Origin of the sequence: Curtobacterium sp. PhB115 (assembly GCF_003752025.1) — a bacterium.
Taxonomy (GTDB): domain Bacteria; phylum Actinomycetota; class Actinomycetes; order Actinomycetales; family Microbacteriaceae; genus Curtobacterium.
Map to the genome: position 1 here is coordinate 284524 of NZ_RJKR01000005.1, position 56300 is coordinate 340823.

The window sequence follows — 56300 nt, forward strand, 5'->3', positions numbered from 1 at the left end:
CCCTGGACCTCGAGACGAGCGCGCTTCTTCTCGAGGTAGGTCGAGTAGTTGCCCTCGTACGGGTACAGGCGGCCGCGGTCGACCTCGGCGATCCACTCCGCGACGTGGTCGAGGAAGTACCGGTCGTGGGTCACGGCGAGGACGGCACCGTGGTACTGCTGCAGGTGCTGCTCGAGCCACTGCACGGACTCGGCGTCCAGGTGGTTGGTGGGCTCGTCGAGGAGGAGCAGGTCGGGCTTCTGCAGCAGGAGCTTGCAGAGCGCGACACGACGCTTCTCACCGCCGGAGAGGTGGGTGACCATCTCGTCCCCCGGGGGGCACTGGAGCGCGGCCATGGCCTGCTCGAGCTGCGAGTCGAGGTCCCACGCGTCGGCGGCGTCGATCTCTTCCTGCAGGGTGCCCATCTCGGCCAGGAGCGCGTCGAAGTCGGCGTCCGGCTCGGCCATCAGTGCGGAGATCTCGTTGAAGCGCGCGAGCTTGCCGTGGATCTCGCCGACGCCCTGCTGGACGTTCTCGAGCACGGTCTTGGTCTCGTCGAGCTCCGGCTCCTGCATGAGGATGCCGACCGTGAAGCCCGGCGAGAGCTTCGCCTCACCGTTGGAGGGCTGGTCGAGACCGGCCATGATCTTCAGGATCGTCGACTTGCCAGCACCGTTCGGTCCGACGACGCCGATCTTGGCGCCGGGGAGGAACGACATCGTGACGTCGTCGAGGATCAGCTTGTCGCCGACCGCCTTGCGGGCGCGGACCATCTGGTAGATGTACTCAGCCATATCGGCCCCAAGTGTAGTGACACCGTCGAGCCGCCGCTCGCGGCACCCTGGATCGCCGGTTCACGCACCCCGTGTCAAGGGGGTGTCGCGATCCCGATGCGCGACGTACCGTTGTTGCGCCAGCCACCAGGGGCCGCCACTCACCACGGCGGAGACCGGATCAGGACCACGGACAGGACAGGCACATGACCACGAAACGACTTCGTCGACTCGCGCTCCCCCTCGTCGGAGCGATCGCCCTCGGGCTCGGACTCATCGCCCCCGCCGCACCGGCGTCGGCCGCGGGTGCCGTGCCGAAGGGCGACCCGTACCTGCTGTACACCGCGAGCATCAGTGCGAGCGGCTCCGGCACCGGGTACTCGTCGTACATCAACGTGCACGACGCCCACAACAACGCGTTCTCGTTCGGGATCCAGTCGGACAAGGGCTCCCCGCAGAGCAAGGGCAAGCCGCGCTACATCTGGGAGCGCGTGCAGAACGGCAAGTTCACCTACGGGTACCTCGGCGCGGCGTCGAACAAGGTGACGCCGGTCGGCATGCGCTGGTACCAGAACGACGTCGGAACGATGATCGTCAACCACCACACCATCGGCACCCTGAAGGTCGAGCTGCACGGACGGCTGTTCTTCAACGCCGAGGCCAACGCCCGACTCAACGGTGACGTCGTGCACTCCACGGTGCAGAACACCCGCATCACGGTCGGCAACGTCAAGGGCCGCACCGGCCTGAACGGCAAGTGGGACACGAGCTTCTCGTTCCGCGGGCTGAAGGCGAAGCAGACGAACGCCCCGCGGGTGCAGGGAGCCACGTTCAAGATCGACGGACGGGTCGCCGGCCTGCCACGCGGCGGGAACTGGGACACCGAGCAGGTGTCCGGAATCGCCATGATCGCGCAGAAGTGGTGACCCGCCCGGTCGACTGATGTCAGGCGGCGTTGCGAGCGGCACCGAACCCGCCGAGCGCCGCGTCGACGTCGTCGGGCTCGCCGTCGTGATCGTCGTCGGGCTCGGCGTGCCCTGGCCGACGGTCGTCGTCGGACGGGTCGTGGTCGAGGTGGCCGTCGGAGTGGCCGTCGGGGTGGCCGTCGGGGTGGCCGTCGGAGTGGCCGTCGGAGTGGCCGTCGGGGTGGCCGTCGGGGTGGCCGTCGGGGTGGCCGTCGGTGTCCGCGGGCTGCGGGTCGCCGCCGGCCGCGGTGTCGCGCCGGTCCTTCACCTCGCCCGTGCGCATGTCGACCGGCCGGTCGATCCCCGACACCGACGAGTCGTTGACCTGCCGGGGCACACGGACCCAGTTGCTGATGCCCCACGCCAGGTCGTGCCCGATGCCGTCCGCGTCGATCTCGACGGAGGTCCCGCCGCGGCCGTCGCGTTCCCACGTCCGGATGCGGACCCGGCCGGCGACCACGATCCGGTCGCCCTTCTTCAGGGACTTGAACACGTTGGCCGCGAGCGAGCGGAACGCGGTGACGGTGTACCAGTTGGTCGCGCCGTTGACCCAGGCGGAGGTCGCCCGGTCCCATCGGCGTGAGGGTGAGGCGAGCCGGAGGCTCGTGATGGCGATGCCGGTCTCGGTGACGAGGTGACGCGGCTCTGTCGCGACGATTCCGCAGACGGTGATGATGTCGTTCATGCGTCGAGCGTGCAGGAGCCCGGGGCTGCGGAAGCAGCCCCGGGCTCCATCTGTGTCGTGTGGACCCGAACAGGCGACCTGTGGAGGACGAGTCCCCCGCGCCTCCTGTCCGGACCCGCTCAGTGCGCTCGGAACTCGGGCCGGGCTGCCAGCGGGCCGAGCGCGGCGTGGACCGCACCCTTCGCCGACTCGAGGGACGGGTACAAGCCACCCGTCCGCCCTCGTCCGTAGAGCTCGACCTGGAAGCCGTCCGCCGCGCGGTGGATGCTGCCCACCGCTCCGGCCGGACCGATCGCGACCCAGGTCCCGGTGTTGTTCGTCATCGTTCGACCACCTCCTCGTGGCCCCGACGCCCGAGGTTCAGGACGCCAGGATGTACTGACTGTAGGCCTTGCGGACCTTGTTCACCTTCGGCAGCGCGACTGCGAGGCAGTAGCCCTGGCCGGGGTTCTTCGCGAAGAAGTCCTGGTGGTACTCCTCGGCGGGGAAGAACGTGCTGAGCGGCTCGATCGTCGTGACGATCCCACCGTCCCAGATGTCCGACGCGCGCCCGACGGCCCGCTCGAACAGCTCGCGCTGCGCGTCGTCGGCGGGGAACATCGCCGAGCGGTACTGCGTGCCGACGTCCGCACCCTGCCGGTTCAGCTGGCGCGGATCGTGCAGCGTGAAGAAGACGTCGAGGATCACGTCAGCGGGGATCACCGTCTCGTCGAAGGTCACGGCGACGGCCTCGGCGTGCCCGGTCGTGCCGGTGCACACGAGCTCGTACGAGGGGTTCTCGATGCGTCCACCGATGTAGCCGGACACCACGTCCTGCACGCCTTCGAGCGTGCGGTACACGGCGTCGAGACACCAGAAACACCCACCTGCGAGCACGAACGTCGTCATGGGCACAACCTACCTTTCCGGGCTCCGGACGAGCCGTGTCGGGGTCTTCCTCCTCCACAACCCGCATCGACGCCGCCCTGTTCCCCACCTCGGACGGATCCCTCGGCGTGTCGGTGGTCGCCCGTACCGTCGGACCCACACCGACCAGGAGGCCCACGATGCAGATCACGACCGAACCCGCACTGCGGATCCGCAGCGTCCCGCTCGCCCGGTCGCGTGGCGACCTCCGCATCCTCGACGTCCGCGACGACCTGAGCCGGGTGACGCGGGCGAACGGCGAGATCGTCGGGTACGTCGACCGGGTCGACGTCGCCGGGGACACGGCCTACCGTGCGCGTCGCTACGTCGCGACCGAGCGTCGGTTCGTCGAACTCCCCAACGTCTGGTCCGCCGACGACGCGGTCGACTGCCTGCGGTGGGCATGATGTTCCAGATTGGAATCATCTCGGGTCGGATGCGCGGAACGCCGTGCACCCTCCCCGACGCCTGACCGTTTCGTGAGTACGGTGCACGCATGGACTGGTGGAACGACCTGACCGACTGGACTTCGTCCGACGACGGATGGCGCGTGATCTCGGGCGCACTCATCCCCTTCGTCGCCATCGTGGTGGCGGGTGTCATCGCGGCGCTCATCGGCCGCGGCGCGACGAAGCGGGTCGTGGCGCTGCAGGAGCGCGAGTCGAAGAACGCCGCCGTCGCGGCGATCATCTCCGCGGCACGCAAGGCCGCGGCGTGGGGCTCGCTCGGACATGACGAGCGCGGCTACGCCGACCACCTCGCCGAGGACGCCGACATCCGGCTCCGCCTGCTGCCCGTGCAGGGCGCACCGCTCGCCGCGAACTGGGCGCAGCACGAGATCGCCGACATCAAGAAGAACTCGTCGACCTTCAGCTTCCAGGCGGAGCAGTCCCTCGCCGACTTCCGCGACCGTCTGCTCGAGTGGCAGGCGCGGCCGGGTCGTGCGCGCAAGCTCTTCAAGGCAGACCTCGAGCGTTGGAAGTTCGACTCGCCGGACCCCGACGCCGACCTGATCAAGCGTCAGCAGGACTGGAACGCCGATCAGGCCGAGCCTTCCCGCGCACCGGCCGGCCCGACGCCGGGCGTCGCTGCTGCCCCGGGCGTCGCTGCCGCCTCGGGCGTCGCTGCCGCCTCGGCCGAACGCCCGACCCCGACGACGACCTCGCTCCGTCCGGCCCAGCGACCCGTGCCGGCCCCGGCTGCGGCTGCGGCTCCGACGACCTCGGCCGCTCCCGCGGCCTCGAACCCGGCTCCGACCCAGGCCCCGGCTCCCGCACCGACGTCGGGTACGACCGGCTCCGGTGCGACCGGCGCGGGTGCCGCTGCCGGCGCCGGCGCCGCGGGCTTCACGATCAACCGTGGCGGCGCCGACCAGAACGCGACGCGCTCCTACGGCGAGAACACCACCCGGGTCTACGGCGACGACACCACCGCATCGTCCACGCCGACCCCGCCGGTCCGTCCGGCGCTCGGTTCGCCGACCTCACCCGCTCGATCCGCCTCTGCTCGGGACACCGACGACACCGAGGTCGTGGACGACGCCACCGCCACCAAGGCGTTCGGGTCCGACCGACCGACCGTGCCGGTCGCATCGACGCCTGCTCCGACCTCGGCCGACGCGCACGTGAACCGGACCCCGTCGAACGACGTGCCGTCTCCCGCGCCGAAGGTCGAGACCCCGGGGACGACGAGCACCACGTCCATCCCCACCCGGATCAACCAGGCACCGGCCGAACCGAGCGATGCGAACGAGACGTCCGAGGCGCCGTACACGCAGCCGATCAGTGCCGCCGAACTCCGCCGCCGCGCCGCCGACGACGACGAGTAACGAGCAGCACCCGAACGAGCAACGGGCCGCCATCCGATCGGATGGCGGCCCGTTCGCGTCGTGCCCCCGGCAGGAATCGAACCCGCGGCACGGTGGGTAGAAACCACCTGCTCTATCCACTGAGCTACGGAGGCGAGCGACGTCGATTCTAGCGGCGACCCGTTCCGGGTGCTGGATGAACGCCCCCGCAGCGTTCCGCCCGCGTCTCCTCCCCGTTCGCCTCCGGGACACCCGGGCTTCGTAGCGTCCGGAAGATGCACTCCTCCGGCACCGTCCTCGCCGTCGTGCCCGCCCGTGCCGGCTCGAAGGGCATCCCGGGCAAGAACCTCCGCACCGTCGCCGGGCAGACCCTGGTGCGGCGCGCCGTCCGCTCCGCGACCCGCGCGGCACGCATCGACGCCGTGATCGTCTCGACGGACGGGGACGCCATCGCCGCCGAGGCCCTGGCCGCCGGGGCCGACGTGGTGCGGCGACCGGCCGACCTCGCCGGCGACGAAGCCTCGTCGGAGTCCGCGTTGCTGAACGTCCTCGACGAACTCGAGGCGACCGGGGCCGCACTGCCCGAGGTCCTCGTGTTCCTGCAGGCCACGTCGCCGTTCATCGACCCGGGCGACCTCGACGCCGCGGTCGCCCGGGTCGTCGACGGGCACGCCGACTCGGTGTTCGCCGCCGCTCCGTCGCACGCGTTCCTGTGGCGGACGGCACCGGACGGCTCCGCGGTCGCGGTGAACCACGACGCATCGACCCGTCCGCGCCGGCAGGACCGCGCGCCGGAGCACCGCGAGACCGGTGCCTTCTACGTGTTCCGGACGGATGGGTTCCGCGCGCGAGGGCACCGGTTCCACGGCCGCGTCGAGGTCGTCCTCGTGGACGCTGCCGGCGCGATCGACATCGACGACCCGTCCGACCTCGCCCTGGCCGAGGCCCTCGCCGAGCACCTCGACGGCCGGCACCCCGAGCACCTCGACGACGAGCACGGCACACCGACCCCAACCCCGACGCGGGCAGCCCCCGCACCGAACGGAGCACCATGACCGTCACCATCGGCAAGTCCAGGATCGGCGCTGGACACCCCGCCTACCTCATCGGCGAGATCGGCCTCAACCACAACGGCGACGTCGACATCGCGAAGCGACTCATCGACGTCGCGGCCGACGCCGGCCTGCAGGCCGTGAAGTTCCAGAAGCGCACGCCGTCGATCTCCACGCCCGAGCACATGAAGCACACGCCGCGGAGCACTCCGTGGGGCGACATGACGTACCTCCAGTACCGCTACCGCGTCGAGTTCGACCGCGACCAGTACATCGAGATCGGCGACCACGCGACGCTCCGCGGCCTCGACTGGTTCGCGTCCCCGTGGGACGAGCCGTCGGTGGACTTCCTCGAGGACCTGAACGTCGTCGCGTACAAGATCGCCTCCGCTTCCGTGACGGACCTCGGCCTCCTCGCGGCGGTCGCTGCCACGGGCAAGCCGGTCATCCTGTCGACCGGCATGTCCACGCTCGAGCAGATCGACGCAGCGGTCGAGGCCCTCGGTACCGACCGCCTCGTGCTCATGCACGCGACCTCGACGTACCCGTTGCCCGCCGAGGAAGCGAACCTCCGCATGATCGACACCCTCGCGGGCCGGTACTCGGGGGTCCCGGTCGGCTACTCGGGGCACGAGCCCGGTCTGCAGATCTCGATCGCTGCCGTCGCGCTCGGTGCCACCGCGGTCGAGCGGCACATCACCCTCGACCGGACGATGTGGGGGTCGGACCACGCGGCGTCGCTCGAGCCGCACGGCCTCCAGACCCTCGCACGCGACATCCGCATCATCGAGACCGCGCTGGGCGACGGGGTGAAGCGGATCTTCCCCGGCGAGCGGGCACCACTCGCGAAGCTCCGCCGCGTCGGCGCGTGAGAGCATGCAGTACCCATTCGACCAGCGGCGAGCGGGCACCACTCGCGAAGCTCCGCCGCGTCGGCGCGTGAAGGACGGTCGCGTGAGCGGCCTGGTCGACGGGATCGGTGCCCTGGACGTACCGGGTGACGGCGGCGAGTCGACCGACGGCCTGGAGGCGCGCCTCCCGGCCGCACCGCGACCACGCGTCCGACGCGTGGTCGGCCTGGTCGACACCGACTCGTTCGCGAAGTGGGGCGCGCACCTGCTCGCCACTGCCCCCGCTGACTGGGAACTCGAGCTCCGCACCGTCGCGACGCCCCGGTCGGCGAGCCCCGGACAGCTGCGATCGGCGTTCCGGGGACTGGACTCGCGCCTGGCGCACCTGCGGACGGACCCTCCGGCGCCGAACGACGTCGACACGATCGTCGAGGAGCTGCGACGCGACCCGCCCGACGCCGTCCTCGTGTCGGTGATCGGCCCGGTGGCGGAGCTCGTGCTCGACGAGGTCCACCGACGTGTCCCGAACCGTCCAGTGCTCGTGTCGGGGCTGCCGGGCATCTCGTTCCCGGCGAAGTGGAAGGGGATCTTCTTCCGCGCCCGTGCCGACCTGTTCGTCCTGCACAGCCACCGTGAGGTGCGTGCGTACGAGGAGCTGGCTCGCGAGGGCGGGGTGGAGCCGCACTTCGCGCTCGCGACGCTGCCGTTCGCCCGGAGCGTGAGCGGGCACGCCGGCGGGCACGCCCACGACACCGGCAGCACCCGCGACGTCCGTGACACCGGCGGCACCGGCGCGGTGCGCGACTCCGTCGTCTTCGCCGCGCAGCCGAGCGTGCCGTTCGAGCGCGCCGACCGCGCCCTCGTCGTCGAGTGGCTCGTCGCGACCGCGCGGGCCCATCCCGAGTGGCGTGTGGTGATCAAGACGCGTGCGGCGTCCGGCGAGCACCAGACGCACCGCGAGGAACACCCCTACCCCGACCTCGTGCCGGCCGACGCACCGGCGAACCTGGTGGTCGAGAGCGGGCCGATGGCCGAACACCTCGACCGTGCGGTGGCCCTCGTGACGATCAGCTCGACCGCCGTCCTCGAGGCTGCGGCCCGCGGGATCCCGGCACTCACCCTGACGGACTTCGGCATCGGCCGGCACCTGATCAACGAGGTGTTCGTGTCGAGCGGGCTCGAGGGGGACGCGGTCGACCTGCTCGACGGCCGGTTCGGGACCGTCCGTCAGAGTTGGATGCGGGACAACTACTTCCACCCGCCGTCGGACGACGACTGGCAGCGTCGACTCGCGGAACTGATGCTCCGGCGCGACGACGGGACGCTGGTGGACCGGGCGCCTGCTCGTCGGAGTCGCGGCGGCGTGCTCCGCCGTGCCTGGGAGCGGAAGAACGCCCTCGGTGGTGCCGACCGCAGCCCGCTCGGTCTCGCCGCCCTCGTCGTCGGGGCACCGATCCGGAGCGTGAAGCGCCTGGTGCGCCGCGTCCGTGCGCTGGTCGATCCGCCGGAGCTGGCGGTGGTGGCTGCGCCGACGTCGCAGCGCGCGGCTCCGTCGTTCGGGGCTGTGCCGGTCGGGGCTGTGCCGGTCGGGGCTGTGCCGGTCGGGGCTGTGCCGGTCGGGGCTGTGCCGGTCGGGGCTGTGCCGGTCGCGTCAGAGGGCCTTCGCGACCGCGAGCAACAGCTGGTCACGGGTGGGGACCCCGGGTGAACGGAAGACCTCGGCTCCGTCGTCACGCCGCACGATGATCGTGGGCGTCGATCGGATGCCGAGGTCCTCCGCGGTGTCGGGGGCGGCCGCCACGTCGCGTTCGGTCACGGCGAGCCCCGGGACGAGCGCCGACACCTCGGCCGACACCCGGCGGGCGGCGGCACACGGTGCGCAGAAGGCGGACGTCCAGAGGTCGAGCTGCATGTGACCCTGCAACGCGGCGGCGCGGGGTTCTACTCCCGGTCGAACTCGCCGCTGCGGTCGCCGCGGTCGGCCAGGTCGTCCACGGGGTCGGACTCCCCCGGCTCGTACGTGAACTCGACCGAGATCTGGTCGAGCACCTGACGGGACTTGGTGGCGCGGTAGGTGAAGGCCGTCTGGAGGCCCTCGACGTCAGCGAACACCGTGACCTCGTCGTCCAGCGCGTCGCTCGTCGCGGTGCGGGTGTCAGTCGTGCCGTCGAAGGGTCCGCCGTGGAAGATCGCGGTGTACTCGTCGCCTTCGTGGATGGTGATGTCGCTCATGCATCCCTTCTACCAGGCAGTGGTTGGCGCAGTCTGCTGCGGTGCCTGTTGCGGGATGCATAGCATCGCTATATAGTTCTGCTATGGAATCATCGCGCGAGCAGACGATCGAGACGCTCCTCGTCTCCGTCAACCGCCTGATCCGCACCGCGGCACAGTCGACCGGCAACACCACGTCGGCGGCCGTCTGGCGGACCCTCGGAATCCTGGAGACCGACGAGCCGCTCCGACTCGGCGAGCTCGCTGCAGCCTCCCGCGTCGCACAGCCCACGATGACCCGGCTCGTCGCCGGCATGCTCGCCGACGGCCTCGTCACCCGGAGCGTCGACCCCGACGACTCCCGCGGCCAGCTCATCGAGATCACCGATGCCGGCCGCGCACGGCTCACCGCGTGGCGCGCCACCCTCACCAGCACGGTCGGCCCGATGTTCGCCGACCTCACCGACGACGACTGGGACGTCCTGCACCACGCGTCGATCCTGATCGCCGAGCGCACCAGGACGTCGCTCACCACGACGTCGACCACGACATCGACCACGACATCACTCACCGGAACGGAGATCCCCGCGTGAACGCCCACGCACCTGCCGGCCAGTCCGGCTCGATCCTCAAGCAGTCCTCAGCGGTCTGGGCGATCGCCTTCGCCTGCGTCGTAGCCTTCATGGGCATCGGCCTCGTCGACCCGATCCTGCCCGCGATCGCTGCATCCCTGAAGGCAACCCCGGCGCAGACCGAGCTGCTCTTCACGAGCTACCTCGCGGTCACGGGCGTCGCGATGTTCTTCACCAGCTGGGTGTCGAGCCGCATCGGCGCGAAGCGCACCCTGCTGATCGGCCTCGCGCTCATCGTCGTGTTCTCGGTCCTCGCCGCCACCTCGAACAGCGTGTGGAGCATCATCGACTTCCGCGCCGGATGGGGTCTCGGCAACGCGCTCTTCATCTCCACTGCCCTCGCCACCATCGTCGGTGCAGCGTCCGGCGGAACCGCGTCCGCGATCATCCTGTACGAGGCGGCGCTCGGCCTCGGCATCGCCGTCGGGCCCCTCGTCGGAGGGCTGCTCGGCTCGGTGAGCTGGCGCGGACCGTTCTTCGGCGTCACCACGCTGATGGCCGTCGCGTTCATCGCCATCGTGGCGCTGCTCAAGTCCGGCTCCCTCGAGAAGCCGACGCCGACGAAGCTCTCGGCACCGTTCCGCGCCCTCGCCCGTTCCGCGCTCGCAGCACTCGCCGCGACCGCACTCTTCTACAACATCGGCTTCTTCGTCCTGCTCGCCTACACGCCGTTCCCGCTGGGCTTCGGGGCGCTCGGCATCGGCTTCACGTTCTTCGGCTGGGGGCTCGGTCTCGCGATCACCTCGGTCTGGGTCGCCCCGATGCTCACCGCCCGCATGCGTCGCACGAGCGTGCTCAAGATCGCGCTCCCGCTGCTCGCGCTCGACCTGTTCGCCGCAGCGGTCGTCGTGCGGTCGCAGGTGGGCCTGATCATCTGCGTCATCATCGGCGGGCTCGTGCTCGGTGTCCTGAACACGGTGCTCACCGAGTGCGTGATGGAGGCCACGGACCTGCCCCGATCGGTCGCCTCGAGTGCGTACTCGGCCGTCCGCTTCATCGGCGGCGCAATCGCCCCGCCCGTCGCGACCCTGCTCGCCGACGCGTACTCGCCGTCGGCCGCGTACATCTTCGCCGGAGCCTCGGTCGCCGTGGCGTTCGTGGTGATCCTCTGCACGACGAAGGTACTGCGCCGGGTCGACGACGGCGCCGAGCCCGAGCGCGTCGAGGCCGAGGCCATCTCCGCCGGCGAGATGTCCTAGCGCTCCCCCGCCGCGCCCCGCGGCACCCCGCCGAACCCCCGCGGGGCCGTCCCGCGAGGCCGTCCCGCGAGCGGGCGAAATGCCCGGACACCTGACGAAGGTGCCCGGGCATTTCGCCCGCTCGCGCTGGGCGCGGCGCGACACGAGTGCCCACGCGAGCCGAGCGGGCGAAATGCCGCGGTCGCCACGCGGCACGGCCAGGCATTTCGCCCGCTCGCGCTGGGCGCACTGGTCGCGACCGCCTGGAGGCCCGTCACCCGCCCGGCGGACCACCACCGGACCTCCAGGCGGTCACCGTCACCGCCACCGCCCGACGCGCCTTCGCGTCGACCCGCGATGAGCGCCCAATCGCCGAGCGGGCAAAACCGCAGGCCCGACCCGCAAGGCGACCGCGGTGTTTCGCCCGCTCGCGTCGGGTGCGCTGGCTCGCCCGGGCGCGCGGACATCGAGCGGCCGCGTGGCCGCGTGGCGAACGGGCGAAACCGCAGGCCCGACCCGCAAGGCGACCACGGTATTTCGCCCGCTCGCGTGGCGGGGGAGGCGCGGGGCCGGTCCGGCGGAGGGGCGGCGGGCCTCCAGGCAGTCACCACCACCGCGTCGGGACCGCACGCGGGCCGGGAATAGGATCGTGCACATGGCAACCGCGAATGACCGCCTCGTCTGGATCGACTGCGAGATGACCGGCCTCGACCTCGAGGTCGACGAACTCGTCGAGGTGGCCGTGGTCATCACCGACTTCGACCTCGAGCCCGTGCACCCCGGGTTCGACATCGTCATCAAGCCGGACCAGTCGGCGCTCGACAACATGAACGAGTTCGTGACGAACATGCACGTCACGTCGGGGCTCATCGAGGAGATCCCGAACGGCGTGAGCCTGGCGGACGCCGAGTACCAGGTGCTCGAGTACATCCTCCAGCACGTCCCCGCCGAGGGCACCGCGCCCCTGGCCGGCAACACCATCGGCACCGACCGGGCGTTCCTGTCGAAGTACATGCCCCGCGTCGACGGCCACCTGCACTACCGCAGCGTCGACGTGTCGAGCATCAAGGAACTCTGCCGTCGGTGGTTCCCGCGCGTGTACTTCAACTCCCCCGAGAAGCACGGCGGGCACCGCGCACTCGCGGACATCCTCGAGTCGATCCGCGAACTCGAGTACTACCGCCGCGCCGGCTTCGTCGCCGAGCCCGGGCCGACCACGGACGAGGTGCGTGCCGTCCAGTCCGCGGTCGTCGAGAAGTGGGAACCGCGCCTGGCACAGCCTGCGGCCGAGTAGCGACACGGGTGGTCGGCACCGCCCGCAGCATGTACTACTATTGAGTGGTCGCGCCGGTCCGCTGGCGTGTGCATGGTGGATATAGCTCAGTTGGTAGAGCGCCTGGTTGTGGTCTAGGAGGTCGCGGGTTCGAGACCCGTTATTCACCCCAGTACTGATGCAGATCAGAAGAAGGCCCCGGTCCGTTGGATCGGGGCCTTCGTCGTTCCGCGAGTGGTCAGTGCGGTGTGGGACGATCACCCCGTGATGGAGATGTCCGCCGACGCGTTCGAGCAGCTCGTGACCGACGAGCTCGACCTGCTCCCCGACGAGATGGTCGACGGCCTCGACAACGTGGTGTTCGTCGTCGAGGACGAGCCCGAGGACGGCTCCGAGCTGTTCGGGGTGTACGACGGCATCGCGGCCACCGAGCGCGGGCAGTACGGCTTCGGTGAGCTGCCCGACCGGATCGTGGTGTTCCGCAAGCAGCACCTGGTCGAGTGCGACACCCTCGAGGAACTCAAGGACGAGGTGCACACCACCCTCGTGCACGAGATCGGGCACTTCTACGGCATCGACGACGAGCGGCTGCACGAGCTCGGCTGGGCGTAGGCGCTCGGCCGGTGCAGCGGCGCACCCGGCGCTGCGGCGCTGCGAGTTTTCGGGCTCAGCGACATCTCTCGGGCCCACGAGCACGCGAACTGTCGCCCACCGCGAAAACTCGCGCCCGCGCGCCGCCCGCGCCCGCCCGCCCGCGCCCGCGCCCGCACCCCCTCAGAACCGCGTCGGCCCCACCTCGTGGTACTTCTCCCACGCGTCCACCGGCCCCCGCCCGTGCAGCGCGTACTCCCCCACGAGCCGCTCCTTGTACACGGCCGGGTTGTGCGACGCGACGACCCGGGCGTTCCGCCAGTGCCGGTCGAGCGCACGGGTCCGGTCAGCAGCCGACGCCCCGCCGACCTCGAACAACTCGGACGCCGCCCGCAGCACCCGCGGACCGATCTCGACCTGCGCCTGGTACACGGCGTTCTCGGCGGCGTCGAGCAGCGGCTTCGACACACCCGCATCCGAGCCCGCCGGCCCCGCCACGTTCGTCGCGACCACCCCGTCGAGCATCCCGGCCGCCACCACGACGAGTGACCGAGCCGTGAACGCCCCGGCCGACAGCCGTCCGAGCACCGCCAGGATCTGCGGGTCATCGCCCGGCCGAGAAGCGTTCGCGTGGATGTACGTCCGGGTGCGGGGCCGCACGAACGCGACAGCATCGTCCGACACGGCCTGCCCGATCCCGGCGAGGACCGCCAGCAGGTACAGCTGGTAGAAGGCCTGGATGTGCGACAGCGGCGCGTCCTTGTACGCCGAGACCACCGACGGGTCGACGGCGACCCCGTCGAACACCGTCGTCCCGGAAGCGGTCAAGCGCTGCCCGAAGCCGTCCCAGTCGTCGATGCTCGTCACGCCCGGCGCGGAGGCGTCGACGGCGAAGGTCACGCGCTCCCCCGAGCGGTCCGCCGCCAAGTAGATCCAGTCCGCGTAGAGCGTGCCGGTCGAGTAGAACTTCCGACCGTCGAGACGAACGGAACCACCATCAGCCGCCGACACCGTCGTCGAGATGTCCGCGAGCGTGGTGCCGGTCCGCTCGGACGTGGCGTTCCCGATGATCGCTCCGCCCACGATCCGCGCCAACCACTCGTCCCGCCCGGCCGACGATGGCCGGAGCAACACCAGTTCGGTGTACCCGAAGTGCCCTCGCCACAGGTGCGCGATGTTCGAGTCCGCCGCCGCCAGGTCCGCCACCAGCTGCACGAGTTCGACGAGCGTGACCCCGAAGCCGCCACGGTCCTCCGGCACGCGCAGCCGTCCGAAGCCGGCGTCGGCGAGCGCGCGGACCTCGGCGTGCGGCAACGGCCGGTCGCCGGGGGCACCGGAGGCGAGCTCCCGCTCGACGGCACCTTCGCGGATGGTCGCGAACACGGGTGCGAAGCGTTCGCGCAGGGTCGCCAGACGATCGGCCGGGAGGCCCGTCCCCCGCCCGTCGGTCGTCGTCGCGTCCGTCATGCGGTCACCTCCACGGCCCGTGCCGCGTCCGCCGGCGCCGTCGCGCCCGCGCCGCCCGTGAACGCGCCGCGCCACTGCCGGGCGGGGTGCGAGTCCGGCAGCTGCGGATGGCCGAAGAGCTTCTCGCGCAGGGTGCCCTCGCGGTACTCGGACTGCATCAGGCCCCGCTCCTGCAGGGTCGGCGCGATGTCGTCGACGAACTCCTCGTACGAGCCGGGCAGGGTCCAGTTGATGACGTTCACCCCGTCGACGCCGACCCGCTGCCAGTCGGCGAGTTCGTCGGCGATCTGCTCCGGGGTGCCGACGACCCGGGCGCGGAGCTTGGCGGACAGGCGGGCGAGGTCGGCGATCGTGGGTTCGCGGTCGCCGGCTGCTTCGCGGAGCCACTGCAGGTGCGACTGCCCGGCGTGGGTGCGGACCTCGGACAGTGGGGTGTCCGGGTCGAGGGCCTCGCCGGTGTCCGGGTCGAAGCCGAGGTTCGAGTGCACCAGGAAGCCGTCGGCGGCGAGGTACTCGTCGATCTCGGCTTCCTTCGCCTTCGCCTCGGCTTCGGTGGACCCGGTGACGAAGGTGAGCCCGAGGAAGAACGCGAGGTCGTCGCGGTTCCGGCCGGCCGCCTGGGCGAGGTCGCGGGTCTCGCGGATGAGCTGCTCGGTGGCGTCCCGGTTCGAGGTCAGGATGAACTGGGCCTCGGCGTTCCGCGCGGCGAAGGCACGACCGGCGGGCGACGACCCGGCCTGGAACAGCACCGGCGTCCGCTGCGGCGACGGTGCGCTGAGGTGCGGTCCCTGCACGTCGTAGCGCTTGCCGTGGTGGTCGATGCGGTGCACCTTGTCGGGGTCGGCGTAGCCCCGGACCGGGTCCTTGAGCACGGCGCCGTCCTCCCACGAGCCCTCCCAGAGCTTCGCGCAGACCTCGAGGTACTCCTCGGCCCACACGTAGCGCTCGTCGTGCTCCTCGAGCCGGTCGGCACCGAAGTTCCGGGCGGCGCTGTCGAGGGCGCTCGTGACGACGTTCCAGCCGATGCGGCCCTTGGTGATGTGGTCGAGGGTGGAGACCTTGCGGGCGAAGTCGAACGGGTGCGACTGGATGACGCTCGACGTGAACGCGAGCCCGAGGTGCTCGGTCGACACGGCGAGCGCGGAGAGCAGCACCGACGGGTCGTTCGAGGGGATCTGCAGCCCCTCGCGCAGGTTGGTCGAGTAGTCGCCGCGACCAGGTCCGTACGTCCCGACGACGTCGGCGAAGAACACCGCGTCGAACTTCCCGCGCTCGAGCGTCTTCGCCAGGTCCGTCCAGAGCGTCACGTCGTCGAAGTCGGCCTGCCGGGCGTCGGGGTGCCGCCACAGGCCGTGCTGGATGTGCGACGTCGTGTTCATGACGAAGGCCGCGAAGCGCAGCGGACGGTTCGGTGCATCGCTCATGCACCCATGTTCCCCGCGCGACGGTCACGGGACGCAGTGACGTGACCCCGCGTTACGACGCCGGTTCCGCCAGACGTCGGAGGCGACCATGCTCCTGAGGCATGCCGACCTCGACCACCGTCACCGCGCCTCCAGGCCGTCCGACCGCACCGACGACCAACGCGACCCGCCGACGCGTCGCCCTCGCGTCGTTCGTCGGCACCACGGTCGAGTACTACGACTTCTACCTCTACGCGACGGCCTCCGCCCTGGTGTTCGCACCGACGTTCTTCCCGTCGGTGACCCCGGCGGTGGGTGTGATCGCGTCGTTCGCGACGTACGGGGTCGGCTTCGTCGCGAGGCCGCTCGGCGGGATCATCGCCGGGCACCTGGGCGACCGGATCGGGCGGAAGAAGCTGCTCGTCGCGTCGCTGGTGCTGATGGGTGTGGCCTCGACGCTCATCGGTGTCGTGCCCTCAGCGTCGAGCATCGGGATCTGGGCGGTCGTCGCCCTCGTCGTGCTGCGGCTGTTGCAGGGCCTCGCGGCCGGCGCGGAGTGGGGCGGCTCCGCACTGCTGTCCGTCGAGCACGCACCGGAACGGCACCGCGGACTGTTCGGGGCGTTCACGCAGATGGGCTCGGCCGGTGGGATGCTGCTCGCGACCGGGGTGTTCACCCTCGTCCGGGCGGTGCTCGGTGACGAGGCCTTCCTCGCCTGGGGGTGGCGGCTGCCGTTCCTGTTCTCCGCGGTGATCGTCGCCGTCGGGCTCGTGATCCGCCTCGGCGTGCAGGACGCGCCGGTGTTCCAGGAGCTCCGTGCGTCGGGCCGGGTCGAGCGGTTCCCGGTGTGGGCGGCGATCCGGCAGCACCCGCGGTCGATCCTGGTCACGGCCGGACTCCGGCTGGTGCAGCCCGCGCTGTACTCGATCCTGACGACGTACTCGCTGACGTACCTCGGCTCCGTCCGTGGCCCATCGGGGGCTTCGGCCGGGCTGCAGGCGGTGTTGATCATCTCCGCGGTGTCGCTCGTGTCGACGCCGTTCTGGGGCTGGCTGTCCGACCGGGTCGGGCGACGGGTGCTCACGATCTGGTCGGCGGTGGGGATCGCGGTGCTCATCTGGCCGTACTTCGCGTTCCTCGACTCCGGGCCGCTCGGGCTGCTGCCGCTCGTCGCGCTGCTCGGCATGTGCGTGTTCCACGACAGCATCTACGGGCCGCAGGCGGCGTGGTTCGCGGAGCAGTTCCCGACGGGACGGCGCTACTCGGGGATGTCGCTCGGGTACCAGATCGGGTCGATCTTCTCGGTGGGGCTCACGCCGTTGCTGGCCGCGGTGTTCGTCGAGGTGGGCGGGGGTTCGCCGTGGATCCTGTGCGGGTACGTCGGGGTGTACGCGGTGCTGAGCATCGTCGCGGCGGTGTTCGCGGTGGACCCGGCTGGTCGGGGTTCGCGCCGGCGGGCTTCTCGGGCGTCTCGGGCGTCTCGCCGGCAGATTTCGGGCTGAGCGACACTTCTCGCCCTCGTGCGCCCGTGAACTGTCGCTCAGCGCGAGGACTCCCGGCGCTCCGGCGCTCCGGCGCTCGGCGCACGCGCACGCCTACGTCCGCAGCACCACGTCCGCGAGGGCAGCCGGGTCCTCGGCCGCGATGAAGTCCTGCTCCTGCGCGGCCCACCGGTCCCACTCCCGGGCGAAGGTCTCGCCGTCCCGACCGATCGCCCGCGCCCACCGCACGGAGTCGTCGGCCTCGAGCCACACCGTCAACGAGGCGAACGGTGCCGAGGCCCGCGAGAGCGCCCCGCAACCCTCGACCACGAGCGGCCGGTCGGGGTCGACGGCGGTCCACTCCGCCGCGCTCCCGGTCGACCAGTCCCACCGGCGGTACCCGCTGGGTTCGCCGAGCACGTCACGGACGACCGCCTCCGCTGCTGCTCGCAGGCCGTCCCAGCCGGGGTAGACGTCGTCGAGGTGCACCACCTCGGCACCGAGAATGGCGGCGAGCTCGTTGCCGAGGGTCGTCTTGCCGGTACCCGAGCGCCCGTCGACGAGCACCACGAGGCGCCCACCCGATGCGGCAGCGGCCCCGGCGGCAGCGGCGGCGAGGCCCCCGGCGACCCCGGGCCCGACCCCCGCCCTGGCTCCGGCTCCGGCTCCGGCTCCGGCTCCGGCTCCGGCCGGGTCGGCAGGCACGGCCCCGGCCCCGGGCGGGTCGGCAGGCACGGCCCCGACGCCGGGCGGGTCGGCAGGCACGGCTCCGACGCCGGCCTCGGCTCCGACGCCAGCCGGGTCGCCGACCGGGCCGCCAGCCCCGTCGTCAACCACGCCAGGTCCCCACGCACACCGCCACCGTGATCGACACCGCACCGATCCCGACGAGCACCGCCACCATCGCCCACTCGGGCCCTGCGAACCGCGCCACCCGCGCCCACGTCCGCCTGCCGGGAGCGCCGAACCCGCGGGACTCCATCGCCACCGCCAGGGTCGTCGCCCGCCGCAGCGCGAGCACGAGCAACGCGAACGCCATCGAGGCCCCCCGCCGCACCCGTCCGGAGTCCGCAAGCCCACGGGCTCGACGGGCCATCGCGAGCTGCCGCCAGTCGTCCGCGAGCAACGTCATCATCCGGATCGCCGCGAGCGCGCCGAGGACGAACCGTGCCGGCAACCGCAGCACCTGGGCGAGGCCGTCAGCGAGGTCCGTCGGATCCACCCGGACGAACAGGACGACGGCGGGCAGGCCGACCGCCAGCACGCGGAGCGCCGTCGCCAGTGCGAGGGTCAGCGACCCGTCGGTGACGTGCGCGAAGCCGATGTCGAGCCACTCCCGACCCGACGGGCGGCCGTACAGCGCGATGCCGAGGGCGGTGAGCGGCACGGCCACGAGCACCGGAGCCGTCCGGAGGAGCAGGGTGCGAACCGGCAACCGCAGCAACGGCAGGAGCGCGAGTTCGAGCGCGAGGGCGACGGCCGCGGACACCACGTCGAGGCTCAGCACGAGACACACCCCGAGCGCGAGCACGCCGAGCAGCGACGCCACCGGCTGCACGCCGCGGACCCCGCGTCGGCCCGGCCGGCCCGGAGGCGCGGCTCGGCCCGGAGGCGCGGCTCGGCTCACACGTTCCGGCCCGGCCGCCGGGGCGGTCGCGTTCGACGTCCCCTGGTCACCCCCCACGAGCCGGGCACCGTCCGCCGCGAGCACGAGCTCGTCGGCGTCGAGCGCCCGGACCAGGTCGCGGTCGTGCGTGACGGCGACGATCGCGGTGCCGTCGTCGGCCAGGGCTCCGAGGCGACGGACCACGGCCTCCCACGTGGCGCGGTCCTGCCCGGAGGTCGGTTCGTCGAGCACGACGACGGGCGGCCGGGAGGCGATCACCGCTGCGATCGCGAGCCGCCGCTGCTCCCCGCCGGAGAGCGTGAAGGGATTGGCGTCGGCCAGGTGCGCGAGCCCGAACTCGTCGAGCAGGGCACTCGCCCGGGCAGCCGCATCCGCCGAACCGAGGGCGCGGGGGCCAGCCTCGACCTCGTCCCGGACGGAACGGCCGACGAACTGGTGCTCGGGGTCCTGGAACACGGTGCCGATGCGGGCCGCGAGCTGCCGGCTCGACCAACGGTCCGGGGCATCGTCGAGGCCCGCGGCGAGGAGCGCGCCGGCGCGCAGGGTGCCCTCGGCCGGCGGCAGGAGTCCGGCGAGGGTGAGGCCGAGCGTCGACTTGCCGACGCCGTTCGGACCGGTGACGGCGAGGACCTGTCCCGGCCGGAGCGCCAGGTCGATCCCACTGCCCACTCGCCGTTGCCGGCCGCGGGCGGTCCCGAGCCCGATCGCCTCGAGGACCGCGTCGCCCTCGTCCCCGTCCCTGCCCCCGTCCCCGCCCGCTTCGCCGCCCGCTTCGCCGAGCGGGCGGAACACCGCGGTCGCCACCGGGGGCGCGCCGGGTATTTCGCCCGCTCGGCCGGGCGGGCGCCGCCCTCGGGCTGAGCCGCGCGCGGGTTCGGCGCCGGGGACCCACACGCCGGCGGCGGTCAGTGCGGCGCCGTGGGTGGCGAGCACCTCGGCGGGGCTGCCGTCGGCGACGACTCCCCCGGCTGGCTCCAGGAGCACGAGCCGGTCGACCAGGTCGAGCCACGTGCCGATGCGGTGCTCCACCACGAGCAGCGTCGCCCCGGTCTCGTCGAGGAGCGCCCGGACGGCGTCGTGCACCTGGTCCACGCCGGACGGATCGAGGTTCGCACAGGGCTCGTCGAGCACCAGGGCTCCCGGTCGCATCGCGAGGACCCCCGCCAGCGCCAACCGCTGCCGCTGCCCACCGGAGAGCTGCGCCGTCGAGCGGTCGAGCGGTAGGTCGAGCCCGACGACGTCGAGCGCTGCCCGGACCCGGTCCCAGGTCTCCTCGAGCGACACGCCCGCGTTCTCGCAGCCGAACGCCACGTCGTCGCCGACCCGCGACATCACGGTGTGCGCCTCGGGGTCCTGCATGACGAGACCGACCCGCCCGCGGACGGCGCGGGGGTCGGCGCCGTCGACGAGCAGTGTCCCCTGCACCGAGGCAGCGGTGTCGTCGGTGGGGTCTGGTTCGTCGGGCAGCACGGCGGCGACGGCTCGGAGGAGCGTCGACTTGCCGGCGCCGGAGGGTCCGACGATCGCGACCCGCTCCCCCGGTTCGACGGTCAGGTCGACGCCACGGACGGCCCACTCGCGCCGCTCCGGGTACCGCCAACCCCAGTCACGGAACGCGATGCGCGCCTCACGCTCGTCGGCGACGCCCGGGGACGCCGCCGACGGGGTGGTCACGGTCACACCAGGGCGCCCGGTCGGCGACGGCTGTGCTCACGCCCGGCAGCGAACGAGGACAGCACCCCGGTCCGTGCGAGCGCGCGGACGACGAGCCACGAGCCCACGCCCGCGATGACGGCGCCGGAGACGACGGCCGAGACGACGTAGACGACCTTGAACGCCGCGTCGAGACCCGGGTACCAGAGGACCGTGTCGTTGATCCCGAGCGCGAGTCCCGCGGCGGCACCGGCGAGCGCCACCACCGGCAGGCGGTACACCCGGTACAGGAACAGGGCGAGCACGATCTCCGCGCCGAGGCCCTGCACGAGCCCGGCCTCGAGCGTCAGCCACCCCCACTGGGTGCCGAAGAGCGCTTCGACGGACGCGGCGACCATCTCGCCGTAGAGCGCGGCGCCGGGCTTGCGGACGACGATGGCGACGATGGGTCCGGCGAGCAGCCAGACCCCGCCGAAGAGTGCCTGCGTGCCCGGGAGCACGAGGGCCATCACGGCACTGATCGGTTCGTAGCCGAACTCCCAGAGCCGGAAGACGACGCCGAGTGCGACGGCGAGGACGCTCGCGACGACGATGTCGACGACCCGCCAGCGGAGCGATCGCCGAGGTGCGGCGGTAGCAGTGGTTGCGGTTGCTGAAGACGTGCCAGAAGGCATGGTGCTGACTCCTCCCTGCGCCGGCATGATCCGGATCAGGTTCGACGGTCGGAGCGCCGTTCGCTCCCTCTCAGCCCGGTGGACCCGGACTCCCGTGTGTGTCCCAGCAGTCTAGACGCGGTCACGACCGCGTGACGCGACCAGGCGTCGCGTCAGCGCCGGGTGACCAGCGGACGGCCTGGAGGCGCGGGGCGGGGCCGCCACGCGCCTCCAGGCCGTCGATCGGTCACTTCTTCAGGACGCGGACCAGTTTGCGCAGGACGGTGCCGGTCACCCAGACGAGCGGGATGCTCACTGCGACGAGGGAGATGAGGTTGGGCTCGAACTCGAGGTCCTTGCCGGGGCGTCGGACGTACGCGCCGATGGGGATGGAGACGGACCCGCCGCCCCCACCGCCGTTGTCGTCGCCGTCCCCGCCGCCGCCGAAGCCGAACCAGCCGAGGGACACCGGGATGAGGGTCTGGTCTCCGACCTCGACGGGTTCTCCGTAGTTCGTGGAGACCCCGATCGGGCGGACCTTGTCTGCGATCTGCGTGACGATGTTGGCCATGCGCGCGACGGTACTCGTCCGTCCCTCCACAGGCCGCGACATCCGCGAACCGTCCACAGCTGGTGCTTGTCTGCGGACAGCGACGGAGGCCGTCGATATCTTGACGTGACACCCCCATGGAGGACCGTTTGCACACCTGGCCCGGCAACCCTTATCCCCTCGGGGCGACCTACGACGGGAGCGGAACGAACTTCGCGCTCTTCAGCGAGGTCGCCGAGCGCGTGGAGCTCTGCCTGTTCGACGCGGACGGCACCGAGGAGCGCGTCCCCCTCGTCGAGGTCGACGCCTACGTCTGGCACGCGTACCTGCCGAACGTCGGCCCCGGGCAGGAGTACGGCTTCCGCGTCCAGGGCCCGTACGACCCCGAGTCCGGCGCGCGCTGCAACCCGTCCAAGCTGCTGCTCGACCCGTACGCGAAGGCGACGAGCGGCGAGATCGACTGGGACCAGTCCCTGTTCTCGTACACGTTCGGCGACCCCGACTCGACGAACGACGACGACTCCGCCACGCACATGATGAAGGGCGTGGTCATCAACCCGTTCTTCGACTGGCAGGGCGACCGCGCACCGCGCACCCCGTACGGCGAGACCGTGATCTACGAGGCCCACGTGAAGGGCCTCACCGAGACGCACCCCGACATCCCGGAAGAGCAGCGCGGCACGTACGCCGGCGTCTCGCACCCGGCGATCATCGAGCACCTGAAGAACCTCGGCATCACGACGCTCGAGCTCATGCCGGTGCACCAGTTCGTGAACGACTCGACCCTGCAGGACAAGGGGCTGTCGAACTACTGGGGTTACAACACCATCGGCTTCTTCGCGCCGCACTCGTCGTACTCGTCGTCGGGCGACCAGGGCCAGCAGGTCCAGGAGTTCAAGACGATGGTGCGCGAGCTGCACCGTGCGGGCATCGAGGTCGTCCTCGACGTCGTCTACAACCACACCGCCGAGGGGAACCACCTCGGCCCCACGCTGTCGTTCCGCGGCATCGACAACGCGGCCTACTACCGCCTGGTCGACGACGACAAGCGCTACTACATGGACTACACGGGCACCGGGAACTCGCTCAACGTCGGGCACCCGCACTCACTGCAGCTCATCCTGGACTCGCTCCGCTACTGGGTCACCGAGATGCACGTCGACGGCTTCCGCTTCGACCTGGCGTCGGCGCTCGCCCGTGAGTTCTACGAGGTCGACCGGCTCTCCGCCTTCTTCGAGCTCGTGCAGCAGGACCCGATCGTGTCCCAGGTGAAGCTCATCGCCGAGCCGTGGGACGTCGGCCCCGGCGGCTACCAGGTGGGCAACTTCCCGCCGCAGTGGTCCGAGTGGAACGGCAAGTACCGCGACACCGTCCGTGACTTCTGGCGCGGCGAGTCCTCGACCCTCGGCGAGTTCGCCTCGCGCATCTCGGGCTCGGCGGACCTGTACGAGCACGACGGCCGCACGCCCAAGGCGAGCATCAACTTCATCACCGCCCACGACGGCTTCACGCTGTACGACCTCGTCGCCTACAACGACAAGCACAACGAGGCCAACGGCGAGGACAACAACGACGGCGAGAGCCACAACCGGTCGTGGAACTCCGGGGTCGAGGGGCCGACCGACGACGAGTCCGTGAACGCCCTGCGGCTGCAGCGCCGTCGGAACTTCCTCGCGACGCTGCTCCTCAGCCAGGGCGTGCCGATGATCGCGCACGGTGACGAGCTCGGCCGCTCGCAGTCCGGCAACAACAACGTCTACGCGCAGGACTCCGAGCTCAGCTGGATCGACTGGGAGACCGCGGACGAGGACCTCGTCCAGTTCACGGCGGACGTGGTCAAGCTCCGACACGACCACCCGACGTTCCGCCGGACCCGGTACTTCAACGGCCGCCCGGTCCGTCGTGGCGAGGGCGAGCCCCTGCCCGACGTGGTGTGGCTGACGCCCTCCGGCGACGCCATGGACCCGGAGGACTGGGACTCCGGCTTCGGCAAGAGCGTCGGCATGTACCTGAACGGCGACGGCATCCGCGGGCGCGACTCCCGCGGTGAGCGCGTCACCGACGTCGGCTTCCTGACGTACTTCAACGCGCACGACGACGTCGTGACGTTCACCCTGCCGCCGGAGGAGTACTCCCCCGGATGGACCGTGCGCATCGACACCGCCGAGCCCGGTGCTCGGGACGAGGTCATCGACGCCGGCACGCCGCTCGACGTGCCCGCCCGGTCGATGATCGTGCTCCGTGCCGAGCCGGACCACGAGGTCTCGGTGACCCCGGTCGAGGTCCAGCACCACGCCGGCGCCCCGGAGCCCCGTGCGCCGCAGGACGCCGTGACGCCCTCGAACCCCGCGGGCTCGACCGCGCCGAGCGGAACCGCCCGATGAGCACCGGCACCCCGGGGTCGGGGCGCCGCGTCCCCGTCTCGACGTACCGGCTGCAGGTCTCGGCGGACTTCGACCTGTCGGCCGCCCGTGACCTCGTCGACTACGTGCACGACCTCGGCGCCGACTGGCTCTACCTGTCGCCGGTGCTGCGGGCCGAGCCGGGCTCGGACCACGGCTACGACGTCGTGGACCACACCCTGGTCGACCCGGAGCGCGGCGGCGACGACGCGCTCCGGGCCCTGGCCGACGCCGCACACGCGGTGGGACTCGGCGTGCTCGTCGACGTCGTGCCGAACCACGTCGGCGTCGCCACCCCCGCGGTGAACCCGTGGTGGTGGTCCCTGCTCGAACTCGGTCAGGGCTCCCCGGTGGCCTGGGCGTTCGACGTCGACTGGGCCGCCGGCGACGGTCGGGTGCGGGTCCCCGTGCTCGACGACCGGCTGCTCGACGCGGTCTCGCTCGACACGTCCGACGCCGACCGACCGGTGCTGCGGGTCGGCGACACGGCGTACCCCACCGCTCCCGGCACCGTGCACGACGGCGACGACGTCGCCGCAGTGCACGCCCGACAGCACTACGAGTTCGTGCACTGGAAGCGGGCCGACCACGAGCTCAACTACCGGCGGTTCTTCGCGGTGAACACGCTCGCGGCCATCCGGGTGGAGGAGCCCGAGGTGTTCGCGGCCTCGCACGCGGTCATCGGGGCCTGGTTCCGTGACGGACTCGTCGACGGGCTCCGCATCGACCACCCCGACGGGGTGTACGACCCTGCCGGGTACCTGCAGGACCTGGCCGAGCTCACCGGCGGCGCGTACACGCTCGTCGAGAAGATCCTCGAGCCCGGCGAGCAGCTGCCGAGCTCCTGGCCGGTCGACGGCACCACGGGCTACGACGCGCTCGGCGTGCTCGACCGCGTCTTCATCGACCCCGCCGGCGAACCGGCGCTGACCGCGGCATCCGGTGCAGAACCCGCCGACTGGCAGCAGCTGACCCACGACACCCGACGCGGCATCGCGGACGGCATCCTCGGCAGCGAGGTCGAACGACTCGCCCGCCTGCTGGGTCCCGGCACCGCGACGATCGGGTCCGACCCCGTGCCGCACGCCCGGATCGTGGACGCCGTCGCCGAGGTCGTGGCGTCGTTCGACGTCTACCGCACCTACCTGCCCGAGGGCGTGCACCACCTGGTGACCGCGCTCGAACGCGCCGCCGAGTCCCGTCCGGACCTGGACGACGTCATCGACCGGATCGCCCCGGCCCTCGTCGACCCGACGAACGCCGCGGCGCTCCGCCTGCAGCAGACGAGCGGCATGGTGATGGCGAAGGGGGTCGAGGACACCGCCTTCTACCGGACGTCCCGCCTGAGCTCCCTGAGCGAGGTCGGCGGCGACCCGAGCGTGTTCTCGGTGTCCGTCGACGCCTTCCACCAGGCGCAGCGCGACCGGCTCGGCAGCTGGCCGGACACGATGACGACCCTCACCACGCACGACACGAAGCGCAGCGAGGACACCCGTGCGCGGATCGCCGTGCTCGCCGAACTCGGTGACGAGTGGGCGGCGACCCTCGACCGGTTGCAGTCCCTCGTCCCGCTCGAGGACCGCGTCTTCGCCGACCTGCTCTGGCAGGCGGTCGTCGGCGCGCGTCCCGCCAGTCGTGAGCGGTTGCACGCGTACGCCGAGAAGGCCTCGCGCGAAGCCGGCGACAGCACCACCTGGACCGAACCCGACCAGGACTTCGAACGGCGCATGCACGCGCTCGTCGACGCCGCGTTCGACGATCCGGCCGTGGTCGCGGTGCTGGACGCCCTCGACGAGCGGATCGACGCCGCCGGGTGGTCGAACGGCCTCGCGCAGAAGCTCGTGCAGCTCACCGCGCCCGGCGTCCCCGACGTCTACCAGGGCACGGAGTTCTGGGACCGCTCCCTCGTCGACCCCGACAACCGGCGGGCGGTGGACTACGTCGAACGGCGCCACGTGCTCGCCGAACTCGACGGCCCGGACGACGACGGACCGGAGGACCTGCCCGCGATCGGCATCGACGGTGCGGCGAAGCTCCTCGTGACGACCCGTGCACTGCGGGCCCGTCGTGACCACCCGGACCTGTTCACCCGGTACCTCGCACTCGAGGCCACCGGCAGCGCGGCGGACCACGTGCTCGCCTTCGACCGCGGGGGTGCCGTCACGGTCGCCACACGCCTGCCCATCGGTCTCGGACGGGTCGGCGGGTGGGGCGACACCCTGGTGCACCCCACCCCGGTCGACCGCGTCGACCTGCTGACCGGGCGCCACGTCCCCGCGGCCCGGGGCATCCGCCTCGACGAGCTGCTCGCCACCTACCCGGTCGCCCTCCTCGTCCCGGTGGGCGCGGTCGGTGAACCCGGCCACGTCGACACCGTGACCGCCGCGTCGGACGCGGGGCGCGCCTCCCGGCCGTCCGCCGACCCGACGGACGCCACCGAGACGCCGGAGCAGGCCGAGATCGACATCCTGGAGGGCCACGCATGACCGCACCCGACCGATACGCCGTGTGGGCTCCCGAGCCGGACCGCGTCCGGCTGGTGGTCGACGACGTCGAGTACCAGCTCACCCGTCGCGACGACGACTGGTGGGCGACCGACGCGATCATGCCGGTCGTCGGCGCCCGGTACGGCTTCCGCATCGGCGACGACGACGCCGTGCGGCCGGACCCCCGCAGCCGGCACCAGCCGGACGGCGTGCACGGACCGTCCGAAGTGGTGGACCCCGCCCGGTTCGCGTGGACCGACGAGTCGTGGACCGGCCGCCCGGCCCGCGGTGCCGTGATCTACGAGCTGCACGTCGGCACCTACACGCCCGAGGGCACGCTCGACGCCGCGGCCCAGAAGCTCGACCACCTCGTCGAGCTCGGGGTCGAGTTCGTCGAGCTGCTCCCCGTCAACGCCGTGAACGGCGAGTGGAACTGGGGCTACGACGGTGTCGGCTGGTTCTCGGTGCACGCGCCGTACGGCGGCCCGGACGCCTACGACCGGTTCGTCGACACCGCCCACGCGCTCGGCCTCGGCGTCATCCAGGACGTCGTCCACAACCACCTCGGGCCGAGCGGCAACTACCTGCCGCTGTACGGGCCGTACCTGCTGCAGGGACTCGGCAACACGTGGGGCGACTCCGTCAACGTCGAGCACCCGGAGGTCCGTCGGTACGTGCTCGACAACGTCCGGATGTGGTTCCGGGACCACCACGTCGACGGGCTCCGGCTCGACGCCGTGCACGCCCTGCGCGACACCACCCGGCCGCACGTGCTCGCGGCGATGGCCGACGAGACCGACGCGTACTCGTCGTTCGTCGGGCGACCGCTCTCCCTCATCGCGGAGTCGGACCTCAACGACCCGGTGATGTTCCGTCCGCGTGAAGCCGCGGGGTACGGGCTCGCCGGACAGTGGTCCGACGACTTCCACCACGCCGTGCACGTGGCGCTGACCGGCGAGACGAACGGCTACTACGCCGACTTCGCTCCGTTGTCGGCGCTCGCGAAGGTGCTCGACCACGGGTTCTTCCACGACGGCATGTGGTCGTCCTTCCGCGGGAAGCGGCACGGACGGCCGATCGACCGCGGGACCTCCCCCGCGACGGCCCTGGTCGTGGCGAACCAGAACCACGACCAGATCGGCAACCGCGCCGCCGGTGACCGACTGTCGGCGACGCTGGACGACGAAGGGCTCGTGATCGCCGCGGCCCTGACGCTGCTCGGCCCGTTCACGCCGATGCTGTTCATGGGCGAGGAGTTCGCCGCGACGACACCGTGGCAGTTCTTCACGTCGCACCCGGAGCCCGAGCTCGGCAAGGCCACCGCCGAGGGGCGCATCCGCGAGTTCGCGGAGCACGGGTGGGACGAATCGGCCGTGCCCGACCCGCAGGACCCGAGCACGTTCACGAACTCGAAGCTCGACTGGGCCGACGTCAGCTCGGAGCGGGGTGCCGCGATCCTCCGGGCCTACCGGGTGCTCGTCGCCCTGCGCCGGACCGACCAGGCGTTCGTCGACCACCGGTACGAGGCGAACGCTGTCCGCTTCAGCGAGGACCGGCGCTGGCTGGTGCTGACGCGTGGGCTGCTCGGGCCGGACGTCGCACCGGTGCACGTCGTGGTGAACTTCCTGGACGACGCCGCCGAGGTCCCCGTGCCCGGCGCCACCGGCGAGGAGCTCTACCGCTTCGGAGCGGCTGACGTGGCGACCGACTGCGTGCGGTTCCGCGGCCGGGGTGTGGTGGTGCTCCGGTAGCGCTCCGGTAGCGCTCGACTGCCGTCCGGTCTGCCAACGGGCGGCCGATCCGCGAAAGCGACCGGGTCCCGCGAACAGTTCGCGGGACACTGTCGCTTTCGCGGTACCGACGCCGAGCGCGAGCGCCGACGCCGACGCCGAACGCGAGCGCCGCCGCCGCCGTCGCCGAGCGCTGCCGCCGAGCGCCGACGCCGCGGCTCAGGCCGCGTGCTCAGGCGTGGTCGCCGACGGCGTGCGCGTTCGTGCGCACCGACGGCAGCTTCCGGTGGTCCTTGACCAGGGAACGAGTCTCGCGCAGACGACGGTCGATGCCCCACTTCGTCACGAGCGCCAGGCTCTCGCGCACGATGTTGCCGCTCATCTTCGAGACGCCGAACTCCCGCTCGGTGAAGGTGATCGGCGTCTCGACGACGCGCAGCCCGGCCTCGAGGGCACGCCAGCACAGGTCGACCTGGAAGCAGTACCCCTTCGACGCGACGCCGGCCAGGTCGATCCGCTCGAACGCCCGCGAGGTGAAGACCCGGAAGCCGCCCGTCGCGTCACGGACCGCGATGCCCAGGGCCAGGCGCGTGTAGAGGTTCCCGCCGCGGGAGAGCAGCTCGCGGTACCAGGGCCAGTTCTCGACCTTCCCGCCCTTGATCCAGCGGGACCCGAGGACGAGGTCGTTCGAGTCGGCGAGCTCCAGCATCCAGGGCAGGTACTCGGGGTGGTGCGAGCCGTCGGCGTCCATCTCGACGAGCTTGGCGTAGCCGTGTTCGAGGCCCCACGCGAAGCCGGACAGGTACGCGCCGCCGAGGCCGTCCTTGACGGTGCGGTGCATGACGTGCACCCGGTCCGTCTCGCGGGCGATGGCGTCGGCGATGTCGCCGGTGCCGTCTGGGGAGTTGTCGTCGACGACGAGCACGTGGACGCTGTCGTCGGTGGCGGCGAGCGTGCGCTCGACGATCGGACGGACGTTCTCCGCCTCGTCGTAGGTCGGGATGATGACCAGGGTCTCGCTCATGGTGCTCCTCGTGCTCCACATCGAATGTATCGGTCGGTCGTGGGTCAGTCCGACGAGAGGTCTGCGAACACGATCAGATTGTCCGTGTAGTGCCCGGTGGCAGTGTCGAACACGCCGTCGCAGGTGATCAGTCGGAGTTGTGGGGTCGGCGTCGTGCCGTAGACGTCGCTCGTCGGGAACGCGGACTTGGCGGCGCGTTCCGAGCGGTCGACGGTGAAGGTGCGGGTGGTGCCGTCGGACATCGCGACGTGGATCTCGTCGCCCGACACCAGTTCGTCGAGCCGGAAGAACACCGCGGCGCTCGTCGGGCTGTCGACGTGCCCGGCGATCACGGCCGGACCGACCTCGCCAGGGACGATGCCGTCGCTGAACCAGCCGGCGCTGTCCCAGTCGACGGGCGGGTCGAGTTCGCCGCCGGAGCCGCGGTGCAGGTCCTCGAGCGAGGACTGCACGCCGATGGCGGGGATCGAGACGCTGACCGGGGTGGCTGCCGAGCGGGCCTCAGGGGCGGCCGGGTCCTGGAAGCCCTCGATGCCCGAGGAGCCCGAGGAAGCCGACCCCGAAGCGCCCGAGGAGCCCGAAGTGCCCGAAGAAGCCGACCCCGAAGCACCCGAAGCGCCCGAGCTCGAAGAAGCCGATGCCGAAGCAGCCGCCGTCGTCTCCGCCCCGCCACCGTTCGTCGCGGCGACGGCGACCCCGGTGACACCCCCGACCACGACGACCGCGGCCACCACGGCCCCGATCACCACGCCCCGACGGCGGACGGAACCGAGACTCGGCCCCGCGGACCGCCGGCCGCTCACGACGCGCCCCCCGCCGTCGTCCCGCACCCGCCGAGCACGTCGGAGCTCAGCATCGTCGCCCCGAGGGCCGCCCACGCATCGCCGTAGTACGTCGGCGTGGTCGCCGCCGTCCGGTCCGCGCGTTCGAGGTCGTCGGACGCCGCACCGGAGGAACCAGCAGCCTGCTCGGCAGCGGCCCGCGCGGTGTAGGCCAGGGCGTTCGTGTCACCGGTCACCGCGGTCCCGCCCAGGTCGAGCTGCGACGCGAGCTGCGTCGTCCGACGGAGGGTCGGGGTCAGCGAACCGGCGAGGGTCCGGTCGGCGGCACTGCAGGATTCGGCGTACCGGAGCGGCATCCGCATGGCGTCGTACCCGTACAGCACGCGGCCGTCGCCACCGGTGGCCGGCATGGCGTCCACCGTGCCGTCGGCGTGCACCTGCGACCAGTCGCTCGGCAGGTCCGACGCGTCGAGCACGGCGGCGGTCACCTTCCGCGACCCGGCCGCGAGGGCCTTCCACCGGTCGTCCCCGGTTGCCTTCGCCAGCACGGCGTACGCAGCGGGCGACGCGTACGAGGCGTTGTACCGGTACGGCTCGGAGTCGGCCCACGGCCCCGGCAGCAGGATCGTGCCGAGGTCGGTCTCAGCGGTCTCGTGCTGCAGGATCGCGGCGGCGATGCGCTTCCCGGCAGCGGTGTAGCGGTCCTCGCCCCATGCGTCACCGGCGAGCACGAGTGCCCGGGCAGCATCGAGGTCCGCGTCGCTCGCCGGCTGCTCGTCGGCGACACCGTCGTCGGGCGTCCAACGCCAGGCGAGCAGGTCGTCGTCGGTCACCATGTGCTTCGCGGTCCACTTCCAGATGTCGTCGAAGCGGCCACGGTCACCGTTCGCGTAGGCGATCAGCAGCCCGTAGGCCTGCCCCTCGCTGACGGTGTCGTCGCCCTGGTCGGTGCGGACGACGCGGCCGTCCTGCACGTACCGGTCGAGGAACTCGGTGCTGAGCTCCTCCGGCGAGCGCGCCGCGTCGGACGCAGCGGACGACGTGGGCGTGGCGGCTGAACCGCCGTCGGCGGTGGTGTCCTGCCCCCACGGCCGCACCGCGAGGAGCGCGACACCGATGGCGACGACGACCGCCGCTGCGGCGGTGACGGGTATCCAGGTCCTGCGGGTCATGCTGGCCTGCCTTTCCGTGGATGGTGACGAAGGATCTGGACTGGGGGCCCACGACGCCGGTTCCGGGCCGACGCGCCAGCGGCGGACCTGCCGTGCCGGTGGGGAGGCCCGGATCACGTGAGCGGGTCGGCGCACGTGATCCGTGCCTCCAGGCCAGGGCGTCAGCGGGAGAGCGAGCGGAGCGCTGCGATCGCGGCGTGGATCGCTTCCGTCATCGGACGGTCGGCGGCTGCGCCGCCACCGCCGGTCTGCACACCGCCGGACGGGGTCGCGGCGGTGGCCGCGGCGTCCGTCACCGGGACGACCGTCAGGTCGCCCTTGCTGTCGTCGAGGACGAACAAGGTGGAGACGGTGTTGCCCGCGAGGTCCACCTTCGCGGTGCCCTCCTGGCCGCTGCCCGACACGTCCAGCGTCCACTTGCCGGCATCCACGGTGGCGTACTTCGTGGCGGTGCCGAACGCTGCGCCCTCGGCGACGGCGGTGCCCTCGGAGGTGCTCACGTCGACCTTCTTCGCGGTGGTCGCGGCCTGGACGAGCCGGAGCTTCGCCTTGCCGTCGCCCGGCTGCTGCAGGTCGTCGGTGAACGCCGTCGTCTTGAGGTCGCTGTTCTTGCCGTAGGCGACCACCGTGCTGGCGTCGCCCCCGTCGACCGTGACGTCGGTGGAGATCACCGGCGTGGAGTCGGGGGCGTCGGAGGCCCGCATCGACAGCACGTACGTGCCGACCGGGAGCTCCTGGTACTTGCTGACCTGGCCGTAGGTGACGTCATCGAGCTCGAAGACCGTCTTGCCGCCCGAGAGGCTCGACAGTTCGACGTCGACGCCCTTCGTGTCCGGGGAGAGGTGGCCGACGCGGAGCCAGCCCTCGTCGGAGGTGGTCGCGGCAGAGGCGGTCTGCGGTGCTGCGAGTCCGACGGTCGCGGCGACGAGGGTCGCGGCGAGGGCTCCGACCACCAGGGTGCGGCGGCGCTGGGTGTGTGCGGTCATGGAGTTGCTCCTTCGGGTCGTGGTGCGTGCGGTGCGTGCGGTGGATGCGGCGGATACGCGAGCGGCGGATGCGCGAGCGGGCGAAATACCGCCGTGGTCTCGCGAGCCGCCCGGGCATTTCGCCCGCTCGGCCGGCACCCGCTCGGCCGGCGGGCGCTCGGCGCGCGGGGCGGCCGCGGCGGCGGTCACGAGGCGCTCGTCGCCGTGGTCGTCGGGTCCGCGGGGGTGTAGGTGACGGTGAGCCGCTCGCCCTCGCGCTCGACCGACGCCGGCTTGAACCGGTCGGACATCGCGTCGAGCGTCGCCGCGACCCGCTCGGCCGAGGCGGCGGTGTTCGTGTGCAGCACAGCGGTGCGGAACGGCTGACCGGTCTCGCCGGTGAGCGGACTGAACCGGTCGACGCGGACGTCCTGGTCGGCGAGCACCTGGCCGAGCGCGATCATCGCTCGCGAGTCGACCTGACCCGCACGGAACTGCGACTTCGTGCCGTCGTCAGCACGCAGGTTCGGGTTCAGCGCGAGCTCGGTGCCCATCGTCTTCCGGACGTCGGATGCCCGGGTGATCGCGGCCTCGGCGGCGGATGAGCCCTCGGCGTGGATGCGTCGGACCTCGACCTGCTGGTCACCGGACCCGAAGGTCGCGACGGCCGTCGAGTTCTGGATCGCCTGGCGGACGTCGGACGACGAGTTGCCGCCGGTCCGCATCGAGTCCGTCGTGATGACGTAGTCCGAGTCCTTCCAGCCGTTCGGCGACTGGCGCTCCACGGCTCCGTCGGTGTCGAGCTTGTAGTACCAGACGACGTTGTTCCGGGCGAAGCCGTCGTCGACGAGGTCGACCCACATCGCGTCGTCCACGAGCAGCCGGGAGGACTTCGAGACGTTGTCCCCCACCCACTGCTCCGCCTGCTGCATCGGCAGGTCGAGGTTGCCGAGCACGAACCCGCGGAGCTGCGTGCCCCAGAGCGGCACGGCGACGACGAGGGCGGCTGCGGTGGCGACCGCCCAGGTGATCCCGAGGCCACGACGGGTGGCGGCGCCGAGGCGGGTGTGCGTGCGGACCCGTCCGGCGATCGCGAGGACGGCACGTTCGGCGGTGTAGGCCACGAGGAGCGCCGCGAACGGGATGAGCATGATCACGTACGGCACCGGCAGGTACCCGTTCGGACGGAACATCATCGCGAGCAGGAACACGAGCATCGCGGCGATCGGACGGACCCGACGCAGGAACAGTCCCACGACGGCGGCGACGGACCCGAGCACGATGAACACCGGGTCGAGCGCCCACCACTGCGACGCGGCGGCGTTCGCCAGGCTGCCCGGGTCGAACAGCGAACCGGACGCGGACCGCGACCCGAGCTGGTAGGTGATGCCCTCGAACAGGCTCACCCGGCCGCTCCCGGGCAGCAGCTCACCCTTGACCGCGGCGAGCAGCAGGTACCCGCCGCCGATGACGACGAGGACGGCCCCGGCGACGCTGAGCGTGTACCGGCGGGTGCTCTTGTCGGCACGACGCACGGCCATCCAGATGAGGAACGGCAGCGCGAGGAGGTACGTCTCCTTCGACAGGACGGCGATCCCGAGGCACGCGGCGGCACCGGCGAACCCGGCGAGCTGCTGCCGACGGCTGAGTACGAGCACGAACGCGGCGAGGAGCCACGGCGTCGCGACGTTGTCGATGTAGACCGTGCGGTGGTACTGCAGGGCGAGGGGCGAGAGAGCGAACACGAGTCCGGCCGCTGCTGCCGTGATGCGTCCGGCGCCGAGGCGACGGGCGAGCACGAACAGCAGGATGCTCGAGACGGCGGAGAAGAAGACCATGGCCTCGCGGCCGGCCTCGACGGCGAACGAGTAGCGCGCGAACGCTCCCGTCAGCCCGGTGTACCCGGCGATCTGGATCCAGCCGAGCGGCGGGTGGTCGTACCAGTACGTGTAGTGCGTGATCTCACCGAGGTGCATGATCGCCCACGCCTGTGCCGTGTACGTGCCCTCGTCGTCGATCCGCTGCGGGGTGCCGGACATGTTCCAGGCCTGCACGATCACGGTGATCGCGACGACGGGCAGCAGCCACGTCAGGCTGGCGGCGTGCCGGCGGAACCACGAGCCGATCCCGGAGTGGTTCCCGGCGGCGGCGCCCCGGATCGGGATGCCGGTGGTGTTCGTGATGCTGGCGGTCATCGGGTCCCCCCTGCGGCCTCGAGCTCACGGTCGGCGGACGAAGACGAAGACGACGACGCTCCACCCGCGCCGCTCAGCGACGACGCGAAGCCGACGACCTCCTCGGGCTGCGCACCGGTGCGGTGCTGCCCGGTGTGCTCCGTCTTCTCCCAGCCGTTCTGCCCCTTGGCGTGACGGACGACGGCTCGGACGGCCGCTGCAGCGAGGAAGATCTGGTACGGCACCAGGCCGAGCACGAGCTTCACGTAGTCGCGGATGCGGACCTTCTCCTTGTAGATGCGCCCGAACTCGTTGAGGCCGACGACCTCCACGGCGAGCAGCATCAGCGTCGGCGCCACCGGGATGAAGGACACGAGGGCGATCGCCGTCGGCACCTTGACGAACAGGATCATCAGGACGCTGAGCGGGATGAGCAGACCGGTGGCCGCCTGGATGAACGGCATGGTGAGCATGTAGCGGGCGAAGAAGCGCTGACGGAACGACGGCAGCTTCTTCCACTCCCCCTTGCCGAGCACCTGCAGGAAGCCCTGGTTCCACCGCGTCCGCTGCTTGAGCAGGGAGGCGAAGGTCGGTGGGGTCTCCTCGCGGGTGACGGCCTCCGGGCTGTAGGCGACGACGACCTTCGCGCCGTCGGCGGAGAGCCGGACACCGAGCTCGCAGTCCTCGGCCAGGCAGTGCGCGTCCCAGCCGTTCGACCACTCGAGACGCGACCGGGTCACGAAGACCGTGTTGCCGCCGAGCGGGATGAACTTCGAGCCGGCATGGAAGTGCAGGCGCGAGCGGAACCAGAAGTAGTACTCGAGGACGTTCCGGAGCGACCACCAGCTGGACTTGAAGTTCATCAGCTGCACGCCGCCCTGCACGACGTCGGCGCCGGTCTCCTGGAACCGCGAGTCGACCAGGGTGAGCAGGTGCGGGTAGACCTCGTCCTCCGCGTCGAACACGCCCACGACGTCGCCGGTCGCGTACTGCAGCGCCAGGTTCATCGCCTTCGGCTTGTTCTTCGGCAGGGTGTCGTCGACCACGACCTTGATCAGCGAGGGGTGCCGGGCAGCGGCGGCGCGCACGACGGCGTCCGTCTCCGGGTCGTCCTCGCCCACGATCGCGATGATCTCGAAGTCGGGGTGGTCCTGCTTCGCGAGCATGTCGAGCGTCTGGCCCATCACGTCCTGCTCGTGTCGTCCGGGCACCAGCAGGGTGAAGCGGTGGGCGGCGGGGCGCGGGGTCTGGCTGAAGCTGGTCGACTTCAGGGCGTCCCGCGAACGCCACGCGTGCAGCATCCACCAGAGGGTCGTCAGCGCGACGATCGTCAACAGCACCGAGATGGCGATGAGCGCCGAGTACCCGATCCACTCGCCCAGCGACCACGCGGCCTGCTGGGCCTGGCCGGAGCCGCCGGTCGGGACGTCGGTGGTCCCGCGGTTCGGGACGTTCCCGGTCCCGGTCCCCTCGTTCGGCTGGAGCAGCGGCCCAGCGGCCGTCAGCATCATGGCGGAGATGGTCATTCGGAGAGCTCCTTCGAACGAGCGTCGGTGGAACGGAAGACGAGGGCCTTGTACGCGGCGAACCGGAACGCGGTGCCGAGGACGAGGCCCACACCGTTGCCGGCGACGTTGTCGGCGAGGGTGGAGGTGAACCCGAGGACGTAGTGGGACACGAAGAGGCAGGCAGCGGCGATGCCGAGCCCGATGAGGTTCGTGGCAGCGAAGAGGAGCCCCTCGCGGACGGTCTCGCGACGGCCGGTCTGGCGCTCGGCGCGGAACGTGATGAACCGGTTGCCGATCCAGGCGACGGCGGTCGAGACGACGGCGGACACGATCTTCGCGGCGATGGGACCGTCGGGCATCACCGTCGCGCGGAGGAGGTTGTAGATGCCGAGGTCGATGACGAAGCAGACCGCGCCGATGGTGCCGAAGGACGCCAGCTGCCGAGCCAGGGCCAGCAGACGGACGAACCCACCGGGGCGCGCGGAGGGCACCGAGCCGGTGGTGGCGCGTGGCACCACAACGGGGGTATCGGTCGAGGTCATGCCCCCGATTCGGGGGCCTCGGAGCGGGGGTTTGGGTGGGGTACGCGCTTACCCAGGTCTCTGCCAGTTGCGCGACACGCGCTGTTCATCTGGCGGACGCGCGTCGCGCTCCGGACGGGGTCGAAACGGACGGGAGGCCCGTGGCGGCGTCGCCACGGGCCTCCCGTCCGATCTGTGGTCGCGTCTCAGGCGGGACGCTGCGCCGGGCTCACCGTCTTCGTCGCGTCGCGCTCGGGAAGGTCGCCGAGTGCCTCGTCGATCGCCGCGAGGGCATCGGCGTCGAGCTTGACGCCCGCGGCCTTGACGTTGTCGGTGACCTGCTGCGGGCGGGACGCGCCGACGATCGCAGAGGCGACGTTCTCGTTCTGCAGCACCCATGCGATCGCGAGCTGCGCGAGCGTCAGGCCGGCCTGGTCGGCGACGGGCTGCAGGCGCTGGACGGCCTCGAGGACCTCGTCGCGCATGAACCGCTTGATCATGTCCGCGCCGCCCTTCTCGTCCGTGGCGCGCGAGCCCTCGGGCAGCGGCTGGCCGGGCTTGTACTTGCCCGTCAGCACGCCCTGCGCGATCGGCGACCAGACGATCTGGCTCAGCCCGAGCTGCTTCGATGCCGGGACGACCTCGCCCTCGATGACCCGCCAGAGCATCGAGTACTGCGGCTGGTTCGAGATGAGCTGGAAGCCGAGCTCCTTCGCGAGCGCGGCGCCCGCACGGATCTGCTCGGCATTCCACTCGCTGACGCCGATGTAGAGCGCCTTGCCCTGCCGGACGACGTCCGCGAAGGCCTGCATGGTCTCCTCGAGGGGCGTCTCATGGTCGTAGCGGTGCGCCTGGTAGAGGTCGACGTAGTCGGTCTGCAGACGGGTCAGCGAGCCGTTGATCGACTCCATGATGTGCTTCCGGCTGAGGCCGACGTCGTTGTGCTGCTTCGGGCCGGTCGGCCAGTAGACCTTCGTGAAGACCTCGAGGCCCGCGCGTCGCTCGCTCTTCAGCGCCTCGCCGAGGACGGTCTCGGCGGCGGTGTTGGCGTACGTGTCCGCGGTGTCGAACGTGGTGATGCCGGCGTCGAGCGCTGCCCGGACGCACTGTGTGGCGACGTCGTTCTCGACCTGCGAGCCGTGCGTCAGCCAGTTGCCGTAGGTGATCTCGGAGATCTTGAGTCCGGAGTTGCCCAGGTACCTGAATTCCATGCCCTTGACGCTACTGGAGGTCGGCACCCCCTGAGGGTCCGTGCGAGTACCTGCCTGGTGTGGTGGGGGCGCGGGTGCGGGTGCGGGGGTGCGGGTGCGGGTGCGGCGGTGCGGCGGTGGCGGTGCGGCGGTGCGGGGGGCGGTGCGGCGGTGCGGGGGGTGCGCGGGTGCGGGTGCGGGTGCGGTCGCGGACCCACGGGCCGAGCGGGCGAAACACCCGGGAGTGCTGGTCTCACCACGGCGACCTTTCGCCCGCTCGTCCTGGCGAGGCCGGGCCGCCAGAGCGCGCGAGCGGACCGAGCGGGCGAGCCGGGCGCGCGGCCGGTCGGGCGAGCCCGACGCGCGGTCGGGCGGGCGGGCGGGCGGCGAGGCGGCGAGGCGGCGAGGCGGCCGAGCGGGCGATACACCAGCGTGCACGCGCGGAGCATCCCGGTCCTTTCGCCCGCTCGCGGACTGGGCGATCCCTGCACAGGAGAGTCCGAAGAGACCACCGTCCACAGGAGCGAAACCTCCACGCCTCGGCCCCACCCACCCGCAGCACGATGTGGAGATGACCGCCAGACGACCACTCCCGCTGGTGCTCCGAGATGCCTCGTTCCGCGTCCGGGACGCACTCCACCGCGGAGTGTCGCGCGGCCGATTGGAAGCCTGTGACCTGGTTCGACCGTTCCACGGGATCCGATCTGCGGTGCCACCTCGAACGGTCGACGAACGCGCTCGGGCGCTCGCTCCTCGGCTTCGTCACGACCAGGTGTTCAGCCACGTGACGGCCGCCGCGATCCTCGGGATCCCACTTCCCCGCCGGTTCGAAGGTTCGCCACGGCTCCACGTCACCACGATCGGCGTCGATCAAGCGCTCCGTGTCCGGGGCGCGGTCGGGCACCGCGCACAGCACGGCGCGGTGCGTTCGACGCACTCACGCGGCGTGCCGTTGAGCACTCCCGCGGACACGTTCGTCGCCCTCGGGACGATGCTGACGCTCGACGAGCTGATCATTGCCGGGGACGCTCTGGTCGGGTGGCTGGGGTGGGCGACGTTCGACGAGCTCGCCCGGGCTGTCCGTCGACGGCGTGGGAGGCGCGGGGTCGTGAAACTCCGCCTGGCACTCGAAGAGGTACGGGCGGGTTCCCGATCCCCCGGCGAGACGAGGACGCGCCTGGCTCTCGTTCGCCGGGGGCTCCCCGAACCAGACCTGAACCACGACGTGATCGTCGGAGGCAGGTGGATCGCGTGCGTCGACCTCGCCTACCCGGAAGCCCGAGTGGCGATCGAGTACGAGAGTGATCTGCACCGTACGGACCCGGCGACGTTCAGGAAGGACCTCACCAGGGGTGAGAACCTGAAGGACGTCGACTGGTGGCTGGTCCGAGCCACCGCGGACGACGTGGGCCGAGGCCTCGAACGCTTCGTGCAGCGTGTCACTCGCCTCCTCGACACCGGTCGCCGGCGGCCTCACGATCGACGGATGGCGACACTTCGATGAACAATGGTTGACGCTTCAACCAAAAGGGTGCACACTGACGTAGCATCAACTCGATGCGAGCGCATGGACCAGGTCGACTGGACCCCTCGCTTCGAACCACAGACTCCGTTGTTCCGGAAGGACACCACCATGACGCTCACCGCCGCAACCGTTCCCGGCTACCAGACCGGCACCTGGAAGATCGACCCGACCCACTCCGAGGTCACCTTCTCCGTCCGCCACCTCGCCATCAGCAAGGTGAAGGGCAAGTTCGAGACGTTCGACGCGACCGTCGTCACTGCCGAGAACCCCCTCGAGTCCACTGTCGAGGCGAACATCGACGTCGCGTCGATCAACACCGGCCAGGAGCAGCGCGACCAGCACCTCAAGACGAGCGACTTCTTCCTCACCGAGGAGCACCCGCAGCTCACCTTCCGCTCGACCAGCATCGAGGCCAAGGGCGACGACCTCCACATCGCCGGCGACCTGACCCTCCGCGGCGTCACCAAGCCCGTCGTCCTCAAGGCCGAGCTCGGTGGCTTCACGACGGACGGCTACGGCCAGGTCAAGTTCGGCGCCGAGGCGACGACGAAGATCGACCGCACCGAGTTCGGCGTGAACTGGAACGCCGCGCTCGAGGCCGGTGGCTTCACCCTCGGCAACGACGTGACGATCAACCTCGACGTCCAGTTCGTCCTCCAGGCGGCCTGAGCCCACTCGGTTCCACCTCAGACGCGGGCACCGAACGATCCAACCCGCACCCGAGACGAACGCCCCTGCTCCTCCACGGAGCAGGGGCGTTTCGTCGTTCCCCGGGCAATGCGGGCGATGACTGACTCCGTCCGGAACGCTCGGGGCCGAGCGGGCGAAATACCTCGTCGTACCGCACGACGGCAGCGGTATTTCGCCCGCTCGGCAGCGCGACGGAGCTCATTCGGGCGCCGGAGTCGGCTCCGAGCACGTTGATCGGGCGGGCTCGAACAGGGCCACGCGGCGTCACGAGTACACGCTGCCTCGCGCCTCGAGCCGCGAGCGGGCGGATCTCCACGGTGCCTCGCTTGGCGCGCCCCGGCATTTCACCCGCTCGGCATCCGGGGCGCCGGGGTGCCCGGGCTCTGGGCTCCGTCACCCGTCTCGGCCGGGGGTCGGCGGGGCGGCCAGCATCGCGGGGGTGTGCGGCGGGCGTACCTTGGGCACCGGGCAGGGTGCGGAGCGCCACCGTCGAGCAACCACGGGAATCCGCCCGTTCGGCTCCCGGTTGCACGCAGACACAGCACGCGCGCAGCACCACGCACCACGCACCACCCACCACTCATCGCACCACCCACGCACCCACGCACGCGCACGCGCACCCGCACCCGCACAGAGCACCACCGACGAACAGGAGCACCACCATGGCCACCGACTGGATCGCGTTGCAGGCCCTCGCGGCAGCCGAGTTCGGCCGCCGCGTCGCCGCCGTGACGGACTGGGACGCCGCCACCCCCGACTCCGAGTGGACCACCCGCGACCTCGTCACGCATGTCGTGGACGAGCAGCGCTGGATCCCCAAGCTCCTCACCGGGTGCGACTACGCCCAGGCCGAGGCGGACCTCGAGGCCATCGGCGACGACCTCCTCGCCGAGTGGGAGCGCTTCGCGACCGCGGCGACGGATGCCTGGCGGAACGCCCCGCAGGACACCCCCGTGCACCTGAGCACCGACGTGGTCCCGGCGGGCGAGTACCTCACCGAGCAGACGAGCGACATCACGATCCACACGTGGGACCTCGCCCGGGCCACCGGCACCGACGACGCCCTCCCCGACGAGCTCGTGCGGGCGGTGTGGGAGTACTTCGAGCCGAAGATCGAGGACCTCGCCGAGACCGGGCTCTACGCCGCTCCGGTCGACGTCCCCGAGGACGCCCCGCTCCAGGTCCGCCTGCTCGCCGTCACAGGCCGCGATGCCAGGGTGAGCGCATGAGCCCCAGCACCGGCACGAGCGCCAGTACCAGCACCGGCACCGGCACGAGCGCCAGCACCAGCGCCACCACCACCGTCGCAACCACCCGCCTCGGCGCCTCCGGCCTCGAGATCAGCAGCGTCGTCCTCGGCATGATGTCCTACGGCGACCCCAGCCGCGGCTCGCACGCGTGGAGCGTCGGGATCGACGAGGCCCGCCCCTTCCTCCGTCGCGCCTTCGACGCCGGCATCACCACCTTCGACACCGCGAACGTGTACTCCGACGGCTCGAGCGAGGAGATCACCGGCACGCTCCTCAAGGAGCTCGCCCCGCGCGAGGACGTCCAGGTCCTCACGAAGGTCTTCAACCGGATGCGCCCGGGGCGGAACGGCGCCGGTCTCTCCCGCGCGGCGATCATGCACGAGATCGACGCATCGCTGACCCGCCTCGGCACCGACTACGTCGACCTGTACCAGATCCACCGCTTCGACCCGGTGACGCCGATCGAGGAGACGATGGAGGCCCTGCACGACGTCGTCAAGGCCGGCAAGGCCCGCTACCTCGGCGCGAGCAGCATGTGGACGTGGCAGTTCGCGCAGATGCAGCACGTCGCCGACCTGCACGGTTGGACCCGCTTCGTCAGCATGCAGGACCAGTACAACCTGCTCGAACGCGAGGAGGAACGCGAGATGCACCCGTTCGCCCACGCGACGGGTGTCGGCGTGATCCCGTGGAGCCCCCTCGCCCGCGGCAAGGTCACCCGGCCCTGGGACGCGGACGGGTCCGGTTCACGCGCCAGCACCGACGAGTTCGGCAAGACGCTCTACCGCCAGGACGAGGATGCGAACCGCGCGATCGTGGGAGCCGTCGAGTCCATCGCGAGCGACCGCGGCGTGAGCATGGCGCAGATCGCCCTCGCCTGGGTCGCTGGCAAGCCCGCGGTCAGCGCGCCGATCGTCGGTGCGACGAAGGAGCACCACATCGACGATGCGGTCGCGGCCTCCGCGATCACCCTGACCGACGACGAGGTGACGCGACTCGAGTCCGCGTACACGCCCAGGGTGCCGTCCGGTTTCTGACGCACCCACAGACGGACTGGAGGCGCGGGGCGGCCCTGCCCCGCGCCTCCAGGCCGCTAGACGGTCGCGTCCGACTCCCCTGCCGCGCGACGCTCGTCCTGCTCACGCTCGAGCCGCGCGATGCGCACGCGCGCCGCGCGTTCGCTGCCGGTCTGGTTGCCGAGCACGCTGCCGATGCCGTCGAGCACGAGCCCCGTCGCCCGTCCGACGGGCAGCTCGATCGGGCCGATCGCCGGCGCCCGCAGCCCGAGCATCGAGCGGTGCCGCGGGTCGAGCGTCGAGACCGCCCCCTGGAACAACGCCTGGTAGCCGGGCCGCAGCATCAGCGCGAGCGGCGGGTTCCCGATGAACTCGACGACGTCGCGGGTGCGGGCCGTGACCGCGAGCTCGCCGCGGTCGAGGTAGCCGTTCATCTGGGCCCGGAGCTCAGCCTCGGACTCCGGCGGGTCCTCGACCCGCATCAGCCGTCCGGCGGTCGCCCACTCGCGGACGTAGGCGTCGGAGCCTCCCGGGATGGGCTCACCCCAGCGCTCGGCGGCGCGGAGGAACGCGTCCGTGAACGCCAGGTGCACCCAGCGCGCCAGGTCCGGGTCGTTCGCGGAGTAGTCCTTCGACACCCCGTGCCCGTCGACGTACTGGCCGCGGACCCGCTCGTGCAACCGCAGCACCCACTCGCTCGCCCCGCGGGCCGTGGCGGTGTCGCCGTGCGAGACGGTGTAGATCCAGCGGATGGTGCCGGCGAGACGGCCGAAGGGGTCCTCGCGGTACCGGGAGTGGTCGGCGACGCCGGCGAGGGCTCCCGGGTGGAGCGCCTGGACGAGGAGCGCCCGCACGCCTGCGACGATCGTGTGCTTCCCGCCGTGCACCGACCAGGTCGCGGAACCGGGGCCGAAGAAGCCCGCGTCGGTGCCCTCCTCGAGCTCGTCGACCCACTCCGGTCGCCCCGCGGACCCACCCGTGAACGTGTCGTTGAGGCGGGAGCGGAAGGCGTCTGCGACGGAGGGCATGGCGTCATCGTCCGTCCGGCCCCTGGGAACGCGCTCGGCACGGCCGGTGCCACGCCTCCCAGCGGGTGCCCGGGTCGCCCGCTAGGTTGGGTCGCGTGAGCATCGACACGCCCCGTCCCTGGCTTGCCGCCTACGCCCCGGGGGTCCCGCACGACATCGAGGAACAGAGCGGTTCCCTGGTCGACCTGGTCGAGCAGTCGGCCCGGTCGTTCCCGAAGCAGGTCGCCCTCGAGTTCTTCAAGCGCACGACGAGCTACGCCGAGCTCCAGGAGCAGATCCTCCGCGCGGCGAACGGCCTCCGGAAGCTCGGCGTCGTCGCCGGCGACCGGGTGGCGATCGTCCTGCCGAACTGCCCGCAGCACGTGGTGGCGTTCTACGCGGTCCTGCGCCTCGGCGCGATCGTGGTCGAGCACAACCCGCTGTACACGCCGCGCGAGCTGCGCCACCAGTTCGAGGACCACGGTGCGAAGGTCGCCATCGCCTGGGACAAGTCGGTCGCGACGCTGCAGGACTTCCCCGCCGACGTGAAGCTCGACGCGATCGTGTCGGTCGACCTGACCCGTGCGATGCCGAGGAGCACCCGGCTCGCCCTCGCGCTCCCCGTGGCGAAGGCCCGCGAGTCCCGCGCCAAGCTCACCACGTCGGTCCGTGGCACGACGAAGTGGGACGACCTGGTCGGCACCCGCAAGCTGTCCGGGCGTCATCCCCGGCCGTCCACGGACGACGTCGCCCTGATCCAGTACACCTCGGGCACCACCGGCACCCCGAAGGGCGCCGTCCTCACGCACCGCAACCTGCTCGCGAACGCCGCACAGGCCCGCGCCTGGGTGCCGCAGATCCGCCGCGGGGACAACGTCGTGTACGCGGTGCTGCCGATGTTCCACGCCTACGGCCTCACGCTCTGCCTGACCTTCGCGATGAGCATGGCTTCGCGGCTCGTGCTGTTCCCGGCGTTCGACCCAGCCCTCGTGCTCGCCGCGATCAAGAAGCACCCGCCGACGTTCCTGCCGGCCGTCCCGCCGATCTACGCGCGGCTGCAGCACGCCGCCGACTCCGCGAAGGTGTCGCTCAAGGGCATCGAGATCGGCATCTCGGGCGCCATGCCGCTGTCCCAGGACATCGTCGAACCGTGGGAGGCCCGGACCGACGGGTACCTCGTCGAGGGCTACGGCCTGTCCGAGTGCTCCCCCGTGCTGATGGCGAACCCGGTCTCGCCGGAGCGTCGGCTCGGGTCGATCGGTCTGCCGTTGTCCTCCACCGAGGCCCGCGTGGTCGACCCCGACGACGACACGAAGGTCCTCGGCACCGACGAGCCCGGCGAGCTGCAGGTCCGCGGGCCGCAGGTGTTCCGCGGGTACTGGGGCAAGGCCGAGGCGACGGACGAGGTCTTCACCGCCGACGGCTGGTTCCGCACCGGCGACATCGTGGCGATCGGCGCGGACGGCTACGTCCGCATCGTCGACCGGCTCAAGGAGCTCATCATCACCGGCGGCTTCAACGTCTCGCCGTCGGAGGTCGAGGACACGCTCCTGAAGCACCCCAGCGTCAAGGAGGTCGCGGTCGTCGGCATCACGCAGGGCGGGAACGAACAGGTCGTCGCCGCCGTGGTGCCGAAGGACCCGTCGTCCTTCGACGCGGCCGCGCTCCGCACCTGGTCGCGCGACCACCTGGCCGCGTACAAGGTGCCGCGCCGGGTCGTCGTGGTCGAGGACCTGCCGCGCTCGATGATCGGCAAGGTGCTGCGGCGGAAGGTGCGGGACCAGATCCTCGCCGACGACTGAGCGAGCAGCGGTGGCGCGGCGGCCGTCAGCGCGGACGTGCGCGCCGCGCGGACCGAACCGGCACCGCGGGCCGCACGGGCACCGCGAGCAGCGCCAGGCCCCCGACGACGAGCACGATGCCGCTCCACCCCGCGGCTCCGAGGTGCTCCCCCACCACCAGCACCGCGAGCACCGCGGCGACGACGGGTTCGAGCAGTGACACCAGCGTCGCGACCGACGCACTGACCGATCGCAGCCCGACGGCGTACAGCGAGTGCCCGAGCACCGTCGGCACCAGCGCCAGGTAGAGGAACACCGGCCAGTTGCCGGCCTCCGTCAAGAACGGCCCGCCGGCGACGACCACGAGCACCACCAGCGGGACCGCCGCGAGGCCGAACACCGCACCGACCAGTCCCCGCCCGTTCGGCAGCCCGGCGGCGACCACCTCGGCCCCGGGGCCTCCCGGGAGCGAGACCGACGGCGTGCGGTCGACCGTCGCCGCCTGCAGCCCCCGCGCGACGGCCCAGGAGTACAGCGCGTAGGTCAGACCGGCGAGCAGGGCGCTGCCGAGCCCGACGGCGAGCGACCCTGCCCCGTCCCCGGAGTGCTCCGAGCGCGCGAGGGTCACGACGACCATCCCGGCCACGCTGACCAGGGTGGCGGCGACCCACCTGCGTGTGACGGGCCTCCTGTCCGAGACCCACTCGACCAGCCCGGCGAAGACGGGTGACGACCCGATCGCGACGGTCGTGCCGAGGGCGACGCCCGCGTCGGCGAGGGCCGCGTAGAAGGCGACCGCGTAGACGACGAGCGAGACGGCACCGAGGAGCGCCCAGCCACGTGTCCGACGCTGGGCGACCGCGCGGACGGTGCCCCGACCGGCCGCCGCTGCCAGGACGAGGCCGCCGATGCCGAACGTGACCGCCCCGAAGACGAACGCGGGGACGCCGGGTGCGAAGTGGGTCGCGGTGCCGGTGGTCCCCCAGACGGCGGCGGCCACGACGACCGCGGCGAGCCCACCGGCGGGCACGCCGCCCGCTGGTGCACCCGCGCCGGCCGTCACGAGACGTGGATGGACGGCCGGCGGTTGACGTCGGGTTCGGCTTCCCGCAGGACCTCGCGGGTCACCGGGGCGACGTCACCGACCCCGGTGAAGACGAACCGGATGGCGTTCCGGATCGGGCTGCCCTCGTTCCACTCGAAGTAGATGCTCGGGACGACCCCGGCGATGTCGCGGATCGCGAGCAGGGTCGAGGCGATCGTGTTCGGCACGTTGCCCGAGCGGACCTTGAGCACCCGGAAGCCGTGGATGACGTGCCCCTCGACGACCAGGTCCTCCTCGAAGTCGGACGAGTCGGCCGGCAGCACCTCGAGGAACATCGTCGGCACCCGCGCCGGGATCCCGGAGTCACGACGTTCCTCGCGGCCCTTCGACCGGTAGGCCTCGGCGGTGCCCGCTCCCGGCTCGTTCGCGATGATGCACACGGAGCTGAACTGGTCGGCGTCGGCCTCGACGAACTGCCGGGCGACCGCGTCGAGCTCGATCGACGACGCCCGGAGCTCGAACGACCGGCGCACGCGCGACACGAGCGAGACGACCACGATCGCGATGATGAACACCGCCGCGATCCGCACGCCGTCCGGCCGTTCGATGACGTTCGCGACCGTCGTGTAGACGAACACCACGCTGATCACGCCGAAGGCGACCGTGCGCTTCCGCTGCTGTCGACGGCGGGCCGACAGCGTCACCGCGACCGCCGCGCTCGTGATCAGGACCAGCACGCCCGTGGCGTACGCGCCGCCCTGCGCGTCGACGTCCGCGCGGAACATGATCGTGATCGCGAACGCGATGAGGGTGAAGATGATCACGAGCGGGCGCACCGCGCGGGCCCACTGCGGCGCCATCCCGTAGCGGGGCAGGAACCGCGGCACCAGGTTGAGCAGCCCCGCCATCGCACTCGCACCGGCGAACCACAGGATCGCGACGGTCGAGAAGTCGTAGACCGAGCCGAACACACCGCCCAGGTACTCGTGCGCCAGGAACGCCAACGCTCGTCCGTTCGCGCCGCCGCCCGGTTGGAACTCGTGCTGCGGGATCAGGAAGGTCGTGGCGATCGACGAGGTGATGAGGAACGAGCTCATGATCACGGCGGCGACGGTGAGCAGCCGCTTCGTGCCCCGGATGCGTCCCTCCGGGCGGTCACTGGTGTCGTCGGAGGCGTCCCCGCGCACCTGCGGCATCACCGCGACGCCGGTCTCGAAGCCGGACAGCCCGAGCGCGAGCTTCGGGAAGACGACGAGCGCGATGCCGATCATGACGAGCGGGTTGCTGTGCTGCGCCGTGAGCCCCGACCACCAGTCGCTCGCCACCATCGGGTGCTCGAACACGTGCCACAGTGCGACGACGATGACGACGGCGTTGAGGACGAGGAACACCGCGACGAGTCCGACCGCGATGCCGATCGCCTCCTTGAACCCGCGCAGGAAGACCACGCCGAGCAGGAGCAGCAGCGCGAGCGTGAGCGGCACCGGGATCTCGGTGAACCACTGCGGCGTGTACGGGTTCTCGGCGATGTGGGCCGTGGCGTCCGCCGCCGACAGGGTCATCGTGATCATGAAGTCGGTGACGGCGAACCCGAGCAGGACGAGCACGAGCAGCTTGCCCGCCCACCAGGGCAGGAGCTTCTCGAGCATCATGATCGACCCGGCGCCGCGGAAGCTGTCGCTCGCCACCCGGCGGTACACCGGCAGCGCGCCGAACAGGGTGACGAGCACCAGCACGATCGTCGCGATGGGACTCAGCAGCCCCGCGGCCAGAGCGGCGATCGCCGGCTGGTAGCCGAGGGTGGAGAAGTAGTCGACACCCGTCAGGCACATCACCCGCCACCACGGGTGCGTCTTCTCGACCTCGACCTGGTGCGGGCCCTGGTGGGACGCCCCCTGGTCGGCGCCGTGCAGCATCCAGCGGCGCAGACGGGTGCTGCGGTCCGGGTGCTGCTCGGTGGCGTCGCGCGCGGCGGCCCGCTCGGCGTCTGTCGCGGTCACGTGGACGATGCTAGGCCGTCCGGTGCCGCCGCCGCGCGGGTGCGCCGCCGTCCGGTGCCCGCGCCGCGCGGGGGCGCCGCCGTCCGGCACCGCCGCCGCGCGGGGGCGCCGCCGTCCGGCACCGCCGCCGCGCTGGTGCGCCGCCGTCCGGCACCGCCGCCGCGCTGGTGCGCCGCCGTCCGGCACCGCCGCCGCCTACCGCTGCGGCCGGGTGAACGCGGCGACCAGCCCCGCGGCCACGAGGAGCACCCCCGCGGCGATGCACCCCGCCAGCAGGAGCGTGGTCGGGTCGACCTCGACCATCGGCAGCGCGCTCACGCCCATGGCGACCGCGAACACGAGCAGGAGCACGCCCCAGAAGATCGTCCCGAACCGGGCCGGCCCCCGTCCCGCCGGCACCGCCTTCAGCGGCACCGCCACGACCTCGTCGGTCACCGGCCCGGCCGGGTAGGGCGCCGTCGTCTCGTCCGTCGGCCGCGCCGTCTCGTGCGTCGGACGCGTTGTCTCGTCCGTCGGCCGCGCCGCCTCGTGCGTCGGCCACGCCGTCTCGTGCGTCGGCCGCGTCGTCTCGTCGTCGTTCGTCATCGTCTCGTCCCTCACTCGCTCACGGTCAGTGCCCCGGGCACCTCGGCTGCTCCGCCGAGGATCCACAGGTGCACGGTGGTCGTCTCGCTCGCGTCGGCCGACCGCGCCGCCCGGTTCTCGAGCGTCGTCGTGCCGAACACCCCGCCGCTGCCGTCGCCGTCGTCGTCGTCGGAGTCGGAGTCGCCGGGACTGCCCGACGCATCCGTGTCCACGCCGTACCCGACACCGCTCACCTCGACCCGGACGGGCACGTCGGTCGGGAGCAGGACCTCGGCCCCACCCGCCCCGAGCCACAGGTTCACGTCACCGCCCGACTCCGACTCGTCGAGTCCGCGCAGGTCCAGGGTCGGTCCGCCGACGAGCATCGCGTAGTTCCGCTCGGTGCCGGATCCGGCAGCGTCCACGTGCCAGGTCGTCCCGCCGATCAGCGACACCTGCGTCCCGGCCGGCAGGACGCCCGTGACGACGAGTGCCACCACGCCGATCGTCGAGAACAGCCCGAGTGCGCCGTCGTCGCGTCCGCGGATCCCCGCCACGATCGTCGCGACGGCCAGGACGGCCACCGCAGCGGCGATGCCGAGCACCGCCACCGGCCAACCAGCCGCCTGGGCCCACACGGCCACGACCGCTCCGGCGACGAGTGCGAGTCCCAGGGACACTGCGACGTACGCTGCGCCCAGCCGACGTCCGGTCCGCGCCGCTCGCCACTCGGCCATCCGTTCGCGTTCGACGCGCACCCGTTCGTCGTGCTGGCGCCGCTTCTCCTGCTGGTCGCCGGGCACACCCCACTGCCAGGAGGCCCGGCCGACGTCCGCCCCGCCGGTCGCCCCCGCCGTCGGCGCGGCTCCTCGGGCCGGGCGCGGCTCGTCGGGGCTGGTCCAGAAGTCGGGTCGGACGCCCGCCGCCGGCGGTGCCTCCGCCGTGCCGGAGCGTCCGGCCAGGTCGGGTCGGTGTCGCGCGACGACCACCACGAGCCAGACGATCCCGCCGACCAGGGCGATGCTCCAGGCGGTGCCGAGCGTCGCCTCGAGCCAGCCGGGCATGCCCCACGCCGCGGGGACGCCCTGCCACCAGATCCCCTGGACGGCCGGCACGAAGGTGAGCACCACGAACACGCCGATGGCGATGAGGGCGGGGTCGAGCACCCCGCGGATCATCCGCTCGACGTGGATGCGACCGGCGGTGTCGGGCAACAGTGCCCAGCCCACGGCGTACGCCAAGAAGACCGGGCCGCCGAGGAGTGCGACCACGACCACGATGCCGCGGACCACGAGGGGGTCGAAGCCGGTCCGACGTGCGACGGCCCCGCAGACGCCGGCGAGCCAGCGGTCGTCGGTCCGTGCGACGTCGAGACCGCGGACCCAGTCGAAGAACCGGGTCGTCGAGTCGGCGGTGCCGGCACCCGTGCCGGGAGCCGTGTCGTGCTGGTGATCGGTCATGGCCACCAGCATCGCGGGACCGGGAGACGGCCGCCATCGGGGTTCCCCCTGATCGGCCCCTGATCCCCGCCCCGATCCGGGGTCCGGTGGCCTCCGGGGTGCCAGGATTGCCGCATGGCCACCGCCCGGATGACCCGCCCGACCCCCAGGGTCGTCGGCGGCGTCTGCAGCGGGTTCGCGGCGCACACGGACCTGCCGGTGGGTGCGGTCCGCATCGCGGCCCTCGTCCTCGTCGTCTGCGGCGGCGCTGGTGTCCTCCTCTACGCCTGGCTCTGGGCGACCACCCCGAGCGCCTCCGCCGATGCCGACTCGCCGCTCAAGGCGGTCCTGACGACTCCGGCGGCGGCCACCGCGTCCCCTGCGACCGACGGGTCCGGCGGACGCCGCGCCCCGATCGTCGAGATCCTGCTCGGCCTCGCGCTGCTCGTGGCCGCCGGGGCGGTCATCGCTGCACGGCTCGGGGTGGACGTCCCGCTCGAGGTGATCGTCCCCGGTGTGGTCGTCGTGACCGGCGCCGCGCTGGCCTGGCGGCAGTTCGACGCGCTCCGGAACTCGCGGGCCGCGGCGTCCTCGACCCTGGTCGCACGAGCGCTCGGCGCCCTCGTGCTCGTCGTGCTCGGCATCCTGCTGTTCTTCACGACGAGCACCCGGCCCAACGTCTGGACCGTGCTCACCGCCGCCGTCGCTGTGCTGCTCGGGGTCGCCGTCGTCGTCGCCCCGTGGGTGGTCCGGCTCGTCCGCGACCTCACCGAGGAGCGGGCCGCACGCGTCCGCGAACTCGAGCGGGCCGAACTCGCCGCCCACCTGCACGACTCGGTGCTGCAGACCCTGGCCCTCATCCAGCAGAAGGCCGATCCGGGGTCGGACGCCGCGCGTCTCGCTCGGGCCCAGGAACGCGAACTCCGCTCCTGGCTCTTCACCGAGCGCACCGAACCGGCGCGGGACCTCGGGGCCGAACTGCGCGACGCCGCCGCCGAGATCGAGACCGAGTACCCCGTGCGCGTCGACGTGATCGCGATCGGCCCCGCCCGGACGGACCTGCCCGACGGGATCGTGGCCGCCGCCCGCGAGGCGATGCTGAACGCCGCGCGGCATGCCGGCGGGACGATCAGCGTCTACGCCGAGACTGCTCGGGACGTCGTCGAGATCAGCGTCCGCGACCGCGGCCCCGGGTTCGACGTCGACGCCGTCCCCGCCGGGCGCTACGGCGTCCGGGAGTCGATCATCGGCCGTCTCCAGCGGATCGGTGGCCGGGCGACCGTCGGCCCTGGCGCCGGCCGGACCGGCACCGAGGTCCGGCTGACCCTGCCGCTCACACCCGCGGACCGCCCCGAGGAGGACGCATGACCGAGCCCGCTCCGCTGACCGTCGCCATCGTCGACGACCACTCCATCTTCCGAGCCGGCGTGCGTGCCGGACTGCCACCGGGCCTCCAGGTCGTGGGTGAGGCGGCCACGGTCGACGAAGCCGTGACGCTCGTGGCGACCACCTCGCCCCGTGTCGTCCTGCTCGACGTGCACCTGCCCGGCGGCGCCGGCGGGGGTGGCGCCGAGGTCATCGCCCGGGCCGCTCCAGAGCACCCGGACACGAGGTTCCTGGCGTTGAGCGTCTCGGACGCGGCCGACGACGTCGTGCGCGTCATCCGGGCCGGTGCCCGCGGGTACATCACGAAGAGCTCGTCGAGCGCCGAGGTCGCCGAGGCGGTGCAGCGCGTCGCGGACGGCGACGCGGTCTTCTCGCCCCGGCTCGCCGGGTTCGTGCTCGACGCGTTCGGGGCCGTCAGCGGCGAGACCGCGCAGCACGACGCCGAGCTCGACCGGTTGTCGGCCCGTGAGCAGGAGGTGATGCGCCTCATCGCCCGCGGCTACGCGTACAAAGAGGTCGCGACGGAGCTGTTCATCTCGGTGAAGACCGTCGAGACGCACGTGTCGAAGGTGCTGCGGAAGCTGCAGCTGTCCAACCGGCACGAGCTGACGGCGTGGGCGCTCCAGCGGAAGCTGCTCTGAGGCACCCACGCCGCCGGGTCACTTCGCGCTGATCCGCGTGTACTTGTTGACGGACCACGGGACGAAGACCACGAGCATCACGGTGATGCCGATGAGCACCGTGAGGATCGGGTGCTGCATGGTCCAGATGTCCGGCACGGGCGCGGAACCGACGTTGCCGAAGAGCTGTCGGGCGGCCTGGACGAGCGAGGACACCGGGTTCCACTCGGCGAACACCCGCAGCACGAGGGGCAGCGTGTCGCTCGGCACGAACGCGTTCGAGATGAACGTCAGCGGGAACAGGATCATGAACGAGGCGTTGTTGATCACCTCTGGCGTCTTCACGCTCATGCCGAGCAACGCCATCACCCAGCTGAACGCGTAGCTGAACAGCAGCAGGAGCGCGACGCCGGCGAGGAACTCCAGCGGCGACGAGTTCACCCGCCACCCGACCGCGAGCCCGGTGAGCATCATGATCGCCATCGAGATGGAGTTGAGCACCAGGTCCGAGTTCGTCCGCCCGACGAGCACCGCGGACGCCGACATCGGCAGCGTGCGGAACCGGTCGATCAGGCCTTCCTTGAGGTCCTGCGCCATCGCCGACCCGGAGAACGTCGCTCCGAACACCACGGTCTGCGCGAAGATCCCGGCCATCAGGAACTGCGTGTAGTCGGTGCCCTGGACCTGGATCGCACCGCCGTAGACCTGGCTGAACAGCAGCACGAACATGATCGGCTGCAGCACCGCGAACACGAGCATGTCCGGCGACCGCTTGAGCTTGATGAGGTTCCGCTTCGTGACCGTCCAGCCGTCCTCGAACCAGACGGCGACGGGCGAGGTGATGACGACGGGCAGCTGTCGGCCCGGCGCGATGGTCGTGGCGGTCATCGTGCCGCCTCCTTCTGCTTCGCGGGGACGGCGTCGTCGGCATCGTCCTCCGTCGCCGCGTGCCCGGTGAGCCGGAGGAACACGTCGTCGAGGGTCGGTCGCCGCATCCCGGCGTCGTGCAGGTCGATCCCGGCGTCGCCGAGGTCTGCGAGGACCCGCTGGAGCGCGGAGGGTCCGGCCTCCACCGCGACGGCGCGCGTGCGACCGTCGCCGGAGATCTCGACCTCACCGACGCCGTAGCGCAGCAGGACGGTCGTCGCGGCGTCACCGTCGGCGTCGTCGACCAGCGTGACGACGACCCGGTGCCCGCCGACCTGGGCCTTCAGGTGGTCCGAGGTGCCCTCAGCGATCACCGTGCCGTCGTCGATGACGGCGATGTCGTCGGCCAGCCGGTCGGCCTCTTCCAGGTACTGCGTGGTGAGGAGCACAGTGGCGCCGTCGGCGACGAGGCTCTCGATGATGCCCCACAGCGCCAGCCGGCTGCGCGGGTCGAGGCCCGTGGTGGGCTCGTCGAGGAAGAGCACCCGCGGGTTCATCACGAGCGCACCGGCGAGGTCGATCCGTCGCCGCATGCCGCCCGAGAACCCCTTCACCGGGCGGTCACCCGCCTCGGACAGGTCGAAGACGTCGATGAGCTCACGAGCCCGGTCCCTCGCAGTGCGACGACCGAGGTGGTAGAGCCGCCCGATCATCTCGAGGTTCTCGAACCCGGTGAGGTTCTCGTCGACCGCGGCGTACTGCCCGGAGACCCCGATCGACCGACGGGTCGCCTGTGGATCACCGACCACGTCGATGCCGTCGATGACCGCCGTGCCAGAGTCCGGGGTGATCAGCGTCGTGAGCACCTTCACCGTCGTCGTCTTGCCGGCACCGTTCGGCCCGAGCAGCGCCTTCACGGTGCCCTGCGGTACGGACAGGTCCAGCCCGGCGAGGGCGTGGACCGGACCCGATTTCGACTTGTAGGTCTTGGTCAGCCCGGAGGCTTCGATGATGGCCATGTCACTCCCTTGTCGACCCAGGAGAATATCAGTAGGTCGGTGGAGTCGGCGACCGATCACTCAGACGCCGAAGTCACCACCGAAGTCGTCGAAGCCACCGCCGAAGTCCGATCCGCCGTCACCCCAACCCGCACTCTCGACCCCGCCGCCGTCGGACGCGCCACCGTCGGTCGCGCCGCCGTCACCGGAGTCGGCACCAGTGTCCTCCGAACCACCGTCACCCGCAGCGTCAGTACCGCCATCGAACGATCCGGGGTCCGGCAGGAAGGCACTCATGATCGCGGAACCGATGACGTACCCGGCCACGGTCCCGAGGATCGAGGCGCCGATCATGCTCCCGAAGGACGGACCGGCGCCGCCCCCGAACGCGCCGGGACGGCCGCCTCCGCCGACGCCGCCGAGCGAGCGCTCCATGAACCCCGGCTGCCGGATCTCCGACCGGGTGGCGGACTGGGCCAGCGAACGCGGGTCGTCGCCGCGCGGGGCCTCGCCGGCGGGTGCCGTCCGCGTGAACTCGTCGTAGACCATGCGACGCTGCTCGTCGGTCAGCCGGGCGAAGGCCTCGGCGTGGACCTCCTCGATGCGCTCCGGCGGCGCGGTGCGCAGGAGGTACCGGTAGCGCTCCACGGCGCGCTCGTCGTCGGTCCGTGACTGCGACTGCGGTTGCGGTTGCGGCTGCGGCTGTCCCCACTGGCCCTGCTTCGCTGCGGGGTCCTGGTCACGATCCGGACGTCCGAGCAGGCGGTCGAGGAATCCCATGGTCGATGCTCCTTCGGGTGCACGGTCGGTCCGGCCGGACCGGTCGTGGACTGCCACACTATGGAGCCGCGGCGACCGCTGACTGAGTGGCTGCACAGAGTCCCCCGAGAGCGCGGTGCCCGCGAGCGCACCCGGGCAGGATGGACCCGTGACCGCGGACATCGACGAACTCCGACGGCTGCGCAGGGCCCGCAGCCGGATGGACCGCGAGTACGCCGAGCCACTCGACGTCCCGGCACTCGCCGCCGGGGCCTTCATGTCGACGGCGCACTTCAGCCGCCGGTTCCGTGCCGCCTACGGCGAGACCCCGTACGCCTACCTGATGACCCGTCGGATCGAGCGGGCGCAGGCACTGTTCCGCAGCACCGACCTCAGCGTCACCGAGGTCTGCACGGCCGTCGGCGCCACGAGTCTCGGGTCGTTCTCGTCGCGGTTCACCGAACTGGTCGGCATGACGCCGTCGCAGTACCGGGCCGCGGACCACGCCGCCCTCGCCGGCATGTGGAGCTGCCACACGATGGTCGTCACGCGGCCGATCCGAGCAGGATCCGAGAAGCGCGACGACGGTCCGCGGACCTAGTGTCACTGCCATGACCATCCAGATCAGCGGCGTGCACGTGCTCGCCGACGACGTCGACACGGCCGTCCGGTTCTACCGCGACGCCCTCGGGTTCTCCGTCCGCAACGAGGTCGAGAACGGGGGCCACCGCTGGGTGACCCTCGTCAGCGACAGCCACCCGGACCTCGAACTCGTCCTCTCCGAACCGCACGCCGGCCGGTCGACCGAGGACGGCGACGCCCTCGCCGCCCTGCTCGCGAAGGGCGCGCTCTCGATGCTGCAGCTCCGGGTGAGCGACCTCGACGCGACCTTCGACCGCATCACAGCCAGCCCCGAGGCCGAGGTCCTGCAGGAACCCACCGACCAGTTCTGGGGCGTCCGGGACGCCGCGGTCCGCGACCCCGCCGGCAACATGGTGCGGATCGCCCAGGGCTGACGTTCAGCCAGCGGCGAGCGCCGCCGTCCACACGGCGTGCAGCTCGTCCGCGGCACCGGGGTGGGCCACCAGGAACGGTTCGCCGGTCGGCGGGAACCCCTCGACCGGACCCTCGCGGGTGAGCACGACGCCGCCGGCTTCGTGCACGAGCAGGACGGCGGCACCGTGGTCGACCGGGTCGAAGGCCGGCACGCACCCGCCGATGCCCCGGCCGGCCGCGACCTGCGCGATCGTCAGGGTGCCGGAGCCCTGCACCCGGAGTGCGCACGACCGGTCGGCCAGGGCGGTCAGGAACGCGCCGAACCCCGGCCAGGGTCGGTGTCCGTCGAGTTCGGTGCCGACCACTGCTCCCGCGAGCGGCCGAGGGGTGTCGTCGAGTCGGAGTGGACGGTCCCGGAGCGTGGCGCCGCGTCCCCGTCGGGCCTCGAAGACCTCGCCGCGCCAGGGGTCGGCGACCACGCCCACGACCGCCTGCCCGCCTCGCGTCAGGCAGAGGGACATCGACGTCCACGGCACGCCGTTCGCCAGGTTCGTGGTGCCGTCGACCGGGTCGAGGAACCAGCAGTGCCGGTCCCCCGGGGCGTCGCCGTACTCCTCGCCGGTGAAGCCGTGCGTGGGGAACGCTGCCCGGACCCGGCCGCGGACG

Annotated in this window: 52 protein-coding genes, 2 tRNA genes and 1 riboswitch (2 of these 55 only partly in view); of the genes, 24 read left to right on the forward strand and 30 right to left on the reverse strand. The window is 71.7% G+C overall.

Annotation, left to right across the window (positions count from 1 at the left end; genetic code table 11):
* A protein-coding gene (gene ettA / locus EDF19_RS01575; RefSeq protein WP_123679200.1) for an energy-dependent translational throttle protein EttA crosses the window boundary here: on the reverse strand, positions 1-773 show its 5' portion. 913 nt of this gene lie to the left of the window's left edge; the window shows 773 of its 1686 coding nt (coding positions 1-773); it begins with the start codon at positions 771-773; its stop codon lies off the left edge, out of view.
* A 185-nt stretch (positions 774-958) separates the two neighbouring features.
* Between ettA and EDF19_RS01580 the strand changes: the two genes are divergently transcribed.
* Positions 959-1678 carry a hypothetical protein gene (locus EDF19_RS01580; RefSeq protein ID WP_123679201.1) on the forward strand — a complete coding sequence of 240 codons (720 nt, stop codon included), beginning with the start codon at positions 959-961 and terminating at the stop codon, positions 1676-1678.
* 19 nt (positions 1679-1697) lie between these two features.
* Here the strand turns inward: EDF19_RS01580 and EDF19_RS01585 are convergent, their stop codons facing one another.
* The 3 genes from EDF19_RS01585 to msrA form a co-directional block, all read right to left on the reverse strand.
* Positions 1698-2402: a single-stranded DNA-binding protein gene (locus EDF19_RS01585; RefSeq protein ID WP_123679202.1), complete on the reverse strand. Its 705-nt coding sequence runs from the start codon at positions 2400-2402 to the stop codon at positions 1698-1700.
* A 119-nt stretch (positions 2403-2521) separates the two neighbouring features.
* On the reverse strand, positions 2522-2725 hold the full coding sequence (locus EDF19_RS01590; RefSeq protein WP_111086793.1) for a methyltransferase: 204 nt from the start codon (positions 2723-2725) through the stop codon (positions 2522-2524).
* A gap of 37 nt (positions 2726-2762) precedes the next feature.
* A complete protein-coding gene (gene msrA / locus EDF19_RS01595) occupies positions 2763-3290 on the reverse strand; it encodes a peptide-methionine (S)-S-oxide reductase MsrA (RefSeq protein ID WP_123679203.1) in 528 nt (175 codons plus the stop codon).
* 158 nt (positions 3291-3448) lie between these two features.
* Between msrA and EDF19_RS01600 the strand changes: the two genes are divergently transcribed.
* On the forward strand, positions 3449-3715 hold the full coding sequence (locus EDF19_RS01600) for a hypothetical protein (RefSeq protein WP_123679204.1): 267 nt from the start codon (positions 3449-3451) through the stop codon (positions 3713-3715).
* 89 nt (positions 3716-3804) lie between these two features.
* On the forward strand, positions 3805-5136 hold the full coding sequence (locus EDF19_RS01605; RefSeq protein WP_123679205.1) for a hypothetical protein: 1332 nt from the start codon (positions 3805-3807) through the stop codon (positions 5134-5136).
* 61 nt (positions 5137-5197) lie between these two features.
* On the opposite strand, the gene EDF19_RS01610 is transcribed toward EDF19_RS01605, so the two are convergent.
* Positions 5198-5270: transfer RNA gene (locus tag EDF19_RS01610), tRNA-Arg, on the reverse strand.
* A gap of 120 nt (positions 5271-5390) precedes the next feature.
* Here EDF19_RS01610 and EDF19_RS01615 point away from each other — a divergent pair.
* The 3 genes from EDF19_RS01615 to EDF19_RS18945 all read left to right on the forward strand — a co-directional run bounded on the left by EDF19_RS01615 (position 5391) and on the right by EDF19_RS18945 (position 8726).
* A complete protein-coding gene (locus EDF19_RS01615; RefSeq protein ID WP_123679206.1) occupies positions 5391-6170 on the forward strand; it encodes a cytidylyltransferase domain-containing protein in 780 nt (259 codons plus the stop codon).
* The gene (locus tag EDF19_RS01620; protein ID WP_123679207.1) at positions 6167-7039 is read left to right on the forward strand and encodes an N-acetylneuraminate synthase family protein; all 873 of its coding nucleotides are present in this window, start codon (positions 6167-6169) and stop codon (positions 7037-7039) included. Before EDF19_RS01615 ends, EDF19_RS01620 begins: the two co-directional genes overlap by 4 nt.
* Positions 7040-7121: 82 nt before the next feature.
* Entirely contained in the window at positions 7122-8726 is a 1605-nt protein-coding gene (locus EDF19_RS18945) for a DUF6716 putative glycosyltransferase (RefSeq protein ID WP_185022624.1), read from the forward strand.
* On the opposite strand, the gene EDF19_RS01630 is transcribed toward EDF19_RS18945, so the two are convergent.
* Both EDF19_RS01630 and EDF19_RS01635 read right to left on the reverse strand, forming a co-directional pair.
* Positions 8670-8930 carry a thioredoxin family protein gene (locus tag EDF19_RS01630; RefSeq protein WP_123679208.1) on the reverse strand — a complete coding sequence of 87 codons (261 nt, stop codon included), beginning with the start codon at positions 8928-8930 and terminating at the stop codon, positions 8670-8672. The two genes, EDF19_RS18945 and EDF19_RS01630, sit on opposite strands and share 57 nt — an antisense overlap.
* A 29-nt stretch (positions 8931-8959) precedes the next feature.
* Positions 8960-9250, reverse strand: coding sequence for an oligoribonuclease (locus EDF19_RS01635; protein WP_123313422.1), 291 nt, complete (start codon positions 9248-9250; stop codon positions 8960-8962).
* Between the two features lie 83 nt (positions 9251-9333).
* On the opposite strand from EDF19_RS01635, the gene EDF19_RS01640 reads away from it, so the two are divergent.
* The 5 genes from EDF19_RS01640 (at position 9334) to EDF19_RS01660 (ending at position 12924) form a co-directional block, all read left to right on the forward strand.
* Positions 9334-9822 carry a MarR family winged helix-turn-helix transcriptional regulator gene (locus EDF19_RS01640; protein WP_123679209.1) on the forward strand — a complete coding sequence of 163 codons (489 nt, stop codon included), beginning with the start codon at positions 9334-9336 and terminating at the stop codon, positions 9820-9822.
* Positions 9819-11060 (forward strand): MFS transporter, encoded by a 1242-nt coding sequence (locus EDF19_RS01645; RefSeq protein ID WP_123679210.1) that lies wholly within the window; start codon positions 9819-9821, stop codon positions 11058-11060. The genes EDF19_RS01640 and EDF19_RS01645 overlap by 4 nt, the downstream gene beginning before the upstream one ends.
* Before the next feature lie 634 nt (positions 11061-11694).
* On the forward strand, positions 11695-12333 hold the full coding sequence (gene orn, locus EDF19_RS01650) for an oligoribonuclease (protein WP_123679211.1): 639 nt from the start codon (positions 11695-11697) through the stop codon (positions 12331-12333).
* Positions 12334-12408: 75 nt separating this feature from the next.
* Positions 12409-12484 (forward strand) — tRNA-His (locus tag EDF19_RS01655).
* Between the two features lie 95 nt (positions 12485-12579).
* Positions 12580-12924: a metallopeptidase family protein gene (locus EDF19_RS01660; protein ID WP_123679212.1), complete on the forward strand. Its 345-nt coding sequence runs from the start codon at positions 12580-12582 to the stop codon at positions 12922-12924.
* A gap of 162 nt (positions 12925-13086) precedes the next feature.
* Here the strand turns inward: EDF19_RS01660 and EDF19_RS01665 are convergent, their stop codons facing one another.
* Positions 13087-14370, reverse strand: coding sequence for an acyl-CoA dehydrogenase family protein (locus EDF19_RS01665; RefSeq protein WP_123679866.1), 1284 nt, complete (start codon positions 14368-14370; stop codon positions 13087-13089).
* Positions 14367-15794: an LLM class flavin-dependent oxidoreductase gene (locus EDF19_RS01670; protein ID WP_123679213.1), complete on the reverse strand. Its 1428-nt coding sequence runs from the start codon at positions 15792-15794 to the stop codon at positions 14367-14369. Before EDF19_RS01670 ends, EDF19_RS01665 begins: the two co-directional genes overlap by 4 nt.
* Before the next feature lie 101 nt (positions 15795-15895).
* Between EDF19_RS01670 and EDF19_RS01675 the strand changes: the two genes are divergently transcribed.
* Positions 15896-17275 carry an MFS transporter gene (locus EDF19_RS01675; RefSeq protein ID WP_123679214.1) on the forward strand — a complete coding sequence of 460 codons (1380 nt, stop codon included), beginning with the start codon at positions 15896-15898 and terminating at the stop codon, positions 17273-17275.
* A gap of 93 nt (positions 17276-17368) precedes the next feature.
* Here the strand turns inward: EDF19_RS01675 and EDF19_RS01680 are convergent, their stop codons facing one another.
* The 4 genes from EDF19_RS01680 to EDF19_RS01695 form a co-directional block, all read right to left on the reverse strand.
* Entirely contained in the window at positions 17369-18091 is a 723-nt protein-coding gene (locus EDF19_RS01680; RefSeq protein ID WP_260216840.1) for an ATP-binding protein, read from the reverse strand.
* Positions 18084-20555, reverse strand: a complete 2472-nt coding sequence (locus tag EDF19_RS01685; RefSeq protein WP_221180598.1) for an ATP-binding cassette domain-containing protein — start codon at positions 20553-20555, stop codon at positions 18084-18086. The genes EDF19_RS01680 and EDF19_RS01685 overlap by 8 nt, the downstream gene beginning before the upstream one ends.
* Before the next feature lie 2 nt (positions 20556-20557).
* Entirely contained in the window at positions 20558-21208 is a 651-nt protein-coding gene (locus tag EDF19_RS01690) for an ECF transporter S component (protein ID WP_123679868.1), read from the reverse strand.
* Positions 21203-21314: riboswitch (TPP riboswitch) on the reverse strand. It overlaps the preceding gene by 6 nt.
* A 120-nt stretch (positions 21315-21434) precedes the next feature.
* Positions 21435-21758, reverse strand: coding sequence for a hypothetical protein (locus EDF19_RS01695; protein WP_123679216.1), 324 nt, complete (start codon positions 21756-21758; stop codon positions 21435-21437).
* A gap of 128 nt (positions 21759-21886) precedes the next feature.
* On the opposite strand from EDF19_RS01695, the gene glgX reads away from it, so the two are divergent.
* Genes glgX through treZ form a run of 3 tightly spaced genes read left to right on the forward strand, consistent with a single transcriptional unit; the run spans position 21887 to position 28376 of the window.
* A complete protein-coding gene (gene glgX / locus EDF19_RS01700) occupies positions 21887-24121 on the forward strand; it encodes a glycogen debranching protein GlgX (RefSeq protein ID WP_123679869.1) in 2235 nt (744 codons plus the stop codon).
* Positions 24118-26625, forward strand: a complete 2508-nt coding sequence (treY, locus tag EDF19_RS01705) for a malto-oligosyltrehalose synthase (RefSeq protein WP_123679217.1) — start codon at positions 24118-24120, stop codon at positions 26623-26625. The genes glgX and treY overlap by 4 nt, the downstream gene beginning before the upstream one ends.
* The gene (gene treZ, locus EDF19_RS01710; RefSeq protein ID WP_123679218.1) at positions 26622-28376 is read left to right on the forward strand and encodes a malto-oligosyltrehalose trehalohydrolase; all 1755 of its coding nucleotides are present in this window, start codon (positions 26622-26624) and stop codon (positions 28374-28376) included. The genes treY and treZ overlap by 4 nt, the downstream gene beginning before the upstream one ends.
* Before the next feature lie 211 nt (positions 28377-28587).
* Here treZ and EDF19_RS01715 read toward each other — a convergent pair whose 3' ends face one another.
* The 8 genes from EDF19_RS01715 to EDF19_RS01750 form a co-directional block, all read right to left on the reverse strand.
* Entirely contained in the window at positions 28588-29379 is a 792-nt protein-coding gene (locus EDF19_RS01715) for a polyprenol monophosphomannose synthase (RefSeq protein WP_123679219.1), read from the reverse strand.
* 44 nt (positions 29380-29423) lie between these two features.
* Positions 29424-30182, reverse strand: a complete 759-nt coding sequence (locus EDF19_RS01720) for a class F sortase (protein ID WP_221180599.1) — start codon at positions 30180-30182, stop codon at positions 29424-29426.
* The gene (locus tag EDF19_RS01725) at positions 30179-31333 is read right to left on the reverse strand and encodes a glycosyl hydrolase family 8 (RefSeq protein WP_123679220.1); all 1155 of its coding nucleotides are present in this window, start codon (positions 31331-31333) and stop codon (positions 30179-30181) included. Before EDF19_RS01725 ends, EDF19_RS01720 begins: the two co-directional genes overlap by 4 nt.
* 161 nt (positions 31334-31494) lie before the next feature.
* A complete protein-coding gene (locus tag EDF19_RS01730) occupies positions 31495-32319 on the reverse strand; it encodes a DUF4397 domain-containing protein (RefSeq protein ID WP_123679221.1) in 825 nt (274 codons plus the stop codon).
* Positions 32320-32504: 185 nt separating this feature from the next.
* Positions 32505-34493, reverse strand: coding sequence for a glycosyltransferase family 39 protein (locus EDF19_RS01735; RefSeq protein WP_123679222.1), 1989 nt, complete (start codon positions 34491-34493; stop codon positions 32505-32507).
* The gene (locus EDF19_RS01740) at positions 34490-35998 is read right to left on the reverse strand and encodes a glycosyltransferase (protein WP_221180600.1); all 1509 of its coding nucleotides are present in this window, start codon (positions 35996-35998) and stop codon (positions 34490-34492) included. Before EDF19_RS01740 ends, EDF19_RS01735 begins: the two co-directional genes overlap by 4 nt.
* Complete coding sequence (locus tag EDF19_RS01745) at positions 35995-36522, reverse strand: GtrA family protein (RefSeq protein WP_123679223.1); 528 nt, start codon at positions 36520-36522, stop codon at positions 35995-35997. The genes EDF19_RS01740 and EDF19_RS01745 overlap by 4 nt, the downstream gene beginning before the upstream one ends.
* Before the next feature lie 185 nt (positions 36523-36707).
* Positions 36708-37712, reverse strand: coding sequence for an aldo/keto reductase family protein (locus tag EDF19_RS01750; RefSeq protein ID WP_123679224.1), 1005 nt, complete (start codon positions 37710-37712; stop codon positions 36708-36710).
* Between the two features lie 763 nt (positions 37713-38475).
* Between EDF19_RS01750 and EDF19_RS01755 the strand changes: the two genes are divergently transcribed.
* The 4 genes from EDF19_RS01755 (at position 38476) to EDF19_RS01770 (ending at position 42193) form a co-directional block, all read left to right on the forward strand.
* Positions 38476-39195, forward strand: coding sequence for a hypothetical protein (locus EDF19_RS01755; protein WP_148071005.1), 720 nt, complete (start codon positions 38476-38478; stop codon positions 39193-39195).
* A gap of 129 nt (positions 39196-39324) precedes the next feature.
* Positions 39325-39885 carry a YceI family protein gene (locus EDF19_RS01760; protein WP_123679872.1) on the forward strand — a complete coding sequence of 187 codons (561 nt, stop codon included), beginning with the start codon at positions 39325-39327 and terminating at the stop codon, positions 39883-39885.
* 683 nt (positions 39886-40568) lie between these two features.
* On the forward strand, positions 40569-41135 hold the full coding sequence (locus EDF19_RS01765) for a TIGR03086 family metal-binding protein (protein ID WP_123679226.1): 567 nt from the start codon (positions 40569-40571) through the stop codon (positions 41133-41135).
* Positions 41136-41266: 131 nt separating this feature from the next.
* Positions 41267-42193 (forward strand): aldo/keto reductase, encoded by a 927-nt coding sequence (locus tag EDF19_RS01770; protein WP_260216954.1) that lies wholly within the window; start codon positions 41267-41269, stop codon positions 42191-42193.
* Between the two features lie 56 nt (positions 42194-42249).
* Here EDF19_RS01770 and EDF19_RS01775 read toward each other — a convergent pair whose 3' ends face one another.
* Entirely contained in the window at positions 42250-43200 is a 951-nt protein-coding gene (locus EDF19_RS01775) for an oxygenase MpaB family protein (protein ID WP_123679228.1), read from the reverse strand.
* Between the two features lie 95 nt (positions 43201-43295).
* On the opposite strand from EDF19_RS01775, the gene EDF19_RS01780 reads away from it, so the two are divergent.
* Positions 43296-44981: a long-chain-fatty-acid--CoA ligase gene (locus tag EDF19_RS01780; protein WP_123679229.1), complete on the forward strand. Its 1686-nt coding sequence runs from the start codon at positions 43296-43298 to the stop codon at positions 44979-44981.
* 25 nt (positions 44982-45006) lie between these two features.
* On the opposite strand, the gene EDF19_RS01785 is transcribed toward EDF19_RS01780, so the two are convergent.
* The 4 genes from EDF19_RS01785 to EDF19_RS01800 all read right to left on the reverse strand — a co-directional run bounded on the left by EDF19_RS01785 (position 45007) and on the right by EDF19_RS01800 (position 50029).
* Complete coding sequence (locus EDF19_RS01785; protein WP_123679230.1) at positions 45007-46023, reverse strand: DMT family transporter; 1017 nt, start codon at positions 46021-46023, stop codon at positions 45007-45009.
* The gene (locus EDF19_RS01790) at positions 46020-47921 is read right to left on the reverse strand and encodes an amino acid transporter (protein ID WP_260216955.1); all 1902 of its coding nucleotides are present in this window, start codon (positions 47919-47921) and stop codon (positions 46020-46022) included. The genes EDF19_RS01785 and EDF19_RS01790 overlap by 4 nt, the downstream gene beginning before the upstream one ends.
* A 279-nt stretch (positions 47922-48200) precedes the next feature.
* The gene (locus EDF19_RS01795) at positions 48201-48590 is read right to left on the reverse strand and encodes a hypothetical protein (RefSeq protein WP_123679232.1); all 390 of its coding nucleotides are present in this window, start codon (positions 48588-48590) and stop codon (positions 48201-48203) included.
* Between the two features lie 11 nt (positions 48591-48601).
* Positions 48602-50029, reverse strand: coding sequence for a PspC domain-containing protein (locus EDF19_RS01800; RefSeq protein WP_185022626.1), 1428 nt, complete (start codon positions 50027-50029; stop codon positions 48602-48604).
* A 114-nt stretch (positions 50030-50143) separates the two neighbouring features.
* On the opposite strand from EDF19_RS01800, the gene EDF19_RS01805 reads away from it, so the two are divergent.
* Together EDF19_RS01805 and EDF19_RS01810 are read left to right on the forward strand one after the other, a co-directional pair.
* On the forward strand, positions 50144-51376 hold the full coding sequence (locus EDF19_RS01805) for an ATP-binding protein (RefSeq protein WP_123679234.1): 1233 nt from the start codon (positions 50144-50146) through the stop codon (positions 51374-51376).
* Positions 51373-52035, forward strand: a complete 663-nt coding sequence (locus EDF19_RS01810) for a response regulator transcription factor (RefSeq protein ID WP_123679235.1) — start codon at positions 51373-51375, stop codon at positions 52033-52035. The genes EDF19_RS01805 and EDF19_RS01810 overlap by 4 nt, the downstream gene beginning before the upstream one ends.
* 18 nt (positions 52036-52053) lie before the next feature.
* Here the strand turns inward: EDF19_RS01810 and EDF19_RS01815 are convergent, their stop codons facing one another.
* Genes EDF19_RS01815 through EDF19_RS01825 form a run of 3 tightly spaced genes read right to left on the reverse strand, consistent with a single transcriptional unit; the run spans position 52054 to position 54659 of the window.
* The gene (locus tag EDF19_RS01815; RefSeq protein ID WP_123679236.1) at positions 52054-52902 is read right to left on the reverse strand and encodes an ABC transporter permease; all 849 of its coding nucleotides are present in this window, start codon (positions 52900-52902) and stop codon (positions 52054-52056) included.
* Positions 52899-53900, reverse strand: coding sequence for an ATP-binding cassette domain-containing protein (locus tag EDF19_RS01820; RefSeq protein WP_123679237.1), 1002 nt, complete (start codon positions 53898-53900; stop codon positions 52899-52901). The genes EDF19_RS01815 and EDF19_RS01820 overlap by 4 nt, the downstream gene beginning before the upstream one ends.
* 60 nt (positions 53901-53960) lie before the next feature.
* Positions 53961-54659 carry a hypothetical protein gene (locus tag EDF19_RS01825; RefSeq protein ID WP_123679238.1) on the reverse strand — a complete coding sequence of 233 codons (699 nt, stop codon included), beginning with the start codon at positions 54657-54659 and terminating at the stop codon, positions 53961-53963.
* Between the two features lie 199 nt (positions 54660-54858).
* On the opposite strand from EDF19_RS01825, the gene EDF19_RS01830 reads away from it, so the two are divergent.
* Positions 54859-55239: a helix-turn-helix transcriptional regulator gene (locus tag EDF19_RS01830; RefSeq protein ID WP_123679873.1), complete on the forward strand. Its 381-nt coding sequence runs from the start codon at positions 54859-54861 to the stop codon at positions 55237-55239.
* A 10-nt stretch (positions 55240-55249) separates the two neighbouring features.
* A complete protein-coding gene (locus EDF19_RS01835) occupies positions 55250-55654 on the forward strand; it encodes a VOC family protein (RefSeq protein WP_123679239.1) in 405 nt (134 codons plus the stop codon).
* Positions 55655-55657: 3 nt separating this feature from the next.
* Here EDF19_RS01835 and EDF19_RS01840 read toward each other — a convergent pair whose 3' ends face one another.
* On the reverse strand, positions 55658-56300 hold the 3' portion of the coding sequence (locus EDF19_RS01840; protein ID WP_123679240.1) for an inositol monophosphatase family protein. It continues 938 nt past the right edge of the window; the window shows 643 of its 1581 coding nt (coding positions 939-1581); the start codon falls outside the window, past its right edge; it ends in the stop codon at positions 55658-55660.

Excerpts from the sequence above, each read along its gene's own strand:
- EDF19_RS01580 (WP_123679201.1), top strand. The coding sequence starts at position 959 with ATGACCACGAAACGACTTCGTCGACTCGCGCTCCCCCTCGTCGGAGCG.
- EDF19_RS01585 (WP_123679202.1), bottom strand. The coding sequence starts at position 2,402 with ATGAACGACATCATCACCGTCTGCGGAATCGTCGCGACAGAGCCGCGT.
- EDF19_RS01590 (WP_111086793.1), bottom strand. The coding sequence starts at position 2,725 with ATGACGAACAACACCGGGACCTGGGTCGCGATCGGTCCGGCCGGAGCG.
- msrA (WP_123679203.1), bottom strand. The coding sequence starts at position 3,290 with ATGACGACGTTCGTGCTCGCAGGTGGGTGTTTCTGGTGTCTCGACGCC.
- EDF19_RS01600 (WP_123679204.1), top strand. The coding sequence starts at position 3,449 with ATGCAGATCACGACCGAACCCGCACTGCGGATCCGCAGCGTCCCGCTC.
- EDF19_RS01605 (WP_123679205.1), top strand. The coding sequence starts at position 3,805 with ATGGACTGGTGGAACGACCTGACCGACTGGACTTCGTCCGACGACGGA.
- EDF19_RS01615 (WP_123679206.1), top strand. The coding sequence starts at position 5,391 with ATGCACTCCTCCGGCACCGTCCTCGCCGTCGTGCCCGCCCGTGCCGGC.
- EDF19_RS01620 (WP_123679207.1), top strand. The coding sequence starts at position 6,167 with ATGACCGTCACCATCGGCAAGTCCAGGATCGGCGCTGGACACCCCGCC.
- EDF19_RS01630 (WP_123679208.1), bottom strand. The coding sequence starts at position 8,930 with ATGCAGCTCGACCTCTGGACGTCCGCCTTCTGCGCACCGTGTGCCGCC.
- EDF19_RS01635 (WP_123313422.1), bottom strand. The coding sequence starts at position 9,250 with ATGAGCGACATCACCATCCACGAAGGCGACGAGTACACCGCGATCTTC.
- EDF19_RS01640 (WP_123679209.1), top strand. The coding sequence starts at position 9,334 with ATGGAATCATCGCGCGAGCAGACGATCGAGACGCTCCTCGTCTCCGTC.
- orn (WP_123679211.1), top strand. The coding sequence starts at position 11,695 with ATGGCAACCGCGAATGACCGCCTCGTCTGGATCGACTGCGAGATGACC.
- EDF19_RS01660 (WP_123679212.1), top strand. The coding sequence starts at position 12,580 with ATGGAGATGTCCGCCGACGCGTTCGAGCAGCTCGTGACCGACGAGCTC.
- EDF19_RS01665 (WP_123679866.1), bottom strand. The coding sequence starts at position 14,370 with ATGACGGACGCGACGACGACCGACGGGCGGGGGACGGGCCTCCCGGCC.
- EDF19_RS01670 (WP_123679213.1), bottom strand. The coding sequence starts at position 15,794 with ATGAGCGATGCACCGAACCGTCCGCTGCGCTTCGCGGCCTTCGTCATG.
- EDF19_RS01675 (WP_123679214.1), top strand. The coding sequence starts at position 15,896 with ATGCCGACCTCGACCACCGTCACCGCGCCTCCAGGCCGTCCGACCGCA.
- EDF19_RS01690 (WP_123679868.1), bottom strand. The coding sequence starts at position 21,208 with ATGCCTTCTGGCACGTCTTCAGCAACCGCAACCACTGCTACCGCCGCA.
- EDF19_RS01695 (WP_123679216.1), bottom strand. The coding sequence starts at position 21,758 with ATGGCCAACATCGTCACGCAGATCGCAGACAAGGTCCGCCCGATCGGG.
- treY (WP_123679217.1), top strand. The coding sequence starts at position 24,118 with ATGAGCACCGGCACCCCGGGGTCGGGGCGCCGCGTCCCCGTCTCGACG.
- treZ (WP_123679218.1), top strand. The coding sequence starts at position 26,622 with ATGACCGCACCCGACCGATACGCCGTGTGGGCTCCCGAGCCGGACCGC.
- EDF19_RS01715 (WP_123679219.1), bottom strand. The coding sequence starts at position 29,379 with ATGAGCGAGACCCTGGTCATCATCCCGACCTACGACGAGGCGGAGAAC.
- EDF19_RS01725 (WP_123679220.1), bottom strand. The coding sequence starts at position 31,333 with ATGACCCGCAGGACCTGGATACCCGTCACCGCCGCAGCGGCGGTCGTC.
- EDF19_RS01730 (WP_123679221.1), bottom strand. The coding sequence starts at position 32,319 with ATGACCGCACACACCCAGCGCCGCCGCACCCTGGTGGTCGGAGCCCTC.
- EDF19_RS01735 (WP_123679222.1), bottom strand. The coding sequence starts at position 34,493 with ATGACCGCCAGCATCACGAACACCACCGGCATCCCGATCCGGGGCGCC.
- EDF19_RS01740 (WP_221180600.1), bottom strand. The coding sequence starts at position 35,998 with ATGACCATCTCCGCCATGATGCTGACGGCCGCTGGGCCGCTGCTCCAG.
- EDF19_RS01745 (WP_123679223.1), bottom strand. The coding sequence starts at position 36,522 with ATGACCTCGACCGATACCCCCGTTGTGGTGCCACGCGCCACCACCGGC.
- EDF19_RS01750 (WP_123679224.1), bottom strand. The coding sequence starts at position 37,712 with ATGGAATTCAGGTACCTGGGCAACTCCGGACTCAAGATCTCCGAGATC.
- EDF19_RS01760 (WP_123679872.1), top strand. The coding sequence starts at position 39,325 with ATGACGCTCACCGCCGCAACCGTTCCCGGCTACCAGACCGGCACCTGG.
- EDF19_RS01765 (WP_123679226.1), top strand. The coding sequence starts at position 40,569 with ATGGCCACCGACTGGATCGCGTTGCAGGCCCTCGCGGCAGCCGAGTTC.
- EDF19_RS01770 (WP_260216954.1), top strand. The coding sequence starts at position 41,267 with ATGATGTCCTACGGCGACCCCAGCCGCGGCTCGCACGCGTGGAGCGTC.
- EDF19_RS01775 (WP_123679228.1), bottom strand. The coding sequence starts at position 43,200 with ATGCCCTCCGTCGCAGACGCCTTCCGCTCCCGCCTCAACGACACGTTC.
- EDF19_RS01790 (WP_260216955.1), bottom strand. The coding sequence starts at position 47,921 with ATGCTGCACGGCGCCGACCAGGGGGCGTCCCACCAGGGCCCGCACCAG.
- EDF19_RS01795 (WP_123679232.1), bottom strand. The coding sequence starts at position 48,590 with ATGACGAACGACGACGAGACGACGCGGCCGACGCACGAGACGGCGTGG.
- EDF19_RS01800 (WP_185022626.1), bottom strand. The coding sequence starts at position 50,029 with ATGACCGATCACCAGCACGACACGGCTCCCGGCACGGGTGCCGGCACC.
- EDF19_RS01805 (WP_123679234.1), top strand. The coding sequence starts at position 50,144 with ATGGCCACCGCCCGGATGACCCGCCCGACCCCCAGGGTCGTCGGCGGC.
- EDF19_RS01810 (WP_123679235.1), top strand. The coding sequence starts at position 51,373 with ATGACCGAGCCCGCTCCGCTGACCGTCGCCATCGTCGACGACCACTCC.
- EDF19_RS01815 (WP_123679236.1), bottom strand. The coding sequence starts at position 52,902 with ATGACCGCCACGACCATCGCGCCGGGCCGACAGCTGCCCGTCGTCATC.
- EDF19_RS01820 (WP_123679237.1), bottom strand. The coding sequence starts at position 53,900 with ATGGCCATCATCGAAGCCTCCGGGCTGACCAAGACCTACAAGTCGAAA.
- EDF19_RS01825 (WP_123679238.1), bottom strand. The coding sequence starts at position 54,659 with ATGGGATTCCTCGACCGCCTGCTCGGACGTCCGGATCGTGACCAGGAC.
- EDF19_RS01830 (WP_123679873.1), top strand. The coding sequence starts at position 54,859 with ATGGACCGCGAGTACGCCGAGCCACTCGACGTCCCGGCACTCGCCGCC.
- EDF19_RS01835 (WP_123679239.1), top strand. The coding sequence starts at position 55,250 with ATGACCATCCAGATCAGCGGCGTGCACGTGCTCGCCGACGACGTCGAC.